Annotated in this window: 52 protein-coding genes; 25 read left to right on the top strand and 27 right to left on the bottom strand. The window is 32.4% G+C overall.

Annotated features, from left to right (window positions below; genetic code table 11):
* Nucleotides 1-277 precede the first annotated feature (277 nt).
* Nucleotides 278-1,252, bottom strand: coding sequence for a sugar-binding transcriptional regulator (locus L866_RS0102130; RefSeq protein WP_025728702.1), 975 nt, complete (start codon nucleotides 1,250-1,252; stop codon nucleotides 278-280).
* A gap of 306 nt (nucleotides 1,253-1,558) precedes the next feature.
* Here L866_RS0102130 and L866_RS0102125 point away from each other — a divergent pair, with 306 nt between their 5' ends.
* From L866_RS0102125 to L866_RS0102115, 3 genes are read left to right on the top strand one after another with little or no spacing between them, the layout of a single operon-like run.
* Complete coding sequence (locus L866_RS0102125; protein ID WP_025728701.1) at nucleotides 1,559-1,888, top strand: PTS lactose/cellobiose transporter subunit IIA; 330 nt, start codon at nucleotides 1,559-1,561, stop codon at nucleotides 1,886-1,888.
* 1 nt (nucleotide 1,889) lies between these two features.
* Nucleotides 1,890-2,210 carry a PTS sugar transporter subunit IIB gene (locus L866_RS0102120; protein ID WP_025728700.1) on the top strand — a complete coding sequence of 107 codons (321 nt, stop codon included), beginning with the start codon at nucleotides 1,890-1,892 and terminating at the stop codon, nucleotides 2,208-2,210.
* Between the two features lie 12 nt (nucleotides 2,211-2,222).
* Nucleotides 2,223-3,518: a PTS sugar transporter subunit IIC gene (locus L866_RS0102115; RefSeq protein ID WP_025728699.1), complete on the top strand. Its 1,296-nt coding sequence runs from the start codon at nucleotides 2,223-2,225 to the stop codon at nucleotides 3,516-3,518.
* 319 nt (nucleotides 3,519-3,837) lie between these two features.
* On the opposite strand, the gene L866_RS0102110 is transcribed toward L866_RS0102115, so the two are convergent.
* Nucleotides 3,838-4,626 carry a glycyl-radical enzyme activating protein gene (locus L866_RS0102110; RefSeq protein WP_025728698.1) on the bottom strand — a complete coding sequence of 263 codons (789 nt, stop codon included), beginning with the start codon at nucleotides 4,624-4,626 and terminating at the stop codon, nucleotides 3,838-3,840.
* 134 nt (nucleotides 4,627-4,760) lie between these two features.
* Here L866_RS0102110 and L866_RS0102105 point away from each other — a divergent pair, with 134 nt between their 5' ends.
* The 5 genes from L866_RS0102105 to L866_RS0102085 all read left to right on the top strand — a co-directional run bounded on the left by L866_RS0102105 (nucleotide 4,761) and on the right by L866_RS0102085 (nucleotide 11,093).
* Nucleotides 4,761-5,504 carry a DeoR/GlpR family DNA-binding transcription regulator gene (locus L866_RS0102105; protein WP_025728697.1) on the top strand — a complete coding sequence of 248 codons (744 nt, stop codon included), beginning with the start codon at nucleotides 4,761-4,763 and terminating at the stop codon, nucleotides 5,502-5,504.
* 176 nt (nucleotides 5,505-5,680) lie between these two features.
* On the top strand, nucleotides 5,681-8,119 hold the full coding sequence (locus L866_RS0102100; protein WP_025728696.1) for a glycyl radical protein: 2,439 nt from the start codon (nucleotides 5,681-5,683) through the stop codon (nucleotides 8,117-8,119).
* A gap of 46 nt (nucleotides 8,120-8,165) precedes the next feature.
* A complete protein-coding gene (locus tag L866_RS0102095; RefSeq protein ID WP_025728695.1) occupies nucleotides 8,166-8,846 on the top strand; it encodes a fructose-6-phosphate aldolase in 681 nt (226 codons plus the stop codon).
* Nucleotides 8,847-9,122: 276 nt separating this feature from the next.
* The gene (locus tag L866_RS0102090) at nucleotides 9,123-10,052 is read left to right on the top strand and encodes a manganese-dependent inorganic pyrophosphatase (RefSeq protein WP_025728693.1); all 930 of its coding nucleotides are present in this window, start codon (nucleotides 9,123-9,125) and stop codon (nucleotides 10,050-10,052) included.
* 105 nt (nucleotides 10,053-10,157) lie between these two features.
* Nucleotides 10,158-11,093 carry a VOC family protein gene (locus L866_RS0102085; RefSeq protein WP_025728691.1) on the top strand — a complete coding sequence of 312 codons (936 nt, stop codon included), beginning with the start codon at nucleotides 10,158-10,160 and terminating at the stop codon, nucleotides 11,091-11,093.
* Here L866_RS0102085 and L866_RS0102080 read toward each other — a convergent pair.
* Nucleotides 11,077-12,270 (bottom strand): LPXTG cell wall anchor domain-containing protein, encoded by a 1,194-nt coding sequence (locus L866_RS0102080; protein WP_025728689.1) that lies wholly within the window; start codon nucleotides 12,268-12,270, stop codon nucleotides 11,077-11,079. The two genes, L866_RS0102085 and L866_RS0102080, sit on opposite strands and share 17 nt — an antisense overlap.
* Nucleotides 12,271-12,367: 97 nt before the next feature.
* Between L866_RS0102080 and L866_RS0102075 the strand changes: the two genes are divergently transcribed.
* From L866_RS0102075 to L866_RS0102020, 12 genes are all read left to right on the top strand, one after another.
* The gene (locus L866_RS0102075) at nucleotides 12,368-13,156 is read left to right on the top strand and encodes a Cof-type HAD-IIB family hydrolase (protein WP_025728687.1); all 789 of its coding nucleotides are present in this window, start codon (nucleotides 12,368-12,370) and stop codon (nucleotides 13,154-13,156) included.
* Between the two features lie 176 nt (nucleotides 13,157-13,332).
* Nucleotides 13,333-14,022, top strand: a complete 690-nt coding sequence (locus L866_RS0102070) for an N-acetylmannosamine-6-phosphate 2-epimerase (protein WP_035445946.1) — start codon at nucleotides 13,333-13,335, stop codon at nucleotides 14,020-14,022.
* 11 nt (nucleotides 14,023-14,033) lie between these two features.
* A complete protein-coding gene (locus L866_RS0102065) occupies nucleotides 14,034-14,930 on the top strand; it encodes an N-acetylneuraminate lyase (protein WP_025728679.1) in 897 nt (298 codons plus the stop codon).
* 86 nt (nucleotides 14,931-15,016) lie between these two features.
* Nucleotides 15,017-16,561: a sodium:solute symporter family protein gene (locus L866_RS0102060; RefSeq protein WP_025728677.1), complete on the top strand. Its 1,545-nt coding sequence runs from the start codon at nucleotides 15,017-15,019 to the stop codon at nucleotides 16,559-16,561.
* Entirely contained in the window at nucleotides 16,561-17,001 is a 441-nt protein-coding gene (locus L866_RS0102055; protein WP_025728676.1) for a NanQ anomerase/TabA/YiaL family protein, read from the top strand. Before L866_RS0102060 ends, L866_RS0102055 begins: the two co-directional genes overlap by 1 nt.
* 79 nt (nucleotides 17,002-17,080) lie before the next feature.
* Nucleotides 17,081-17,905 (top strand): MurR/RpiR family transcriptional regulator, encoded by an 825-nt coding sequence (locus L866_RS0102050; protein WP_025728673.1) that lies wholly within the window; start codon nucleotides 17,081-17,083, stop codon nucleotides 17,903-17,905.
* Nucleotides 17,906-17,917: 12 nt separating this feature from the next.
* Nucleotides 17,918-18,814, top strand: a complete 897-nt coding sequence (locus tag L866_RS0102045) for an ROK family protein (RefSeq protein WP_025728671.1) — start codon at nucleotides 17,918-17,920, stop codon at nucleotides 18,812-18,814.
* Nucleotides 18,815-19,025: 211 nt separating this feature from the next.
* Nucleotides 19,026-20,108, top strand: a complete 1,083-nt coding sequence (locus L866_RS0102040) for an ABC transporter permease (RefSeq protein WP_025728669.1) — start codon at nucleotides 19,026-19,028, stop codon at nucleotides 20,106-20,108.
* Nucleotides 20,109-20,120: 12 nt separating this feature from the next.
* A complete protein-coding gene (locus tag L866_RS0102035) occupies nucleotides 20,121-20,801 on the top strand; it encodes an ABC transporter ATP-binding protein (protein WP_025728667.1) in 681 nt (226 codons plus the stop codon).
* 63 nt (nucleotides 20,802-20,864) lie between these two features.
* Nucleotides 20,865-21,461, top strand: coding sequence for a TetR/AcrR family transcriptional regulator (locus L866_RS0102030; protein ID WP_025728665.1), 597 nt, complete (start codon nucleotides 20,865-20,867; stop codon nucleotides 21,459-21,461).
* A gap of 191 nt (nucleotides 21,462-21,652) precedes the next feature.
* A complete protein-coding gene (locus L866_RS0102025) occupies nucleotides 21,653-23,170 on the top strand; it encodes a BCCT family transporter (protein ID WP_035445943.1) in 1,518 nt (505 codons plus the stop codon).
* 132 nt (nucleotides 23,171-23,302) lie between these two features.
* Nucleotides 23,303-23,788, top strand: coding sequence for a prolyl-tRNA synthetase associated domain-containing protein (locus tag L866_RS0102020; protein WP_025728663.1), 486 nt, complete (start codon nucleotides 23,303-23,305; stop codon nucleotides 23,786-23,788).
* A 230-nt stretch (nucleotides 23,789-24,018) separates the two neighbouring features.
* Here L866_RS0102020 and L866_RS0102015 read toward each other — a convergent pair whose 3' ends face one another.
* From L866_RS0102015 to guaC, 3 genes are all read right to left on the bottom strand, one after another.
* Nucleotides 24,019-24,513 (bottom strand): hypothetical protein, encoded by a 495-nt coding sequence (locus L866_RS0102015; protein ID WP_025728662.1) that lies wholly within the window; start codon nucleotides 24,511-24,513, stop codon nucleotides 24,019-24,021.
* A gap of 39 nt (nucleotides 24,514-24,552) precedes the next feature.
* A complete protein-coding gene (locus L866_RS0102010) occupies nucleotides 24,553-25,389 on the bottom strand; it encodes a bifunctional 5,10-methylenetetrahydrofolate dehydrogenase/5,10-methenyltetrahydrofolate cyclohydrolase (RefSeq protein WP_025728661.1) in 837 nt (278 codons plus the stop codon).
* Nucleotides 25,390-25,680: 291 nt separating this feature from the next.
* On the bottom strand, nucleotides 25,681-26,661 hold the full coding sequence (gene guaC / locus L866_RS0102000; RefSeq protein ID WP_035445941.1) for a GMP reductase: 981 nt from the start codon (nucleotides 26,659-26,661) through the stop codon (nucleotides 25,681-25,683).
* A gap of 254 nt (nucleotides 26,662-26,915) precedes the next feature.
* Between guaC and L866_RS0101995 the strand changes: the two genes are divergently transcribed.
* Complete coding sequence (locus L866_RS0101995) at nucleotides 26,916-28,655, top strand: M3 family oligoendopeptidase (RefSeq protein WP_025728657.1); 1,740 nt, start codon at nucleotides 26,916-26,918, stop codon at nucleotides 28,653-28,655.
* Nucleotides 28,656-28,786: 131 nt separating this feature from the next.
* Here L866_RS0101995 and L866_RS0101990 read toward each other — a convergent pair whose 3' ends face one another.
* From L866_RS0101990 to L866_RS08985, 8 genes are all read right to left on the bottom strand, one after another.
* The gene (locus L866_RS0101990; RefSeq protein WP_051452838.1) at nucleotides 28,787-29,155 is read right to left on the bottom strand and encodes a DUF6568 family protein; all 369 of its coding nucleotides are present in this window, start codon (nucleotides 29,153-29,155) and stop codon (nucleotides 28,787-28,789) included.
* 27 nt (nucleotides 29,156-29,182) lie between these two features.
* Nucleotides 29,183-30,100 carry a YitT family protein gene (locus L866_RS0101985; RefSeq protein WP_025728653.1) on the bottom strand — a complete coding sequence of 306 codons (918 nt, stop codon included), beginning with the start codon at nucleotides 30,098-30,100 and terminating at the stop codon, nucleotides 29,183-29,185.
* 12 nt (nucleotides 30,101-30,112) lie between these two features.
* Complete coding sequence (locus L866_RS0101980) at nucleotides 30,113-30,988, bottom strand: YitT family protein (RefSeq protein WP_025728651.1); 876 nt, start codon at nucleotides 30,986-30,988, stop codon at nucleotides 30,113-30,115.
* Between the two features lie 6 nt (nucleotides 30,989-30,994).
* Nucleotides 30,995-31,624, bottom strand: a complete 630-nt coding sequence (locus tag L866_RS08995; RefSeq protein ID WP_025728649.1) for a DUF1510 family protein — start codon at nucleotides 31,622-31,624, stop codon at nucleotides 30,995-30,997.
* 3 nt (nucleotides 31,625-31,627) lie between these two features.
* Complete coding sequence (gene coaBC / locus L866_RS0101970; protein WP_025728648.1) at nucleotides 31,628-32,854, bottom strand: bifunctional phosphopantothenoylcysteine decarboxylase/phosphopantothenate--cysteine ligase CoaBC; 1,227 nt, start codon at nucleotides 32,852-32,854, stop codon at nucleotides 31,628-31,630.
* A gap of 129 nt (nucleotides 32,855-32,983) precedes the next feature.
* The gene (nrdH, locus tag L866_RS0101965) at nucleotides 32,984-33,217 is read right to left on the bottom strand and encodes a glutaredoxin-like protein NrdH (RefSeq protein ID WP_025728646.1); all 234 of its coding nucleotides are present in this window, start codon (nucleotides 33,215-33,217) and stop codon (nucleotides 32,984-32,986) included.
* A 99-nt stretch (nucleotides 33,218-33,316) separates the two neighbouring features.
* Nucleotides 33,317-33,955 (bottom strand): thermonuclease family protein, encoded by a 639-nt coding sequence (locus L866_RS08990; RefSeq protein WP_025728644.1) that lies wholly within the window; start codon nucleotides 33,953-33,955, stop codon nucleotides 33,317-33,319.
* Nucleotides 33,956-33,974: 19 nt separating this feature from the next.
* Complete coding sequence (locus L866_RS08985; RefSeq protein WP_025728642.1) at nucleotides 33,975-34,598, bottom strand: TlpA family protein disulfide reductase; 624 nt, start codon at nucleotides 34,596-34,598, stop codon at nucleotides 33,975-33,977.
* Nucleotides 34,599-34,727: 129 nt separating this feature from the next.
* Here L866_RS08985 and L866_RS0101950 point away from each other — a divergent pair, with 129 nt between their 5' ends.
* Nucleotides 34,728-36,416, top strand: coding sequence for an Rqc2 family fibronectin-binding protein (locus L866_RS0101950; protein ID WP_169729064.1), 1,689 nt, complete (start codon nucleotides 34,728-34,730; stop codon nucleotides 36,414-36,416).
* Between the two features lie 40 nt (nucleotides 36,417-36,456).
* Here L866_RS0101950 and pyrR read toward each other — a convergent pair whose 3' ends face one another.
* The 3 genes from pyrR to lspA are packed head-to-tail and all read right to left on the bottom strand — an operon-like array spanning nucleotide 36,457 to nucleotide 38,372.
* Entirely contained in the window at nucleotides 36,457-36,981 is a 525-nt protein-coding gene (gene pyrR, locus L866_RS0101945) for a bifunctional pyr operon transcriptional regulator/uracil phosphoribosyltransferase PyrR (RefSeq protein ID WP_025728639.1), read from the bottom strand.
* Nucleotides 36,978-37,910, bottom strand: a complete 933-nt coding sequence (locus L866_RS0101940; RefSeq protein WP_025728637.1) for an RluA family pseudouridine synthase — start codon at nucleotides 37,908-37,910, stop codon at nucleotides 36,978-36,980. Before L866_RS0101940 ends, pyrR begins: the two co-directional genes overlap by 4 nt.
* A gap of 15 nt (nucleotides 37,911-37,925) precedes the next feature.
* Nucleotides 37,926-38,372, bottom strand: coding sequence for a signal peptidase II (gene lspA / locus L866_RS0101935; protein WP_025728634.1), 447 nt, complete (start codon nucleotides 38,370-38,372; stop codon nucleotides 37,926-37,928).
* 248 nt (nucleotides 38,373-38,620) lie between these two features.
* Between lspA and L866_RS0101930 the strand changes: the two genes are divergently transcribed.
* From L866_RS0101930 to L866_RS08380, 3 genes are read left to right on the top strand one after another with little or no spacing between them, the layout of a single operon-like run.
* Nucleotides 38,621-39,256 (top strand): YkyA family protein, encoded by a 636-nt coding sequence (locus L866_RS0101930; RefSeq protein WP_025728632.1) that lies wholly within the window; start codon nucleotides 38,621-38,623, stop codon nucleotides 39,254-39,256.
* Between the two features lie 29 nt (nucleotides 39,257-39,285).
* Complete coding sequence (locus tag L866_RS08385; protein WP_025728630.1) at nucleotides 39,286-40,092, top strand: polysaccharide deacetylase family protein; 807 nt, start codon at nucleotides 39,286-39,288, stop codon at nucleotides 40,090-40,092.
* Nucleotides 40,089-41,309 carry a putative glycoside hydrolase gene (locus L866_RS08380; RefSeq protein ID WP_051452837.1) on the top strand — a complete coding sequence of 407 codons (1,221 nt, stop codon included), beginning with the start codon at nucleotides 40,089-40,091 and terminating at the stop codon, nucleotides 41,307-41,309. Before L866_RS08385 ends, L866_RS08380 begins: the two co-directional genes overlap by 4 nt.
* A gap of 45 nt (nucleotides 41,310-41,354) precedes the next feature.
* Here the strand turns inward: L866_RS08380 and addA are convergent, their stop codons facing one another.
* The 10 genes from addA to L866_RS0101870 all read right to left on the bottom strand — a co-directional run.
* On the bottom strand, nucleotides 41,355-45,104 hold the full coding sequence (gene addA, locus L866_RS0101915; RefSeq protein WP_025728628.1) for a helicase-exonuclease AddAB subunit AddA: 3,750 nt from the start codon (nucleotides 45,102-45,104) through the stop codon (nucleotides 41,355-41,357).
* Nucleotides 45,094-48,618: a PD-(D/E)XK nuclease family protein gene (locus tag L866_RS0101910; RefSeq protein ID WP_025728626.1), complete on the bottom strand. Its 3,525-nt coding sequence runs from the start codon at nucleotides 48,616-48,618 to the stop codon at nucleotides 45,094-45,096. The genes addA and L866_RS0101910 overlap by 11 nt, the downstream gene beginning before the upstream one ends.
* Before the next feature lie 111 nt (nucleotides 48,619-48,729).
* A complete protein-coding gene (locus L866_RS0101905; protein ID WP_025728624.1) occupies nucleotides 48,730-49,794 on the bottom strand; it encodes a Nif3-like dinuclear metal center hexameric protein in 1,065 nt (354 codons plus the stop codon).
* Nucleotides 49,781-50,491 (bottom strand): tRNA (adenine(22)-N(1))-methyltransferase, encoded by a 711-nt coding sequence (locus L866_RS0101900; protein ID WP_025728622.1) that lies wholly within the window; start codon nucleotides 50,489-50,491, stop codon nucleotides 49,781-49,783. The genes L866_RS0101905 and L866_RS0101900 overlap by 14 nt, the downstream gene beginning before the upstream one ends.
* 3 nt (nucleotides 50,492-50,494) lie before the next feature.
* Nucleotides 50,495-51,661: an RNA polymerase sigma factor RpoD gene (gene rpoD, locus L866_RS0101895; protein ID WP_051452836.1), complete on the bottom strand. Its 1,167-nt coding sequence runs from the start codon at nucleotides 51,659-51,661 to the stop codon at nucleotides 50,495-50,497.
* Between the two features lie 15 nt (nucleotides 51,662-51,676).
* Entirely contained in the window at nucleotides 51,677-53,503 is a 1,827-nt protein-coding gene (gene dnaG / locus L866_RS08375; protein ID WP_025728618.1) for a DNA primase, read from the bottom strand.
* A 17-nt stretch (nucleotides 53,504-53,520) separates the two neighbouring features.
* Complete coding sequence (yihA, locus tag L866_RS0101885) at nucleotides 53,521-54,105, bottom strand: ribosome biogenesis GTP-binding protein YihA/YsxC (protein WP_025728617.1); 585 nt, start codon at nucleotides 54,103-54,105, stop codon at nucleotides 53,521-53,523.
* A 78-nt stretch (nucleotides 54,106-54,183) separates the two neighbouring features.
* Nucleotides 54,184-55,428 carry an ATP-dependent Clp protease ATP-binding subunit ClpX gene (gene clpX, locus L866_RS0101880; RefSeq protein ID WP_025728615.1) on the bottom strand — a complete coding sequence of 415 codons (1,245 nt, stop codon included), beginning with the start codon at nucleotides 55,426-55,428 and terminating at the stop codon, nucleotides 54,184-54,186.
* Nucleotides 55,429-55,560: 132 nt separating this feature from the next.
* Complete coding sequence (tig, locus tag L866_RS0101875) at nucleotides 55,561-56,844, bottom strand: trigger factor (protein WP_025728613.1); 1,284 nt, start codon at nucleotides 56,842-56,844, stop codon at nucleotides 55,561-55,563.
* Nucleotides 56,845-57,053: 209 nt separating this feature from the next.
* On the bottom strand, nucleotides 57,054-57,332 hold a 279-nt coding region (locus tag L866_RS0101870), incomplete at its 5' end, for an IS256 family transposase (RefSeq protein WP_025728611.1).

Below are 57,332 nucleotides of genomic sequence, written 5' to 3'. Positions count from 1 at the left end.
CTTAAGCGAACTGCTTATGGGTACCGTAATTATTCACACTTTAAAAATAGAATTTTATTGATGATGCGTTTATACGCGCCAAATCATCCGCCCAAAATCGCTGTTTCGTAACACTAATTTTGAATACAATTGATCCAATCATTAGCTTATTTTATCTTTTGATCTAAAAAAAGAGGCGAAGTAACCGTACGGTTACCTCACCTCGTCATCAACCCTATTTGACAAAGAGCCATTAAATGCTTATTATCATTGCTTTAAGAGGGAATGACTAAAAAAGTTAACAAAATTTCTTATATTCATTATCATGATCTAACGCTAAAATACCAATAGCTGTATTTAAATCTGTTACTAAATGATTAATCATCTGTTTCTTTAATATAGCTAATAATGCTTTTTCTTTACTTTTTCCATGTGCTACAGCAACTCGATCTTTTATTTGTAAAAGTTGATCAAATGAAATACCAATGATTCGTTCTTGTAAATTTTTATGAACTAATTCACCATCTGCATTAAAAAAACGACAACAAATCTCTCCAATTGCATCTTCTTCTTTTAATACTGCGTAGTCTTTCTTCTGAAGTAAATCGCGCCATTGACTGAACTGGTAATCTACATCACCACCAACTCCCATAATGGCAAGATCTAATTTATCCCATTCATTTTGAAGTTCTATAAAACTTGATTGTTTAAAAATCGTTTGAGCGTCTTTTGTATTATTTTGAACGACTTTCGCATTAATATATCTTTTTTCGGATTGGTAAATTTTACTCAATTCATAAACTAAAGTATTAACGTGATATTGTATTTTAATATTACTCGGTCCTCCAGCTAGCGGGACAATCGATGTATTGACTAGTTTTTTAGGTGTAATTTGATTGACGATATTACTGAGAGCAGCTCCCCATGATATCCCAATATGGCAGTCGTCTGTTAACAATTCACGTATGATAAAAGCAGCTAATTGAGATATTCTTTTTTCGAGCTTCTGCTTAGAAGTAAATTTTTGATTGTCTACAATAACAATCTTTTTTAAATGATACTTCTTTTTGAAGTATTCTTCTAATTCGAAGAGTTCGATTGCATGATTTCTAATATTTATTTCCACTAAACCACAATCACGAGCTTCTTTAATCATTCGACTTATAGTCGTTCGATAAATATTTAAATCAGATGAAATTTTTGATTGGCTATATCCTTTAACATAGTATAAAAAAGCTACCTTTGCGAGTAATCTCTCTCTACTTTCATTCACTGATAGAACCTCCTTGAAATAAAAATCAATCATTTCATATACTATATGACGTATATTCAATTGTCCTAATAATTCTATCATAACAGAATAATATTAGAAATTTGCTCAATAATTTGAATAATTTACTTTTTTTAATATTGCACAAATGTGCATAAAATAACAGAGGATACAGATTCTATTGATAAAAACGCTTTCAAGTGCTAACATTTGTCTTGTGAATGAACAAAATATAATTTCGAATGAAAAAGAGGAGGCTTAACTAAGAAAAATTTATTTAAAAAATAGTAAAAATCGGAGGGGTTAACGATGGAACAAATTATACCAGATCAAATAATTATGGGACTTATTCTTAATTCAGGAGATGCCAAACAACACATTTATAACGCACTTAATTTATCGAAACAGAGTAAATACGAAGAATCTGATAACGAAATTGAGTTAGCAAATAAAGCCATGTTAGAGGCCCATAATCTTCAAACTCAATTTTTAGCTGAAGAAGCAGGTGGGCATAAATCAGAAATCAAAGCATTATTTGTTCATGCACAAGATCACTTGATGACAACTATTACAGAAATGAATTTAATTAAAGAAATTATTGATTTAAGAAAAGAATTGAAAATGAAAGGAAATGATTAATATGTTAAAAATTGGTTTATTTTGTGCAGCAGGATTTTCAACGGGGATGTTAGTGAATAATATTAAACTGGCTGCTGAAAAAAGACAAATTGCTATTGATGTCAATGCACATCCACAATCTAGTTTACAAAATTGTGTAGCAGATTTAGATGTTGCTTTATTAGGACCACAAGTTAGTTACACATTGAATCAATCAGAAGCGATTTGTAAAGAGCATAATGTACCAATTGCAGTTATTCCTATGGCAGATTATGGAATGCTTGACGGTGAAAAAGTTTTAAATCTTGCTTTAAGTCTTGCTAAAGTAGAAGTTACTCAATAGGAGGGGAAACACATGGGTAAAATTGATACACAAAAGATAATAAATCCAATTATGAAATTTGTTAATATGCGTGGGATTATTGCTTTAAAAGATGGTATGTTAGCAATTTTACCATTGACTGTTGTCGGATCCATCTTTTTAATCTTAGGACAAATTCCTTTTGAAGGCTTCAATTCATTTGTGGCTAGTATATTCGGTGATAATTGGACAGAACCATTTATGCAAGTATATGCAGGAACATTCGCAATAATGGGACTAATCTCTTGTTTTTCAATTGGTTATTCCTATGCTAAAAATAGTAATGTAGAACCTTTACCAGCGGGTGTTTTATCACTTTCAGCATTTTTTATTACGTTAAGATCGTCTTACATTCCAGAATCAGGCGAACCGATTAATGATGCAATGACAAAAGTGTGGTTTGGTGGACAAGGAATCATTGGTGCAATCATTATCGGATTAGTTGTAGGGGCAATTTATACTACATTTATTCAAAGAAAAATTGTCATAAAAATGCCAAGTCAAGTTCCACAAGCAATTGCAAAACAATTTGAAGCAATGACACCAGCATTTATTATCTTCTTATTATCAATGGTCGTATATATTGTTTCAAAAATGATTACTAATGGTGGTACATTTATTGAATTAATTTATAAAATTATACAAGTACCATTACAAGGTTTGACTGGTTCATTGCCAGGAGCCATTGGGATTGCTTTCTTTATCTCATTCTTATGGTGGTTTGGTGTTCATGGCCAGTCAGTAGTTAATGGCATAGTGACAGCTTTATTACTTTCAAATTTAGATGCTAATAAAGCCTTACTAGCTGCAGGTAAATTATCACTTGACAACGGTGCTCACATTGTTACACAACAATTCCTTGATAGCTTCTTATTAATTTCTGGATCAGGAATTACATTTGGTTTAGTAGTTGCTATGTTATTAGCAGCAAAATCACAACAATATAAAGCGCTCGGTAAAGTTGCTTTATTCCCAGCAATCTTTAATGTAAATGAGCCTGTCATTTTTGGATTCCTAGTAGTTATGAATCCATTAATGTTTCTACCATTTGTATTGGTACCTGTGCTATCTGCCGTAATTGTTTATGTGTCAATTGCGACGGGATTTATGACACCATTTGCCGGAGTAACACTACCTTGGAGTACACCAGCTATTATTTCAGGATTGATGGTAGCAGGATGGAAGGGTGCTTTTATTCAAATTATTATTCTAACATTATCTACTGTATTATATTATCCATTCTTTAGAATACAAGATAATATTGCATTGAAAAACGAAACAAATAACTAATATATTTAGTAAGGAATCGATGAGTTGTTTAAACAGCTTGTCGATTTTTTGTTAGGAAAAACTATAATAGTATGGTCTTGATTAGTTATTTCTTTGCCTTTAAATTTTAATTAACATTGATATCAATCAATTTTTCAAAACATTCCTCATGATTATACGTATAGTTGCTAGAAGATGATTTATTAATCAGCATAAAATGATGGAGATATAGGTATCATTCGATGATTAATTGATAAATTTAAATAAGAAAAACCCAATTTCAAATAAATGAAATTGGGTTTTATAGAAAGTTTACACATTCTGATTATAATGTATAATATTATCTAATCAGACAGTCAATTTGGTTCTCCTTAAATATATTGCCTATTTCAACTAAATCTTCTGAATGAAGTTGAGGCACATCTTTTAATGAATAATCACGATTTAAATTATCGTATTTTTTTTCGCCAAATTGATGAAACGGAAGTAATTCAACATATTTGACGCCAATTTCACTTAGTATACTAGCAAAAGAATTGGCATCTTCTAAAGAATTATTATAATTTGGTATGATTGGTATTCTAACAGTTAAGTCGGGGTGATGTTCAACTGCATAAGCTAAATTTTTGATAATTTGTTCATTTCCTGTACCAATTCCTTTTTTATGAATCAGCGAATCATGATGCTTAAAGTCAAAATATAAATGATCGATATAAGAAATAAATGTTTGGAATAAATCACTTTTAGCAAAGCCTGTTGTTTCTGCTGCCGTATTAATCCCAAGTGTTTTTAATTTTTTTAATAACTCGATAGCAAACTCACCTTGTAGTAATACTTCGCCACCAGATAACGTAACTCCTCCGCCAGATTCTTCATAAAATGGTAAATCTTTCATTACTACATCAACAATTTCATCAACTGTCTTATATTCTCCAACTGTTGTATAGCTATTTTTAGTTGGACTCCATATTTTTTCCGGTTTCCGGTTTTGTGATTCTGGATTAGCACACCAATAGCAACGTAAAGGGCAACCCTTAAAAAACACAACCGTTCGAATTCCAGGTCCATCGTGAATACTAAATTTTTGAATATTAAATATACATGCAGTAGCTTCTTTTGTTGCGTTCAATGTTATCACTCCTTCTTCATTATGTTAACATAAATGTATTCGAACGTAAACGATATACTTACGTTCGAACTAATTTAAAAGTTGTTATTAAAAATAGAATATGATATTCTCAAATTAAGAAAGAAGAGGTAATTATGAAGAGAGAAGAAATGATTATTACGCTAGTTAGCGAAAGAAAGAAAATTGAAGTTAATGAACTATCTGATTTACTAAATGTTTCGAAAGTAACGATTAGAAAAGATTTGGATCGACTTGAAAATAAAGGGTTATTACATCGCGAACATGGATACGCTGTGCTCAATAGTCAAAATGACATTAACTATCGTTTAGCTTTTAATTATGATTTAAAGAAAAAAATTGCGAAAGAAGCAGCTAGTATTGTAAATGATGGTGAAACGGTGATGATTGAATCAGGATCAACTTGCACATTGTTAGCAGAAGAACTCGCTGTTGCTAAGAATGATGTAACTATAATCACTAATTCTTGTTTTATTGCTTCATATATACGGAAGTATGACTCCATTAAAATTATTTTACTAGGTGGAGAATATCAAAAAGATTCACAAGTGAATGTTGGCCCACTTGTAAAGAAGCTCGCAGAAAATTTTCATGTCGATAAATTATTTGTCGGAATCGATGGATTTGATCAAGCGCGTGGGTTTACAGGAAGTGATTTAACGCGAAGCGATACAGCTAAAACGATGATGAATTCCGCTAATCATACGATTGTATTAACCGATTCAAGCAAGTTCAATCAAATTGGCGTTGTATCCGAGTTTTCATTTTCAGATATTTCAATGGTGTTTACAGATAAAGGCATTAGCGAAGAAAAAATTCAATTTTTAGGAAACAAACAAATAAAAGTTTCAATTGTATAATTAATACGTTCTATTCATCTTTTAAGAGAATGACCTTGTCGATCATTCTCTTTTTTTTTGCACATTTGTGCGCATCTTAAATGATTCACTGTATAACATTGACAATTCCTCTTTTAATGTGATAAATTTGTTTCGAAAGTAAGTTATTTTGTTTCAAACAAAAGGAGGATATATGCATGAAAACGTCTGTATATAATTTAAATAATGGATCGACTTATGATTTTGGTCAATTAACAGAGCGCATGAATCATTATAGAGATGAAGTACTTGATAAGAAACCATATATTTGTGCAGAACGCGCACTCTTAGTTACTGAAACGTATCAAAAACATCAAGAACAGCCTAATGTCATGAAACGTGCATTAGCACTTAAAAATATTTTGGAAAATATGTCGATTTATATTGAAGATGACACGTTAATCGTCGGAAATCAAGCAGCATCTAATAAAGATGCACCAATATTCCCTGAATATACTCTGGAATTCGTTATTAACGAACTTGATAAATTCGAAAAAAGAGATGGGGACGTATTTTATATTTCAGAACAAACTAAAAGTGATTTACGGTCGATTGAATCATTTTGGAAGAAAAATAACTTAAGAGCAAAAGCAGGTGCCTTATTACCTGAAGAAGTTGATGTATACATGCAAGAAGGATTCTTTGGAATGGAAGGTAAGATGAATTCCGGAGATGCCCATTTAGCAGTGAATTATGAAAAAGTATTAAAATATGGATTGAAAGATTATCAAGAACGCACATTACAAGCAAAAGCAAATCTTGATTTAACTGATCCAGACAGTATTAAAAAGTATCATTTTTACAATGCAGTTCTAATTGTTATTGATGCGGTTAAATCTTATGCTGAAAGATTCTCAAAACTTGCTGAAGAGCAAGCTAAAGATGTTACAGGTTCGCGGAAAGAAGAATTATTAGAGATTAGTCGAATTTGTAAGAAAGTACCATTTGAACCAGCAGAAACATTTGCAGAAGCCATTCAGTCTACTTGGTTTATTCAGTTGATTTTACAAATTGAGTCTAACGGTCATTCATTATCATATGGAAGGTTTGATCAATATATTTATCCATATTATATGAACGACATTAAAAAAGGAATCATTACAGAAGAACAAGCATTAGAGTTATTAACTAACTTATGGATTAAAACGTTAACGATTAATAAAGTACGGAGTCAAGCACACACTTATAGTAGTGCTGGTAGTCCGCTATACCAAAACGTTACAATTGGTGGTCAAACAAAAGATAAAAAAGATGCCGTTAATGAGCTATCTTTCCTTGTTTTAAGAAGTGTTGCTCTAACCAAATTACCACAGCCGAACTTATCGGTTAGATATCATGCGAATCTCAATAAAGAATTTATGGATATGGCAATCGAAGTAATGAAACTTGGATTTGGTATGCCAGCATTTAATAATGATGAAGTTATTATTCCATCGTTTATTAAATATGGTGTTTCGGAAGAAGATGCCTATAACTATAGTGCGATTGGTTGTGTTGAAACAGCTGTTCCAGGCAAGTGGGGCTATCGTTGTACCGGGATGAGTTACATTAACTTCCCTAAAATTTTAATGATTGCAATGAATGATGGTATTGATCCAGTATCAGGAAAACGTTTCACCAAACCATATGGTCATTTCAAAGATATGAAATCGTTTGAAGACTTAGAGAAATCATGGGATAAAACGTTGCGTGAGTTAACGCGAATGAGTGTAATAGTTGAAAATTCTATCGATTTAGGAATTGAGCAAGAAGTACCTGACATTTTATGTTCAGCTTTAACAGATGACTGTATCGGAAGAGGTAAAACGCTAAAAGAAGGTGGAGCAGTTTACGATTATATTTCAGCACTCCAAGTAGGGATAGCCAACCTAGCTGATTCGTTAGCAGCTATTAAAAAACTTGTGTTTGAAGAACAAACCGTTACGACAAACGAATTGTGGGAAGCTTTAACTACTAATTGGGAAAGTGATCGGAGTAAAGAAATTCAATCCATCATTTTAAATGACGTACCTAAATACGGAAACGATGATGATTATGTAGATTCACTTGTGACAGAAGCTTACGATATTTATATTGATGAAATTAAAAAATATCCGAATACTCGCTACGGTAGAGGACCAATTGGAGGAATTCGCTATTCAGGAACTTCATCAATTTCAGCCAATGTTGGACAAGGTCGTGGAACGATGGCTACTCCTGATGGTAGGGAAGCATGGACTCCGTTAGCAGAAGGATGTTCACCATCACACAATATGGATCAAAATGGACCAACAGCTGTTTTGAAATCAGTAAGTAAATTACCTACTGAAGACATTTTAGGTGGGGTATTATTAAACCAAAAAGTAAACCCTCAAACTTTAGCGAAACAAGAAGATAAAGAAAAATTAATTATGCTACTACAAGCTTTCTTTAACCGATTAAAAGGATATCACATTCAATATAATGTAGTTTCAAGAGAAACGCTAATTGACGCACAAAAACATCCAGAAAAATATAGAGATTTAATTGTGCGAGTTGCTGGGTACTCCGCATTCTTTAATGCTTTATCTAAAGTAACACAAGATGATATTATTGAAAGAACAGAACATGTAATCTAATCAATTACAAAAAAACTACACATTAAATACGGAATGGGGAAAACCAATGGAATTTCTATTAGATACAATTAATATTAAAGACATCACTTACTTTAACGAAAGATTACCAATAGCGGGTGTTACTTCCAATCCGTCAATCGTAAAAGTTAATCAAGTTAAAAACTTTTATGAGCATATGAATGAAATTAGACAAATTATCGGCCCAGATAAATCATTGCATGTTCAAGTGGTCGCTGACACCTATGATGGCATGATGAAAGATGCTCATTCAATTTTAGAAAAAATTGATTCAAAAGTGTTTATTAAAGTACCAACAACGATAGAAGGTTTAAAAGTTATTAAAGCGTTAAAACAAGAAGGCGTAAATATTACAGCGACAGCAGTTTACACTAAAATGCAAGCTTATTTAGCAATGGCTGCACAAGCTGATTATATTGCACCATATTACAACCGAATGGAAAATTTAAATATTGATCCTAAAGAAGCGATTTTAGCTATGGCTACAGAAATCGATAAAAATAATTACAGATCCAAAATTTTAGCCGCAAGCTTTAAAAATGTTAATCAAGTGAACGAATCAATTAAACAAGGTGCACATGCGGTGACAGTTTCTAGTGATATTTTTGTTCAAGCATTTAATATGCCTTCAATTGATAAAGCAACCCATGACTTTAAAAAAGATTGGGAATCTATTTATGGGGAAAATATTAATATTCATAACTTATAAATCAATCGTCTAATATATCTTTAACGATTGACCATAATAAAAGCTCCTATTAATTTAACAGTACTTAAAAAAGGAAGAAATTTACCTTTAAAAGAAAGGCTGTTATTAGTGGGAGCTTTTTAGATTAGTAAAGGCATATTAAACTATTGATATGAGTGAGATTTAAGATTTAAAATTCAAGTTAATTGGTTCGCTATCATTTATAGAATCATCAATATTTTTGTGTTAAGATATGAATGTATTTATTAATATGTTATTAAGGAAGGTTGATTATAAATGTCAAAATTAATCGTTTTTGGTCACCAAAATCCAGATACAGATGCAATTAGTTCAGCTATTGCTTTTAGTTATTTACAAAATCAATTAGGAACAGAAGCTGAGGCAGTTGCTTTAGGCGAGCCAAACGAAGAAACAGCATATGCTTTAAAATATTTTAACGTGGAAGCTCCACGTGTTGTAGATACATTAAAAAGTGAAACAGATTTAGTCGCTTTAGTGGATCACAATGAACCACAACAATCGGTTAGTGATATTTCAAAATTGTCAGTAAAATATGTTATTGATCATCATCGTATTGCAAACTTTGAAACTTCAGAACCTGTTTATTACCGCGCACATCCAGTTGGTTGTACATGTTCTATCTTATATCACATGTTTGTAGAAAATAACGTTGAAATTCCGCAACATATTGCTGGACTAATGTTATCAGCAATTATTAGTGATACGTTATTATTCAAGTCACCTACAACGACACCTTATGATGAAGCAGCAGCTAAAGCTTTAACTGAGATTGCTCAAGTAGATTTACCTGTTTATGGTTTAGAAATGCTTAAAGCAGGAACTAATTTATCAACAAAAACAGCAGCAGAATTAATCGATTTAGATGCAAAAACATTCGAAATGGGTGAAAAGAAAGTACGTATAGCGCAAGTTAATACAGTTTCATTACCTGAATTATTAGAACGTCAAGTAGAACTTGTTGATACAATGAAACAAGCGAACGTAACAAATGGATATGACGCTTTCTTATTAATGATGACAGATATTCTAGCAAGTGATACAGATTTATTAATCGTTGGTGAATTGAACGCCGAAGTTGAAAAAGCATACAACGGTACAATTGTTAACCAAATCATTAAATTACCAGGTGTCGTTTCACGTAAAAAACAAATTGTCCCTCAATTGACAGATGCAATTGAAAAATAGACATTTAAATAAAATATAAAATAAAAAGACTGAATCGGTTTATTTGACGGGTTTACCAAGCCAATAGTGACCTAATCAGTCTTTTTTTTATGAGGAGGTATTTTATTGAAAGATTGGATAAAAACCATCAAACGCTATTTAAAACCTAACCAACAAAAAGATGAACTCCCAACTTTAAAAGTTGAACGTTTGATTATTAATACATCCAATTACGTACAACAAATTAAGTTTTATGAGCAATATCTCGGTTTAGTTATTTTACAGGAAAATAGTATGCATACAATTTTGGGTAATCACTTTGATCAAGCGCCTTTAATCCAGCTAAATAAATCGAATCATTCAAAAGAAAAGAATGTTAATACGTTTTTACATCATTTTGGTTTAAGTGTAACGGATGAGCAATCATTACAATTAATTACTAAACATTTAATTGAAAATAAAGTAATTATTCATGGAACACAAGACGATGAGCGTGTTAAAGGTATTTATGTTCGTGATAGAGATGAACAACTTATATTTATTTTTTACTTTAAAACAAAAGCTTCTGTTCAAGTGGTACCTCCTCGCATTTTTAGAGAGGGTGAATGGTTTGAATTTTCATTACAAAATTGGTTACAACATTTAGTTTTAGGGCATTTTAATTTAAAAGATGCACAATATTACCAAATTAATCATTTACATTATTCTGTTCCGGAATTAGATGAAAATCGATCCAATTTTTTCTGGGATCAAAGCCTCTCAGTTAAAGAACACGAAAGCTTTCATGTACGTAGTCAATTATTTATTAATCATAACTTGTTTGTACAAGTGACTGCGAATTTTGACCATAGTGGACAAGGTCAATCATTTCATGCAATTAAACCAGTCTTACTTTATAACACATTAGATTGTCTTCGTGTTGTTAATGAGAAATTTTCTGAGCTCGAAATTGAACATACAAGTGATATTGGGATTATTACATGTAAAGACGCTTTTGGTTTCGAATATGACATTAAAAGTGCCGATTTGCATTATTTAAAAAAGGCTAATCTTCACGATTAGTTCTCATTTTTTCTTTTTTTAATAGGTGATAATAAATCGATAAGCCAACACTAATGATTAATAAACCTATAATTGTCGAGTATAAAATTTTTTCACCAGTTTGTGGTAGTTCTCGTTTGACAGTCGAACCGCTTTTTTTGATAGGCTTAATGGATGGTTTTTCTGAGTTAGATTGCTGCAATTCTTCATTAATGGTTAATGATTCTTTTGAATCTCGAATCGATTGTTCGTTTGAAAGAGAAGATTGATTAGTTTCATTTTCGCTTGATTTCAATTGTTTAGAATCTTTTCTAAGTGAATTGATTTGACTGTCTTCTTCATTCATTTGTTTATCATTTGACGAAGAATTTGAATGAGCTGCTTCAGATTGAGAACGAGTTGTTTCTATTTTCCTACCAATCGTTTTGATTGGTTTTTTTTGTGTCGTTTCATCTTCTTTAAATGGTGTGCGCGTTATTGGCCAAGTTTCGTGAGCAATTAATCGCATATGAGTGGATGGAATGATTTGATACGGAATGTCTGTATGATTTAATTGTATATTAAAAATGTCATCAGTTAATTGTTCTAGGTGATCTAAATCAAATGTGACAATCCCATCTTTATCTGTCATTTCTTCCAATACATCGTCGTTATTGCTTATGGTGATGAGCTGTTCACTTATCGGTTGAAGTTTTGTATCAATTAACTGAATGCTTATATTTTTGCTAGGGAGTTTTACCTCGTCTAAGTTATTTCGATTAAGTTGGTTGGACACAATTTCTTCTTCTGATAACTGAATCGGTTCCATCCAACTAGTTGGTGTGTCCGTATAAAAAGACAAAGGTTGTAATTCATCATTAATTAATAAGCCATACGTTACTTGAAATTTTAGCTCCTCTTTATGATTAAATTTGACTTGCCCTTTAAAGTCACTGAATTGTTCACTTATTATTTCGAAATGACCATCATCTGCTAGTTGTATCAGCTGAACTTTTTGTTTAGGTAATACTTTGAATTGTTCATCATATAATACTAAATTAATTTCTAACGTAGTTTGTTCAACTGAACGTTCTAATTTTGTTTTATTCGTCTCTGCATGTATGATAGGGATAGAGGATAATTGTCCCCAATTCATAAAAATAAAACTACACATCAAAACTTTAAAAAAACGCGAGATGAACGATTGATTGTTTAACATATTAAACACTCCTTCATATTTTGTCTAACTTATATAGACGAAATAAATAAGAAAAAGTTTTTTTAATGTGATAAAACTATGAAAGGATGAACAGTTTTTGAATTCAAATCAATATAAAGGTGTTATTTTCTTTGATCTAGACGGAACATTATTGGATGCTAAATCTCAGATTAATCAATCAGCACAAGAGGCAATAAAAGCCTTGAAAGCTGCCAACTATTTACCAGTCATTGCAACAGGTAGAAGTTATTTTGAAGTTAAAGATAAAATTAATGCTGTTGGGATTGATACATTAGTCGGGCTAAATGGTGCAATTGGTATCTTAAACGATGAATTAATTTTTCACGAAGATCTTCCACAAGTGGGTGAAGAAAAACTGATAGCAGCCGCCGAAAAATTAGGACATAAATGGACAGCTTATAATCATGAATATCGCTACTGTAACGGACATAGTGAGATGATGAAAAAGTGTTATCAACTTATTAATGAATCATTGCCTGAAGCAAATGAAGAATTATTGCAGAAAATGAATAAACAAATGATCTTATTGATGACAGATTCTGATGATGAATGGTATGAAAAGCAAGTACCCGAATTATCTTTTTATCGTAACATTCCTTATGCGATTGATATCGTTGCTAAAGATATGAATAAAGCTAAAGGAATTCAAAAGATGTTGAACTATTTGAATATGCCTTTAGAACACACTTACGCGTTTGGTGATGGCAGAAATGACATAGAAATGTTCGAACTTATCCCAAACACAATTGCCATGGAAAATGCCATTGATGCACTAAAAGACATCGCAACATTCGTAACAACTCATCATAATCAGACAGGAATATTAGATGGATTAAAGCATTTTAATATCATTTTAAAAAAATAAAATATCAATCAAGTTGGATGAAACCACTTTCTAATAAAGTTAATTTTTCTTCATTATCAATTGAAGATAGCTTTATACTGAAAGTGGTTTCTTTATTTTGTTGTATTCTTGAAATTTATTTCAGAAGAGTGTATATTTACGGTAATGAAAGAGTTTACAAAGAAAGAGGTGGGAAAATGATCGAAAACGTAAAAGGCGAATTAATTGTCTCTTGTCAAGCTTTAGAGCACGAGCCGTTGCATAGTTCTTATATTATGTCTCGCATGGCAGTGGCAGCTAAAGAGGGAGGCGCTAAAGGCATTCGATCGAATTCAGTCAGTGATATTCAAGCGATTAAAGAGGTGGTTGATCTTCCAGTCATCGGCATTATAAAGCGTGACTATGAGGGCGCAGATGCCTTTATTACACCCACAATTAAAGAAGTCGATGAATTAATGGAAGCTCATCCAGATATTATTGCAATTGATGCCACGACGTCTTCACGTCCAAACGGAGAAACACTTAGTGATTTAGTAACAACTATTAAATCGAAATATCCCAAACAGCTACTTATGGCCGACTGCTCAACGCTAGAGGAAATGAAAAAAGCTGAAGCTTTAGGCTTTGATTTTATTGGAACGACATTAGTAGGTTATACGAAACAAAGTCAAGGCGTTAAAATTGAAACGAACGACTTTGAATTAATTAAGGAAGCAGTACAAGAGATTAATCGTCCAATCATTGCTGAAGGTAATATTGATACGCCAGAAAAAGTAAAACGTGTACTTGAAATTGGCGTTTATAGTGTGGTTGTAGGATCAGCTATTACAAGACCACAACTTATTACAAAAAAATTCGTTGATGCAATTCATTCAAAAGACAATTAGGGGGAATTATAATGACAAAGAAAACAGGACGCGATATAAAAGGAATTATTTCAGCTTTACTAGTACCATTTGATTCAGAAGGAAATGTTAACGAAGCAGGGTTACGTCAAGTTGTGCGCCATAACATTGATACAATGAAAGTCGATGGATTATATGTAGGTGGATCAACAGGTGAAAACTTCTTATTGGATAAAGCCATTAAAAAACAAATTTTTGAAATTGTTAAAGATGAAGCAAAAGATGCCATCAAATTAATTGCTCAAGTTGGTGGACCAAATGTTTATGAAGCAATTGAATTAGGTCAATTTGCTACCGATATAGATTATGATGCGATTTCAGCTGTAACACCGTTTTATTATAAATTCTCATTCGCTGAAGTGAAACAATATTATAAAGATATCACTGAAGCAGTCGACAATGATTTAATTATTTATTCTATCCCTGTTTTAACAGGCATCAATATGGGAATGGCTGAGTTCAAAGAGTTGTTTGAATTAAATAATATTATTGGTGTTAAATTTACTGCAGCAGACTTCTTCTTATTAGAACGTTTACGTAAAGCATTCCCTAACGTTTTAATTTACTCTGGCTTTGACGAAATGCTTTATCCAGCAGCTATCTACAAAGTTGATGGAGCAATCGGATCAACATATAACGTAAATGGTATTCGTGCAAAAGGTATTTTAGAAGCTGTCAAATCAGGTAATCATGAAGAAGCACTTCGTTTACAAAATGAAAGTAATGATTTAATTGAAGCTATTTTAGCAAATGGATTATATCCAACATTAAAACGTATTCTTCAATTACAAGGAGCAGATCAAGGAGAATTCTTGAGTCGCAAACCAATGGCTTCCATGACTGCTATTCAAAAAGAAGAAGCTGACCGAATTTTTAAAGCATATTTATAAATATTTAATGAATTAAACCGTGTCTTCAAGGTGTAATGTCGCCTTGAAGACGGGCTTAAAAATACTTTTTACAAAGGAGATTAACTGTGGGACAACAAGGCTTTACAACAATAGATTTTAGTATTTTAGTTGTTTACTTAGCGGCTGTTTTATTTGCCGGTTTACTTTTTTCTAAGAAGGATATGGAAGGGAAAGAATTCTTTAAAGGGGATGGGTCCATTCCTTGGTATGTAACTTCTGTTTCAATTTTTGCGACGTTACTTAGTCCAATTTCATTCATGACATTAGCAGGTAACTCTTATAATGGCACATGGTTATTATGGTTTGCTCAATTAGGTATGATTATTGCGATTCCATTTGCGATTAAATTTTTCCTACCAATTTATGCTCGAATGGATATTGACACAGCGTACGACTATTTAGAACAACGTTTTAATTCACGTGTTTTACGTGCGATTGGGGCTATTCTATTCATTATTTATCAAGTAGGTCGTATGTCGATTATTATGTATTTACCATCAGCAGCTTTAGCTTCTTTAACAGGAATTTCAGTTAATATTTTAATTATTGTTATGGGTGTTATTGCTATTATTTATTCTTATACAGGTGGTATTAAATCTGTTTTATGGACAGACTTCATTCAAGGTGCTGTTTTACTTGTAGGTGTAACAGTTGCCCTTGGTTTCTTAGTTAAAGACCTAGATGGTGGTTTCCAACCGATTCTGGATCTTTTGGGTCAAGATAAGTTTATCTCTCCAAGTGAGCCAATCTTTGATGCTAACTTATTAAATTCTTCAATTTTTTTACTAGTTGTTGGTGCTGGATTTAATACGTTATCTTCATATATTTCTAGTCAAGATATTGTTCAACGTTTTACGACAACACAAGATATTAAAAAGTTAAACAAAATGATGTTTACTAATGGACTTCTTTCCATTTTTATTGCGACAGTATTTTATTTAATTGGAACAGGTTTATATGCTTATTATCAAATTCAAAACCCTTCTGATCCAGGCGCACAAATTGCTCAAGATCAAATCTTTACATACTTTATTGCATATCGTTTACCAGTAGGAATTACAGGGATTTTATTAGCGGCTATTTATGCAGCTAGTCAATCGACTCTTTCAACTGGATTGAACTCTGTGGCAACTTCATGGACATTAGATATTCAAGATGTTATTTCAAAAGATTTAGACGATGCAAAACGCACTCAAATCGCTCGTTGGATTTCGTTGGGAGTGGGCGTTTTCTCAATTGTTATTTCAATTGTACTGGCTCATTCTAATATTCAATCAGCGTACCAATGGTTTAATGGTTTCATGGGATTAGTTCTTGGAGTTCTTGGTGGAGTATTCATGTTAGGTGTATTTACTAAAAAAGCAAACAAAGCTGGTGCTTATGCTGCTTTAATCGTATCTAGTTTAGTAATGATTTACATTAAATATGGTGTTCCAGCTGATAAAGTAAGTATTTGGGTATATTCATTAATTTCAATTGGTGTGTCATTAATTGTTGGATATATTGTTTCACTTATCGTAAAAGATGATTCATCACGTGCTCCAAAATTCACAACAATTTACGATATTCCTGAAATTAAAGCAAGTAATGAATGGTCGGTGAGAAAATAATGGAATTGTATGATTTGAGACATGTCACTCAAGTTAAAAGAGAAGCTGTTATGCGAGTTATTGATTATTTAAAAGATCATAACTTAACTGATTTAGAAAAAGGACCGCATCATGTGACAAATGATTTCTATTTTAATGTGTTAGAATATCAAACAACAACTCCAGATCAGCGAGTTTGGGAAAGTCATCGCGCTTATTTAGATATTCACGTTCCAATTAAAGGACAAGAAAGAATCTGGCATAACTTCATCGACGCTGTACAATTAGGAGACTATGTTGAAGGTGATGACTGGCAACAATCAGAAGCTACACCGATGTCAGAATTGGTCATTGAACCTGGTCAAATATTAGTATTTGATCGTGAAGATGTACATAAAACGGGATTAGTAGCTAAAGAAAGTGAATCGATAAAAAAAGCTGTCTTTAAAGTGAAGTATTAAAACATTTTCAATAAAAGGGGAAAGACAGTTGTCTTTTCCCTCTTTTTAAATGATAATATAATAGGGAAGTGATATAAAAATGAGAAAAGAAGTGAATATGATTCCTTTGCTTGAATCTGTGTATCCTCATTTCACCCCTGTTGAACGTGAGGTAGCTGATTTTTTTATTCATAATCGTGATTATTCGATTGATTTTTCGTCAAAAAATATTGCAAAGCAGCTTCATGTCTCTGAGCCATCGCTAACACGTTTCGCTCAAAAATGCGGTTATTCGGGCTATCGACAATTTATTTTTGATTATAAAGAATCGTCTAAACAAAAAACAAGAATTAGTCGAGAGTTGACGCAACGTGTATTAAACGATTATGAAGAATTGCTGCAAAAAACATATCAATTAGTAAATGAAGAACTTTTATTTCGCGTAGCAGATTTATTGATTCGTTCAAAAAGAGTTTATATTTATGGACAAGGTAGTTCAGGATTAGTAGCGCAAGAAATGAAATTACGTTTTATGCGCTTAGGTTTGATTTGTGAAGCGATAACTGATGATCATATGATGCGGATGAATCATGCGTTAATTGATGAATCGACGCTATTAATCGGCATTAGTGTCTCTGGCCAAACAGAAACCATTTTGAAATCCTTAAAATTAGCTAAAATGAACCATGCGCATACCATTTTACTCACTGCTAATAATGATAAAAGTTTCAAAGAATATTGCGATGAAATAATATTAGTTGCAATCAAGTCGACTTTATCTCAAGGTAAAATTATTTCACCACAGTTTCCGTTACTTATTATGATTGATATTTTTTATGCGTATTTTCTAGAAGATAATCGAACTGAAAAAGAACGAATATTCAGCTCAACGCTGGCTGCTTTAGATTTAAAAAATGAACATTAAGGATGTGAAATCATGCATATTTTAGCTATAGATATTGGTGGTACAACGATAAAAACAGATATATACAATCAAGACGGACATTCAATGGATTGCTTTGGAGAAATTCCAACGCCAATTAATATGGATGAAGGAAGCAATCAAATTCTTGAAACAGTTCTTGAATTAGTTGGAGATTCGATAGCGTTTTTAAGTAATCAAAATAAAACTTTGACTGGTATAGCGATTTCGTCTGCTGGAGTAGTTGATCCGATTCAGGGAAAAATTATTTATGCGGGTTACACGATTCCAGGGTATATTGGGACAGATTTCAAAGCAGCAATTGAAGCAGCTTATCACCTGCCTTGTACTATTCTCAATGATGTTAATGCAGCAGCTTATGGTGAATTTCAAAAGGGAGATTTCTCAGCAGATTCAACTGTTGCATGTTTAACCATTGGAACAGGAATTGGTGGGGCAGTTATTGTGAACGGCGCATTACATCATGGTCATCATTTTTCGGCAGGAGAGGTGGGCTATTTACCAATTAATGGTCAACGTTTTCAAGATATTGCTTCAACTACTGCCATGTGTAAATATTATGAATCGTTAACTGGCAAAGAAGAAGTTAATGGTAAAATAATTTTTGAAGCGTATCAAGCAAATGATCATGCGGCAATTGAAACGATAGAATGGTTTACGAAAAACTTTGCTGAAGGATTATTACCAATCATCTATTTATTAAATCCTGATAGTATTATTTTAGGTGGAGGCATTATGCATCAACATGTTATTCTATTACCAATGATTGAAAAACAGCTACAATCAGTTATTGAAAATGAAAGCTTTTTACCTAAAGAAATTATGCCCGCGCAATTTGGCAATGAAGCAGGTCGTTTAGGTGCATATTATTACTTCTTGTCACAACAATAATAATTAAATCGCATTTTTAAGAAAATAAAATTATTTTAAGAAGAAACAGTTACTAATAGTAGCTGTTTCTTTTTTGAATGCTCTTATAGATTAATTTTGTGTGATAATTATTATGTAAAATGTCAAGTCGTTTCTAGTGACAAAATGTCACTTTTAAGTTAAAGTATCAATAGTGACACTTTGTTACTTATTAAAACGAGGAGGCTATTATATGCTTTTAGCAATTAAAGAAATGAAATATGATAAATTAAAATATAGTTTAGTCATTGGTATTATGGTACTTATTGCCTATGTAGTATTTATGTTAAGTGGGTTAGCTGATGGATTGAAAATAGAATTTCGACAAGTGGTTGACGACTGGAACGGACAAGAAATTGTCGTGAATGAAAATGCTAACCGCTCTATTCTAGGTTCAATGCTAGACGAAAAGGACTTAAAACAAATAGAGGGCACAGAAACAGCACCTCTTGGATTTGTGAACGCTGTTGCTGAACGAGGAGATGCACAAGAGAATGTCGCCATTTTTTCAACAACAACAGATGCCTTTATTTTACCTTCATTAATTGAAGGGGAGATGTATACAGATGATGATAAAAAAGAAGTGATTATCTCTGAAGACTTATTGGAAAAAGGATTTAAATTAAATCAAGATATTAAGTTTGGTCAATCGGACGATTCTTTTAAAATTGTAGGGGTATTCGAAAAAACGTCATATTCCGCTTTACCGGTCGTATATACGAGTTTATCGAATTGGCGTGCGTTGAAATTCCCAAATCAAAATACACAAGCTAATGAGATGGCACCGATTAGTGCGATTGTATTGGAAAATAAAGGGACGATTAATAAAGATGAAGTGGAAAATGGCAATTCTCTAGAAAAATTATCAAAACAAATGTTTATTAATGAATTGCCTGGATATACCGAACAAGATTTAACATTAACTGGTATGGTTTATTTCCTATTTGTTATTGTTGTAGCGATTATTGGTATTTTTATGTATGTCATGACTTTACAAAAACAATCACTATTCGCCGTCATGAAAGTCGAAGGTGTTCGAACAAGTTTTATTGCTACAAGTATGTTGTACCAAAGTTTATTAATTGGTGTATTTGGTGTAGCTATAGCTTTTTTACTGGCAGTTTTAACGGCTCAAATTTTACCTAGTGGCATGCCATTTGCGATTGAGTATCAACGTTGGGCGTTATATAGTGGTGTTTTAATCATCGTAGCAGTTTTAGGCGGTATTTTCTCACTCAAAACAGTGACGAAAGTTGACCCAATTAGTGCGATATAGGAGGGGATTTTAATGAATTATCCATTAGAAATGAAACAGATATCAAAAACCTTTAAGCAAGGACGAACTGAAATACAAGCGTTGAAATCACTTGATTTCCACGTACAACCGGGAGAATTTGTTAGTATTATTGGACCAAGTGGATCAGGTAAGAGTACGTTTTTAACAATTGCCGGTATTCTTCAAGAGCCATCTAATGGGACTTTGTTGGTTGATGGTCAAGATGTTAGCCAATTGTCAGATAAACAAAAGAGTGAATTACGCTTTGGGAAAATTGGATTTATTTTGCAAAGTTCAAATTTAATTCCATTTTTAACAGTAAAAGAGCAATTTCAATTATTAGATCGATATATCAAAGAAAAAACAAACAAAGAAAAAATAAATAATTTGTTAACTTCTCTTGGAATAGAGGAATTAGCAAATCAATATCCTAATGATTTATCAGGTGGAGAAAGACAGCGTGTAGCAATAGCCAAAGCATTATACCACCATCCAAGTGTCATATTAGCTGATGAACCAACAGCAAGTTTAGATTCAGAACGAGCTTTTGAAGTGGTTGAATTGTTAAAAGAGCAAGCACATCAGACAAAAGCAGCGATTATTATGGTGACTCATGATAAACGTTTAATTCCTTATTCTGATCGAGTATTTGAAATGGAAGATGGTTTAATGAAAGAAAGACCGTCAAAATAACTTGCTATTTACGTCTTTTCAATGAGATAATGAACGAAAGTAAAAAAGGATACGGTGAGTTAAATGCCATTACAAACATTTCACAATTTAGATGATGAGCGTAAAAAAGAGATTGAACGCGTGTTAAGATCAGTATTTTTTAATAAACCACTTGCTCAAGTGCATGTGAGCGAAATCGTTAAACAATTACAAGTATCTCGAGGAGCGTTCTATAAATATTTTGAAGATTTAAATGATGCATTTGAATATATTGTGGATGTCGATAAAACATTTTTTCATCGAGAGATTATCAAATCAATTGAATTGACTAACTATCAATTAATTGATGGATTATCTCATTTTCTTAATCAATGGATACCCGAATCTCCAGATGATTTAAGTTTTCAATCATTGCATATTTTAAAACAAACGAATCCAACCTTTACTCATAAAAGGCATCAAGTGCCTCAAGCCATGTTGAATCAATGGCAAAAACTATTGGAACTGAATCATTTTCATTTGAATGATGTGGATGAGGCAGTAATTTTCCTTTATTTTTTAATGGACTTAGTCATGCAATCCATGATTTTAGCACTTAACGAGGATTATTCAAAAGAAATGGTCCTTAAAGAGTTTAAATACAAAATTAATTGGTTAGTCCATGGGGTTCAATCCAAATAGTTCATCAGAGGTTATCATACTTTAGAAGATTTTCTCTTCAAGTATGATGACCTCTTTGTATTTTACTTACATGGTTCGATGTGTTAAAATTTTATAATGTATTTTGTAATATTTTATAAAGATTGTATAGATTTATAGGGGGAGTCATTATTTTTAAGAAAAGTAGTAAACATTTAACACGTGTTTTTTGGATGGCTATATTACTTACTGCAATTGTCATCATGTTAGCACTAGTATATCCAATCAAGTTTTTAAGTCAAACCACTGACATTCGATATTTCTTAGGTCATTATTTCGGATGGTATTATTTATTAATAGTTACGGTGATGGTTTTTATATCCATTTACTTAGTCGTCACACCGATAGGCAAGATTACATTAGGAGATCCATCTTCTAAGCCAGAACACTCCAAAATTTCTTGGCTTGCGATGTTGTTCTCTGCCGGAATGGGAATTGGTTTAGTGTTTTACGGGGCAGCAGAGCCTTTATCTCATTTTGCTATATCTTCGCCTGAAGCACAGACGTATAGTCGAGAAGCGTTAAGCGATGCGTTAAAATATTCATTCTTCCATTATGGTATTCATGCATGGTCAATTTACGCCTTAATTGCTTTAGCATTAGCGTACTTTAAGTTCCGTAAAAAAGAACGCACGTTAATATCCGCGACATTAAAACCATTATTCGGCGAGCGAATGGATGGCATTTCAGGACAAATGATTGATGCAGTTACGATATTCGCAACCGTCGTTGGTGTAGCAACGACATTAGGCTATGGTGCACTACAAATTAACGGTGGACTTCATTATTTATTTGATATTAAAGAAGGCGTGACGGTTCAATTAATGATTATTACAGTAGCTACTGTGCTCTTTTTAATTTCAGCTGTATCTGGGATTGGAAAAGGTGTAAAGTACTTATCTAATTTAAATATCGTTTTAGCAGTTATTTTAATGATTGTTGCGATGATTATTGGGCCAAAAACACAAATTTTAAATCATTTTGTTGAATCACTTGGAAATTATGGTCAAGACTTTTTAAGAATGAGTTTCCGGACAGCAGCAAGTAGTCCAGAAGAACAAAAATGGATTCAAGAATGGACCATTTTATACTGGTCATGGTGGATTTCTTGGTCACCATTCGTTGGAATATTTATTTCAAGTATTTCTAAAGGTCGTACGATCAGAGAATTTCTTGTACACGTATTACTTATTCCATCAGCCTTTTCATTCATGTGGTTCTCAGTGTTTGGTGTGATGTCCATTAATGCACTGAATTCTGATCCGTCACTTGTTGAATTAACAATGGAAAATATCTTATTCGGTACATTGTCTTCCTATCCTTTAGGGTGGGGCATGTCGATTTTAGTTATATTCTTAGTCTTTTCATTCTTCATTACATCAGCAGATTCAGCTACATACGTATTGGCGATGCAATCAGAAAATGGAAGTTTAACACCGCATAATTCAGTTAAGTTAATTTGGGGAATTTCAGTTTCATTAATTGCTTCAATCTTATTAGTTGCTGGTGGATTAGATGCCTTACAAAACGTTCTAATTATTGTGGCATTTCCTTTTTCAATGATCTTAATTCTGTTAGTCGTCTCATTACTGATTGAATTGAACTATGAGCGACAAGAAATGGGATTATTCATTAAGCCAGATACTTATCCTAAGAAAAATGAACCATTCCGTTCATACGAAGAAGATTAAATTAAAAATTATCAACAAAAACTCTATTAGCATTTGATAGAGTTTTTTATTTATATTCAATTGTAAGCGTTTAATTACGGATAGATTAGTGTTACAATTAGTAATAAAAATCCATTAAAGGAGCATGTGGCAATGACAGCTAAGACGATTATTAAGCAGTTAGATGAACTTTCAATTCCTTATGAATTAATAGAGCATCCACCAGCATGGACAACAGAAGAGGCTGATCAGTTCATTATTGGAATTGAGGGAGTAAGAACAAAATCACTATTTTTAACAAATAAGAAAAAGAAAAATTTCTATTTACTTATAATGGATGATAGCAAACGATTAGGTATGGATTATTTAGCAGAGTTAATCGGCGAAAAACGCTTAAAATTCGCTTCCGAAGAATTACTGCTAGAAAAAATGAATATTGAACCAGGCGTCGTATCGATATTTGGTTTAATCCACAATGAACTTAAAGATATTCAAGTATTATTTGATGAGGAAATAATGAATGAAGAGCGTTTAAGTTTTCATCCCAATGATAATACGAAGACCATCTTTCTAAAAACTACTGATGCTATTAAATACATTGAATATTTATCGTTTCCGGTCAAGATTATAACGATTTAGTCATTTAAGACGATGAATTAAGAGAACCATCAATTTATAGAAAGATTCCAAGACGAGGGGTAAAAATTGATGTTTTATCTTCTTAAATAAAAAGAGTTTACATAATGTAAATTATACGAAGTTAAACGCATTAAATAATATACTAGCAAAATACTCGCCTCTTTTAAAGAAAAATAAAAACGATAGATTTAATGATCTATCGTTAATTGTATTTGTATGTATTAATGTAGTTAGTTTGTTTTAGAAGAATCAATAGTTAAATAAGTTGTTCCGATTATTTCATCAGAACCTGTTGTATCATTTAATTTAGTTAGTTCACCATTAGCTGTTATTTTGTAAATACCTACTAATGGACTAGTTTGGTCATCTGACTGATGATAAGTATCTTCATGATTCTCACGGACTTCAATAACTGATTGACCTTGTTCATCGTCACTGATATTAAAATAAAAAGCGGTTGCTGGAATCTTTTCATCATTATACTGTTGTTTGATATCCATCATAATCCACTCAATTTTTTCGTCAGCGCTTAAATGTTTAGTATCTTTAGTTGTAATATTTTCGTTAGTTATAGATGATTGACTATTTGTATCATCTTTGCTCACTGTTTCACTTGTTTGGTTGTTCATTTCAGTTTGAGCGTTAGATGTGCTATTTACGTCACATCCACATAAAAATAAAGAAGTTGCTAACGTTAAAAGTAACATTTTTCTTTTATGTCCCATTATAACTCTCCTCCTCTTTGCTTATATTATAGGTCGTTCTTATTGATGATGCAAATAATTTATGAGCTGTTCAAACAAAGCTAATGTGGTTAAAGGCCCTACTCCTCCTGGGACAGGGCTAGCTTGTTGAGCAATCGCCTTGGCTTTTTTTGAAATATCTCCATGCAATTTACCATCTGATAAAAAGGTTGTCCCTACATCGATTAAAATTGCTTGTGGTTGAATCATTGATTCAGTAATCAAGTTAGGTGCGCCTGCTGCTGAAATAATGAGATCCGCTTGACTAGTTAATTCACTCAAGTTTTTGGTTGCTGTATGAGCAATACTGATGGTTGCTCGTTTATTTAATGCGACAATAGCCATTGGACGACCAACAATCTCACTTTGACCAATAATTAGCGTATTTTTTCCCTGAAAATCAATTTGATAATATTCACATAAAAGCATTACACCTCGAACGGTTGCTGGAATAAAACTTTCTTGGCGTTGTAACAATTTACCTAAGTTATAAGGGTTTGTTCCATCAATATCTTTGCGCGGATCAATTCGTTCATTTAACTGACTCGCATTAAGATGTTGAGGTAAAGGTTTAGGTAATAATATTCCGTGTATACGCGGATCGTCATTAAGAGCTTCTATTTTTTTGAGAACTTCTTCTTGTGTTAAGTCGTGAATATAATCCATGGATACATCAATATTCATCTTCTTACCTGTTTTAATGACTTGCTTACTGAAAAAATCTGCTTCTTTCTTTTCAGAAGCGTTCAAAATAATGACGGTTGGATAAATCATTCGACTTTTTAATTCTTCTGTTTTTTGTTTCAACTGTTCAATATAATAAGCCTGTGCTTCTCGCCCATCTAGTTGTTTAGTCATTGATATGTTCCCCCTTACGCTGTTTTAGGTAACGATAAATGACATAAGTATTTAAGCCTAAACCTAAAATAAATATAAAGAGTACGCCAATAGCAGTCCACTGACCTGTAATAATATAGGGATAAAAAATGAAAATTAAAATAAACACCGAGATTAAATTTAATAGGATGAAAAAACGTTCAACACTCACAACATACACTCCATTCGTTTATAAAAACGTCAATCCATTTGGACTGACGTTTAATTTAGTACTATAAATTATACCTGAGAAATTTTTAATTGTCCAAGTGATTAACGGTCGCCATTAAAAATCGAATTTTTTACGACAACGTAATCTACTGTACGAATGGCATCTAATTCTTTTCCACCGGCATAAGAAATCGATGACTGTAAGTCTTGTTGCATTTCAATTAATGTATCTTTGATTTTTCCACGTTCTGGAATCATAATTTTTTTGCCTTCAACATTTTTATGTTCGCCTTTTTGGAATTCTGAAGCACTTCCGAAATACTCACGATACAGTTGATCATTCTTTTTATAAACATGTCCAGGAGATTCTTCATGTCCAGCGAATAATGAGCCAATCATAACCATTGAAGCGCCAAAGCGAATAGATTTAGCAATGTCGCCGTTATGACGAATTCCGCCGTCAGCAATAATAGGTTTTCTTGCGGCTTTTTTACACCAGTTTAAAGCTGCAAGTTGCCACCCCCCTGTTCCAAATCCTGTTTTTAATTTGGTGATACATACTTTTCCGGGACCAATTCCAACTTTAGTTGCATCTGCACCTGCTCGTTCAAGTTCACGCACACCTTCTGGCGTACCAACATTACCGGCGATAACAAAAGAGTCTGGCACATGTTTTTTTAAGTATTTAATCATATGAATAACACTTTCTGCATGGCCATGAGCAATGTCAATTGTAATATAATCAGGCACTAAATTTTCTTTAACTAATTCATCTACAAATTCATATTCTGAAGGTTTAACACCGACACTAATTGACGTGTATAATCCTTTTTCGTTCATACGTTTAATGAATGGGATACGTCCTGCTTCATCAAATCGATGCATAATGTAAAAATAACCATTCGAAGCAAATTGTTCAGCTAGCTCCTCATTAATAACTGTTTGCATATTGGCAGGTACAACTGGTAATTTAAAACAGAATTTACCGAATTGAATACTTGTGTCGCACTCACTTCTACTTTGTACAATACATTTATTTGGAATTAACTGGATATCTTCGTAATCAAACACTGGGCTGATCATTTTTCCCTCTCCTATCTGTTTAATCAATGTAATATTTTAAACAACTTCTATATTATACGAATAACTTCCTCTTTTTTCAAGTAAAAGACTTACATTTTAAATGAACATTCTATTTATTGTTCGTTTTTAGAAGTTACATTTTTTTAAATATTATCTTAAAGATTAATAATCAATAAAGATTGATTACAAGTTGCTCATAACATGATAGAATATGAATAAATAATTAAATATGCTTAACAAGAAAGGAAGATTAAATGAATTTAGAATGGTCATTAGAAGACTTATATACAGGCTTTGAATCAGTTGAATTTCAAAATGATTTAAAACGCTTTGAAGCAATCAAAGAGGATTTCGCTCATATTGAATTAGTGGATACAATGGAGACAGTTAAACAAGTTATTGTACTTCAAGAAGAATTAGAAGTACTACTCTACCAAATGTTTTCTTTCATTAATTTTAGATTATCTACGAATACAACAGATCAAGAAGCTTCAAAATATTCAAAACAATTAAATAATATGGTAGCTGAATTAACAGATATTTTAACACGTATGGATCGTTTTTTAGGTGAGTCTAAAATGGATGTATCGACAGATGATTCACTTAGTCATTACCAATTTAGAATGAAACAGTTACAGTTAAATTTAAGTCATACGTTATCAGAAGAAACAGAAGCTTTAATTGCTATGATGAATAAAAATGCTAGCTCAGCTTGGGAAAATATGCATAATTATTTAACGTCAACAGTTGAAGGAACACTTAATGGTCAATCCGTTACGTTAAGTGAAGTAAGAAATTATGCGTACGATGCGGATCCATCTGTTCGTAAAGCAGCATACGAGGCTGAATTGGCGATGTATGATCATATTAAGGGACCAATTGCATTTAGTTTGAATCATATCAAATCTCAAGTAAATGATATCTCAAAATTACGTGGTTACTCTAGTCCATTAGCTGCTACTCTTGAAAAATCTCATATGGAAGCTGCAACACTAAAAGCTTTAATTTCAGCAATGGAAGAAAAATTACCAGCGTTTCGTCGTTACTTAAAACATAAAGCTAAATTACTTGGTCACCCAGATGGCCTACCATTTTATGATTTGTTTGCTCCAATGGGTAAAGCAAGTCGTCAATTTACAGTTGAAGAATCTCGTGAGTTTTTAGTGGAGACATTTAGAGATTTTTCTGAAGATTTAGCTGAAATGACAGATACATTTTATGAAAAGAATTATATCGACTTTATGCCTAAAAAAGGAAAAGTTGGTGGAGCTTATTGTGCTAACTTGCCTTTCTTGAAACAATCTCGTATTTTAACTAACTTTGATGGATCAATGAGTTCTGTTGTGACTTTAGCTCATGAATTAGGTCATGCGTATCATGGATTACACATTGAATCTCATGCACCGTTAAATTGGGATTATTCCATGCCAGTTGCAGAAACGGCTTCTACTTTTAACGAAAATATCGTCATGAACAAATTGATTCGTGAAGCAAAATCAGATGAAGAAAAAAGTTATTTACTTGAAAGTCAATTGCAAGATTTAACACAAATTATTGTAGATATTTTATCACGTTATTATTTTGAAACATCAGTATTTGAGCACGCTCAGTCTTCATTCTTGTTCCCAGAGCAATTGGAAGAATTAATGTTAAATGCACAAGACCGTTCATATGGTGAAGGATTAGACCAAAACATTCGTCATCCTTACATGTGGGTTAATAAAGGACATTATTACTCAGGTAGTTTAAGCTTTTATAATTTCCCATACGCATTCGGCGGTTTATTAGCTAAAGGTTTATATGCGAAGTATTTACAAGATAAAGAAGCATTTATTCCTAAATACCAAGAGTTCTTAAATCAAACAACGGTTAAAACAGTTGAAGAAGCTGTTCAAGTTGCTAATATTGATGTGAAAGATAAGAATTTCTGGTTAGAAGCATTGAGTCAAGTGGAAACATCAATTGACGAATGGATTAAACTAACTGATAAATAATATTTCCGAACGTTAGTAATAATTTTAAAGATAAAAAACAAGCATCCGCTATTAGCGAGATGCTTGTTTTTGTATTTATTTATAAATTAGATAAGGGTAACGTTATCATTACCTTACCTTTCTAGATAAAATTATTTAGCAGTCAATTGTTCTTTGATTGCTTCAACAGTCATACTAGAATCAGAAGTCATAATTAATTGTTCACCAGACTTGACTAATAACGTCGGAACCGTTTTGATTTCGTGACGTGAACGAAAAACTTCAATTTGTTCTATATCGTCTGTTTGTTCACTATTTAAAAAGTAAATAGAAGTGTTTGTTTCTTTAGCAGCTGTTTCTAATTTCGATACAAATCGACGACAATATGGACAGGTTCTTCTACCTACAAAAAGAGCTACATATTCCTCTTGATCGAGCTTTTTTTGAGCAGTTTCGGCTGTTATTGTTTGAAAAGATGCAGCATATTCATCAAATTGTTCCATAGTTGTTTCAGTTATCATAAGTTATTCCTCCTGTGATGATTGACGTTATAAAATCGAATGTGTTTCATTTTTTGTTTCCTCTAATGTCATATGAGATTCTTTTTTCAGCTCTTCGTTGATAAAGAATGTAAATCCTTCTCCGTTTACGGATTGGACATCACTAACAATAAAGAAAGCGTTGGGATCAACATAATTTACGATTTTATTTACAAGTATTAATTGTTGACGACTAATAATCATATATAGCACTTGTTTTTGACGGTTCGTATAAAAACCATGGCCATGTAATACAGTTATTCCACGGTCTAAAGTTTGTTGTAATTCCGTTGCTATTTGATGATGTTTATCGCTAATAATAACAACTTGTTTTTTTGGATTTAATCCATACATTATAAAATCGACAACTCTCCCTACTAAGTATACCGTAATAACAGTAATTATGCCCGTCTCAAACCCGTGAATGAAGAAAAATGGAATAACAATGATTGTATCAACGACTAGTAAAGCAGTTCCAGTATTCCAGCCTAAATATTTATTTAATAAACGAGCTACAATGTCACTTCCAGCTGTTGTTCCTCCACCTAAAATAACAATACCCACTGCAGTTCCTGTAATGACGCCGACAATTAAAGGTAGTAAAACAGGTTGTGATAAAGTCACCGGAATAGTTGGCATCACCTTTAAAGCAAGTGAGTACATTCCAACAAAGATAACGGTATAAAACATAGTTCGCTTATCTAAATATCGAACACCAACTACTAATAAAATGCCATTAATAACAAAGTTGGATAAATAAATTGGAATATCGGCTAAATAATATAAAATTAACGTTAATCCAGTTGCACCACCACCACCTAGATTAAAAGGAATCATGAAAATTTGTGTGGATATCGCTAATAGTACACTTCCGATAACAATGAAAAATAAAGACATGATAGATATATTTTTTAACTTTTTTAACATTACTTCCTCCTTTTATTCCGGGTCACGATGAAATCGTCCAATAAATCGTTGTGTCTCACTAATTGAAATAATAACATAAGGATCAATTGATTGTAATAATCGGATGACATTATCAACCTCATACGATGATACTACGGTAATGAGCATCATTCGCTCCTGTTTTGTATAACCACCTTCTACATGAATACACGTAATACCATGACGAAAATTATCAATATATGCTTGACGAATTTCTGCGCCACGAGTTGTTGTAATTTGCAATTTATGTAACTGATAACGTGTATGGAAAGTGGAAACAGTATGTGTTGCAATGTATTGCAAAATAATCGAATAGCCTGCATAACGCCAATCAAATAAGTAACCGTAAATCATTAATATCATACTGTTAAATAAAAAGACATATTCCCAAATCGTTCGTCCACTCTTATTTGAAACATATAAGGCAATAAAATCTGTCCCACCTGTTGATGCGTTACCTTTTAAAGCTAATAAGATATATACGCCGTTTAAAACACCACCAAATATAATATTCAAAATTAAATCATCAAAAATAGGTTCAAATGTTAAGAAACGGATAAAAAAACTAGTTAAACTAATTTGAAGCAAGGATAGTAAAGTAAATCGCACACTAATCCCTTTTGCACATAATATCGCCACCGGTAAGTTTAAGGCAACAATCATAAAAGAAACGGGAATATTAATCCCAATTTGTTGGCCTAATAAATTGACTAAAACAGATACACCTAAAAATCCACTAGCAAGTGTATTTGAAGGCGTTAAAAACATTTTTAATACAAGTGTTTGTAAAAAAGATGAAAGAGCAATAAATAAAATGGAAGTTAATAATCGTAATTTTTTGTTTTTATTTGAATGCGCATGTGTGTCCAATTTTCTCTACCCTTCTCCTGTTAACTCGTGTAATTGTTCATAACGCGTTACTTGCCAACCTTTTCCTTCGATGAAATGCATATAAACACGATAAAATTGAGTATAACCTGTATCAGTTAAAACAATATATAAATGATCTTCTCCAGGCGCTGTATTCACCCAATAATCTAATAAATCTTCTGGGTTCATGTTTAAAACATGACTAGCCGCATTATGAATCTCCATACGATCTATTGAACCATCTTCAAATGTTAAACGATGCTCCCCTTTTTGGTTTGTTGGGAATAGTTTAAAGGTTCCCTCATAGGCTTTGATTACGTTTGGATCATCACTCGCTACTTCTTTTATTTTATTTTTTTCTTCAGCTTCTTTATCTTTTTCTTGTTGTTCACGTTCTTTTTTCTTTTGCTTTAAAGCAGCTTGTTTTTCTGCTTCTTTTTCTGCAATTTCTTTTTTACTTGGCTGTTGAATGACTTCCGTATGATCAGGGCTTATCCATCTAGCAAATGTTTTAGGTTGCCAAATTAATGGAAGTGCAAACAAAATGATAATGACTACTAAACTACTGAGATAAATATAGTTAAGTGGTTGATATGATTTTAAAAGCAATTGAACTCGTTTGGCAAGTTGCTTCATCGTTTAGTTTCGCTCCTTTAAGTGGTTTGTTAAAACGTTCAAAATATTTAATGCCACGCCGTCCTTATGTTGACGTTTAATGTTTCGTTCTCCCTTTTGATCAATGATGGTCACTTGATTTTCATCACTATTAAATCCAATGGTCGTTTGTGAGACGTCATTAGCCACAATAACGTCTAATCCTTTTTTCAAGCGTTTCGCACGTGCATACTCTATAACATGATCCGTTTCAGCGGCAAAACCGATTTTTATTATAGCTTGATCTTTTATTGAACGTAAAATATCTGGGTTTTCAACTAAGTTTAGTGTTAAATTCTTTTGATCATTCGTTTTCTTAATTTTTGTTGTAGCAGGTTGTTCAATGTGATAATCACTAACAGCTGCAGCCATAATAAGTACATCGTGTTGCGGCACTAGTTGGTGAATCAATTGTTGCAATTCTTTTGTATTATTCATTGGATAAGTTTGAATCGATTGATGACGCGGTAAATGTAGTGCATTCTGACTTCCAATCAATGTCACTTTTGCACCAAATAACGCTGCCATATTACTAATCGCTACCCCCATCTTTCCAGAACTGTGATTACCAATATAACGCACTGGATCGATTGCTTCTATTGTGCCACCCGCAGTGATTAAAATACGTTTATCTTTTAGTGCATTCATTTTTGTTCTTGAAAGACCCAATTCATTTAGAGTATCAATCGCTTGAATACTTTGAACTTGAATATCCAATGCCATCATACGACCTTTGCCTGCATATCCTTCAGCTAAAAATCCTTCTTCAGGTTCTAATATAAAGACACCATCTGCTTGGACCATTTGTAAGTTGGATTGCGTTCTGGGGTTATTCCACATTTTAACATTCATTGCCGGAACGATAACTTTTGTTCCATCAAATGCAAGCCAAGTGCTTGTTAACTCATTATCCGCTATCCCATTTGCAAATTTAGCTAATGTATTTGCAGTAAGTGGTGTGACAACAAATAAATCTGCCCAATCTGCTAATTCAATGTGTGCAATTGGATTATCGTTTATTTCTCCATCGACTAATACATGATTTTTAGTTAATACTTCAAAGGTAAATGGTGTAATAAAACGAGTTGCTTCTTTTGTCATAATGACACGAACTGTAGCGCCTTTCTTAATCAATTGACGAACTAACTCAGGAATCTTGTATGCCGCAATTCCTCCAGTTACACCTACAATGATGTGCTTTCCATTTAACATCAGTTATCCTCCTTTAATGACAATTATTTCGCAGACATTTTTATTGATTACTTTAATTTAATCAAGATGCTATTTATTATTTGTTCAAGTACACGAAAAAAGCTGGGACAGGCCCAACTTTTAAATATTTTATTGTTCAATCAATTGTGTTAAACGATCAGGATTAAATCCTTGAAATGGTGGATGACCTTCAATCGATACAACAGGAACAGCTTGAAATCCTAATGATTTTACTTCTTCTAAAGCTGATTCATCTTCTTCGATATTTTTTTCAATAAAGTCAATTTCATGATCATTTAGAAATGATTTAGTAAACTGACAAGGCATACAGTTATGTTTAGTATAAATTATAATGTTTTTCAATATACTCTTCCTTTATTCTTTATTTTACTTATTGTCTTATCTTAACTAAATCACTTAAAAAGGTAAATTAATTTGATAAACAGATAAGTATTAAATCATTTACTTAGGTATGGTATAGCCTTTATCACTCGCATAGTTTGACAGGCTCCACACACCAACTTTTTGACGTTTTGCTTGTTTTTCAATTTGTCTAAAAGCATTCTCTCTTGAATTATTTGGTGGATATATATAGCGAACGATTGCTAAGCCTTCCTCTAGCAATTGCTCCTGTAAATTTTTATCATCAGTAGTTACATAAACTAACAGCCGGTTATAGCGGTCAGTAGTCGGCCCTTTATCAAAAGTAATTTTGACTGTTTTTGCACGATGCAATGCCTGTTCTGCAAATTGTTTTGCTTCTTTTGCATAAGGAAATGGTTGCCCATTTTTTTTCTTTATTTCAGGTGTATCAATCAGCAATAAGCGAGCCTTATAGTCACTGTTATTGTATTCGAAATGAAAAGTATCGCCATCAATCACTTTGTTTACCTTCACTTCATATGTTTCATTCGGCTGAAATGTATCTAATTGACTATTTTGGGGTAATTGTTTTTGTTGGACACTTTCTTTTGACGAAGGTAAAAATACATTTATCTCATCCGAAGATAAATCAAAAAACAGTACACCAATTAGTGCAATTAAGAGATATAATACTCGCTGAGCTTTTTTGTTAAACTTTAATTTATGTCGTTTTGACAAGCTGAATAACCTCGTTTCATTATTTATTAGCAGTTTCTAAATGTTGTTTAACTGCTAATAAATCAAATCCACCTTGATAACTATATAATGTTTTACCCTTTTGATCTTGAATCGCAATTGCTGAATAACGACGAATTTGTGAATCGTTATGAACGATAAGATTTTCGTCAAAGTATGTTGGTATAGTTACTTTTAAATCTTTAACAGCTTTTGTTGCTGTTTCGATTGTTTCTTGTTCACCATCAATTCCAACAATAGTATAGAATTTTACATTAGGATAATCGGCTTCTAATTTATTTAATTCTTGAACTACCGTATGACAAGGTTCACACCAACTTGCCCAGTACAATACAACACGACGTTCAGGTACTTTGAAATTAACTGACTCTTTTTCACCTGTTGGGGTTGCTAATTCATAAATGTCTTTAGGAATATGGAATGTTTCAATTTGTTGTGATGTTTCTTCTTCCTCTGCTTTTGGATCTTCTTTAGGAATAATTTGATTTCCTTTTTCTTCTACTTGTTCAGATGGACGAGTATTTGAATCGTTATGTTTTACGGGTTTTGAAAAATAAAAAATTGAAGCGGTAACGGCAATAAGTAAAATAAAACTAAATATATATTTCCATGTTTGTTTTTTCATAAAATCCTCCAAAATCTATTTAAATTGATAGTCATATTGTACCTTAAAAATCGGTGACTGTCACATGCAACTGTTAAAATTTTCTTGTATAATAGTAAAGATGAATAAATTATGAAAGGAAGTGATTTATTGGACGGCTTATTCATTCATTTTATTTTAAATGAAATTAAACCTCTTTTAGTAGGCGGACGTATTGGTAAAATTCACCAACCACTTGCTAATGAACTCCATTTAGTCATACGCAATAATCGAAAGAATTATCGATTAGTTTTATCGAGTGATCCAAGTTTTGGACGTATTCATTTAACTGAAAAAAATGTTGATAATCCAATGACCCCTCCCCCATTTTGTCAATTATGTCGAAAATATTTAGAAGGTGGACGACTTTTAGCAATTAAACAAGTAGGAACTGATCGTCAAATTCATTTAGTTATTTCTCATCGTAATGAGGTGGGCGATTTAGAACAGTTGCGTCTTGTTGTAGAAATTATGAATCGTCATAGCAACATAGTTTTATTAAATGCTACAAACAAAATTATTAGTGCTATAAAATATGTTGATGAGGATGTCAATCGTTTCCGAACGGTATTACCGAATGATATATATATAAATCCACCTAGTTCAAATAAACATGAAGCAACAATCTATCCAACAGCAATGTTAGATTTGTGGGGCAGTCAACAAGCAGATCATATGGATGAACCATGGCGCTTTTACACTAATATGTTTGAAGGGATTTCTAAACATACGGCTTTAGAATTAGTAGAATTAGCTCAAAATCATCAGCATCCACTCTTTTATGGATTAAATGACTATTTAGATCAATCAATTCAACCAACTGTCTACATTAAAAATGATCGCTATATTGTAACGCCTTTTCCCTATTTAACGATGCGTAATATTCCATCACTGTCTTATGATACATTATCTAAAGCAGTTGATTTTTCAGTTGAAAAACAAATTCAAAAAAATTTCATTAAGCAAAGTGCTGGTGATATTAAACAACTCATCCAAAAAGAAATCAATCGCCATCAAAAAAAATTGAAACGATTGAAACAACAATTAATTGATACAGATGCAGCTGATGAATATCGAATTAAAGGGGAATTATTAACTGCCTATTTATATCAAATTAAACCTGGAGATCAGTTAATCACGCTTCCAAATTTTTATGATAACGAGAAACCGTTAAAAATTACTTTAGCCCCTCATTTATCTGCTAATGACAATGCGCAAAAATATTTTAAAACTTATCAAAAATTAAAGCGCTCCATTCAATTTATCAATCAAGAAATGAAGCGTTCGCAATTAGAAATAGAATATTTTGAGACTTTAGCTACGCAATTAATTGATGCCGATTTAGAAGTGATTGAATCGATTAAGCAAGAACTTCAACAGCAAGGTTATTTAAAAGTAAAACAAACAGCAAAAAAAGTTAGAGCGACAAAATTTAATCCTTTATCATTTACAAGTCCTAATGGTCATATCATTCTTGTTGGACGTAATAATCAAGAAAATGATTGGTTAACTATGAAAAAATCTAATAAACAGGCTTATTGGTTCCATACTAAAGACATTCCAGGAAGTCATGTTGTTTTACAAACAGATCAACCTTCTGAAGCGGATTTACATGCTGGTGCAATGTTAGCGGCATACTATTCAAAATATCGAGATTCAGGAAATGTTCCGGTCGATTATACACAAATAAAATATATCAATAAACCTAATGGATCGAAACCAGGATTTGTTATTTATACCCATCAAAAAACGCTATATGTCACTCCTAGCTTAACATTTAATGAATTGTTAAAAGACTAAAAATTACCGATTAGAGCTCTTTGCTTTAATCGGTCATTTTTTATTTTATTAGAGTCACTTGATCCGTCGTGTCTGTTTCAATTAATTCGACTTGAACATGCTCATTTTTAGCCGTTGGAATATTTTTACCTATAAAGTCTGGTCGAATTGGTAATTCACGATGGCCACGGTCAATTAAGGTAGCTAACCAAATTTTTTCTGGACGACCGTAATCAATTAAAGCATCCATTGCTGCTCGAATTGTGCGGCCAGTGAACAAGACATCGTCTACTAAAATTACACGATGGTTATTAACTAAGCGAGAAGCTTCAGCCGAAATAACAGGTGGCTCAATTGATTGATCAATTCGATCATCACGATAAAACGAAGGGTCTAAAACGATTAATGGCACGTCTTTACCTTCAATTTTTTTTATACGCTCTTGAATACGTCGAGCAATAAATTCACCGCGAGTTTTAATCCCCACTAAAGTAATTGATTCTGCTCCGTTATTTTTTTCTAAGATTTCATATGCAATTCGTGTTAATGTTCGATTAATTGTGGATTCATCTAACAACTGAATCATCCTTTTCTCCCCTTTCGTGTTAAATATTCGAGAGATTCTTTAAATGCAGGTGATAAATCACGTTCAAAATGTAATGGTTCTTTTGTTACAGGATGTATAAAGGATAAAGAATAGGCATGGAGCATTTGTCCAGGCACAGCTACTTTATGGTGTAAATTATAGTACATTGGATCATTGATAATTGGATGACCAATATAATACATATGTGCACGAATTTGATGTGTCCGCCCTGTTTCAAGTTCTAACTCTAAAAGAGTGTATTTTTCGTAACGTTCTTTCACAATAAAATTAGTGATTGCCTCTTTACCCGTTTTAATTACTTTACGACGCAAACGATTTTTAGGATCACGACCCAATGGTGCATCAATTTTACCTGCTTGTGGTCGAACTACGCCATCGACTAAAGCAATATATTTTCGTTTTGCTACTTTTTGTTGAATTTGTTCTTGTAGTTGACGGTGCACTTGGTTATTTTTAGCGACAACTAATAAACCGGACGTATCTTTATCAATTCGATGCACAATTCCCGGACGATAAGCTTCTCCGACAGACGATAATTCTTTACTATGATACATAAGTGCATGAACTAAAGTACCCGTGTTATGTCCTTTAGACGGATGAACAACCATACCAGGTTCTTTGTAAATCACTAGTAGTGAATCATCTTCATATACAATGTCTAAAGGAATATTTTCTGGTTCAACTAATAAAGGTTCTTCCTCTGCCATTTCATACATTTCAATAATATCGCCTTGTTTTAATTTGTATCGATTATTTGTAGCTTCACCATTCACCCGAATAAGGTGTAAATCAATTAGTTTTTGAATATGACTACGTGAGATTTCAGGTAGTTCTATAGTTAACCATTTATCAATACGAATGGTATCTTTATCAATTGTCCATGTTTTAGTTAATTGTGTATTTGTCATTTGTTGACCACCTATTTAATTTGATTTTTTGTTAAATAATTGCAAGATGAGTAGTAAAACACCCACTGTAATAAAAATATCAGCTATATTAAAAATAGGAAAGTCAATCCATTTAAAATGGAACATATCTGTAACATAGCCTTGGCGCACGCGATCAATAAAATTTCCAAGTGCCCCTGTTATAATAAATGAATAAGCGTATGCTTCCAATCGATTACTTTTATAGTGTGAATAAAGGAATACACCTAATAAAATTAGTGCAAAAAAAGTAACAAGTGTAAGTAATGTTTGACGACCATGAAAAATCCCCCATGCGGCACCATAATTATTAATATGAAGTAGAGACATAAATGATCCTAAAAAATCTTGCTCGCTACCTAATGGAATATTACTGACTACCCACCATTTAAATAATTGGTCTAAAATAATACCTAATCCAATAATTAGCAAATATATTGTCATGTGATTGTCATCCTTTTCTTTATTTAACCTGTATTATACCATTATTTTTCATTAATTAGTAAGAACTTTACTTTTTCGTCTGTTATCTTTTTAACATCTATGTAAAAAAATTATAACGAATATTACAGTTGTATCACTAATGTATCACATTTCGGTTCTTTTATATGATATTTAACCACTTTCATTGTAGATTGATTACGAAAACACTATAATATCAAGGGATTAATAATTTTTAAAAGGAGTTTTTTATGAAACATATTACAAAAGTTTTCATATGTATTTCGTTCATATGTTTTTTGAGTGGCTGTGGCTCTCGTGAAAGTCAAGCAATCTCTTCACTCGAAAAGTTTGAACAAACAACTCATGATATGGAATATTCTTTCAATCAAATTAAGGCAAAAGAAGTTAATTTACAAAGTGATTGGGAACAAACTATAGCTGATAGTGATGAAGAAATGAATTTATTTGAAAAACAAGAAGGTCCTGTTTTTGAAAATATTAAAGATCGTTCAGACCAATTAAAAAATATTCATGTTCCTCATAAGCTATTACTCAAAGCAATCAAAAAATTAAAAGCAATTGAGAGCGACCAGACAAAAGGAGCATCAAAAGCAGACGTAAGCGCGTTAATCTTTCAGTTAAAGGATTTAGAAGAAAAAATTGCTACGTTTGATGAAGCGTACGAAAAGCAATTAGTTAAAGAGCAACATTTCTTTGCACATCTTGCTAATCAAGATATAAAATTTAAAGAGTTCAACAAAGAGCTTAATCAATTAAACAAAGAAGCGCATCAAACAAAGGAGCAATTATTAGCGATTGAATCATCTCTGCGTGACTTACAAAATCCGATTCGTCAATTGCATGATGGGCTAGTCAATCCCTAATCATTGAAATCAACCTAAGGAGGGTTCAAATGCCATACAAGCAATTATTAACGTTTATTATAATTTCCTTGACTCTCATGGGATGTTCTTTCAATAAAGAAACGAATAAAATAACTAATGAGCAAATAATAGAAACTACACAATCGCCTAGTCAAACAGCAATCAATAAAGAAAAATTAAGTCAAACAACTTATCGATTTGATCCACAAACATCTTTAATTGTTCCTAAAGATAACAGTGTTTCAGAAAAAGTAGTATTACTGACTTTTGATGATACACCTGATGGACATGCAATGGAAATTGCTAAAGCCTTAAAAGAACGCAATGTATCCGCCATGTTTCTAGTGAATGGTCATTTTCTTGAAACTGAGGAACAAAAACAAATCATAAAAGATATTTATAACATGGGTTTTATGATTGGTAATCATACATATCATCATCCTTATTTGAATCAATTAAATAAAGAACAACAAAGAGAAGAAATTGTCCCATTAAATGATATTGTGGAAGATATAACGGGAGAACGTCCGACTTTCTTCCGACCACCATTTGGAGTATACGATGAGATAACTAATGAAATTGTTCATCAAGAAGGTATGCACTTAATGATGTGGTCATTTGGATATGATTGGCAAGCAGATTATCAATCACCTGAAAAATTAACAGAGATTACTTTAAATACACCGTATCTTGGCAATGGTTCCAATATTTTAATGCACGATCGTTCTTGGACGGCTGAAGCAATAGGAGCAATTGTTGATGGGTTAAAAGAGAAAGGATTTCAAATCGTTGATCCTTACTCAATTGAACCCTATCAGAATGGAGGTTCTCAATGAAATTAGACAAAAATAAGCGATGGTTTGTACCATTGCTCTTCTCTATTTTTATAATCAGTTTATTCTTACCTTTTAACAATCGAATTACAGCTGATGAAAAAACAGACGAAATTAATGAATTATATAAAGATAATGCTTTATTAGGCATACCAAAAAATTTACCCCAACGTTTCTTTTACGATAGTGGTGTAGACATCCCTTACCCCAAAGAAGGTGTAAAAGGAATATATACTGCAGCTCATAATTTTGTCGGTAAAGAAAGAAAGCATGTATTAAAAATTTTAGACCAAACGAAATTAAATGCGCTTGTACTCGATGTGAAAGATGATTCTGGTTTTATCACTCTTCCACTGAAAGGATTGCAGTCAAAATACGCGAAACAAAATACACGTGATTTTATCCCAGATACTAAAAAAATGATGAAAACTTTAGAAAAGCATCAAGTGTATCCAATCGCGCGAATTGTTGTGTTTAAAGACACCATTTTAGCTAATGAACGCCCTGATTTATCATTTAAAAATGCAGACGGCTCATTATGGACGTCTGGTGGAGGCGATTCTTTTGTCAGTCCTTTTAAAAAGGAAATTTGGGATTATAATGTAGATGTTGCTATTGCTGCAGCTAAAGCTGGATTTAAAGAAATACAATTTGACTATGTTCGTTTCCCAGAAGGCTTTGAAACTTTCTCAAATCGTTTGTATTATGACACAGAGGGTTATTCTGAAGAAACAGATGGTATACAACAACGTGTTGAAGCCGTTACAGACTTCGTTGCCTATGCTCATAAGAAATTGCAACCTTATGGCGTTAAAGTTGGTGTTGATATTTTTGGATACGCAGCTACTATTCCAGAAGCACCAGGTATTGGTCAAAATTTTAGTAAAATTTCAAACAATGTCGATGTTATTTCATCAATGATTTATCCAAGTCATTGGGGCTTGTCATACTTTGGAATTGAAAATCCTGACTTGCATCCATACGAATTAGTTCAATCTTATATGGTAGTTGAAAATCAAGTTTTAAGCGCATTGGATAACCCACCAATAAGTCGTCCCTGGCTACAAGATTTTACCGCAAGTTATTTAGGACCTGGCCGATATTTAGAATATGGACCAGAAGAAGTTAGTTTACAAATTCAAGCTTTACGAGAAGCAGGTGTTAATGAATATTTACTATGGAATGTTCAAAATAGCTATTCCACTGAAGCAGATTATTAAATTTTAACTAGAAAGACCTTCTCTTGATTAAGAGAAGGTCTTTTTTTAATGCATAGATTGTAAATGATTCATCCGAATAAAAGCTAAATATTTTTTAATAACAGGTTGTTTATATGCATGCTCTAATGCTAACGCATATGTATTAATTTGAACACGGTATTTTTCAATACGTTGTGCGAGTAATGTCTTAGGTACCCCATCTGTTTTATAATCAATCAGAATAATGCCATCAGGTGTCATGACGAATAAATCAATGATTCCATGAACCATAATCCGATCATCCTGAGAATGTTCTGATGATTTAAATAGATAGTGAGTAGGTAAAACCATTGAAAATTGTTTCTCTACTTCAATTTGATAGTCGGGCTTCAAATATTGTAATAAATACTTTTGGACGTATTGCACTAATTCATCACGTTCTGCTATTGTAATGTGATGATGCAATTCATGCTGATTATAAATAGTAACAAAGAAGGAATGAAAGTCTTCTGGAAACTTTTCGGAAACATAACATGAAATTAATTGTTTTAAGAAATCATGATATAAGGTTCCTAATTGCATCGGATCTAAATCATTCTTATCCTCGTTTGATTGGAGAATAAATTTAGGTTTATAATCGAGTGATGTTTTATAGTAGTTAATATGTTGGTCTTCAATAAATGAAGCAGGCGTTAGTTGATATTCATCTGGATCAATTTGTAATTGCTTAATTTCAGATACTGATTGAAAAGCGGTTGTTTTAGTAGCTAATGGATTGGAATAATTAACTGGTTTAAAGGTATTAAGGCTATTTTGAATCTTAGATAAACGCTCGACTTCTGAATCTGATAAATTTTCTTTTAAATTGAATACGGTTGGATGATTTATCTCTTGTAATTCATCAGAAGTTGGTTGAGTAATTCTAATAGAATAACCTTGAGCTAAAAATGCTGGTAATATCCATTTTAAGAAGGCATTAGCGCCTTTTCTAACACTCATAGGTAAATATCCTACATCAAGTGACCAATCCGTTGCATGATACTCTTCATACGTTTTTTGGTCAATCGTTCCGACTAAATACAACTTTTCTTTTGCACGTGTCATGGCAACATACAACTTGCGCATTTCTTCAGCTTTTTGTTGATTTATAATTTCTTGTTTAATAATGACACGGTATAAAGATTCATATTTAATTAATTGCTGATAATCTGAGTAACCTAGACCAATTCCCTTTTGCGCTGTCATTAATACATTTTGATTAGCATCTTTCAAATTAAATTGACGATGGGTATCCGTTAAAAAGACAACCGGAAATTCTAGCCCTTTACTTGCGTGAATCGTCATTACATGAATCGCATCTTCTTGTTCTTCTGGTAATTCTGCACTCTCTAAATCGATGTCGATGGATTGCATTCGTTCGATATATTGAATGAATTGATATAAGCCTTTAAACCCATAATTTTCAAATTCTTTAGCATAATTAGGTAACGCATTTAAGTTGGCTACCCGTTGTAAACCATTCGGTAATTGACTCAAGCGCTCAAGTAGACGAGTTTGGTGGTATAGGGAATGAATTAATTGAAGTAATGTGATTTGACGACTTTGATTGCGCCATTGCTCCAATAACTTCATTAGTCGGTCAACCTTATTCATTAATTGGTCAAAATCAACTGATCCTTTTTGCGCTAATTCTTTTAATGCTTGTTGATCACCCTTTTTCATGTATAAGTCATAAAGTGCATCATAGAAAAATCCTGAAGTATTAGCAATACGAATTAAAGTTAATTCAGGTTCCTTAAATTGAAATACAGGTGAACGTAAGACCGCTACTAAAGGAATATCTTGTAACGGATTATCAATTATTTTTAAGAAAGATAAAACGAGTGAAACTTCTGATCGTTTAAAGTAATTTGATGGTTGATCAATTTTAATTGGGATTTGATGTTCTTTAGCTACTGCTTCAATCGTATCGTTTCCTGTTCGAGTAGGAACTAAAATAACTATATCACTGTATTTTAATTCACGTTCGCTATCCTCTTCTTTAACCATATATTTAGAATCCATTAAACGCTTTATTTCTAACATTATTTGATTTGCATTCAAACGTTCATTAGTAGTGTCCTCTTCTTTGTTGGTGCTTTCTAATTCTTCAATTGCTTGAATCGAAGATTGTTTTTCTTCTTTTTCTTTTAAAGTCAGTAATAATTCGGTTGCATAATGGGGATTATTATCTGAGCTATATTTACCAGATACAAGCTGCGCTGAAGGATCTTGGTAATTAATTTCGCCAAATTCTTTTGACATGATTTGGTTAAAAATTAAATTAATACTGTCAATGACTTCTGGTCGAGATCGGAAATTTTCGGCTAAAACAATTTTTTCCCCATTACTTCCTTTCGTATGATTAAATTGATCAATTGGGTGATAAGTTTCATACTTTTCTAGAAATAACGTCGGATCAGCAAGACGGAAGCGATAAATTGATTGTTTCACATCCCCTACCATAAAACGTTTGCCTTCTCCGATAATCGATAAAATCTTCTCTTGCAATGGATTAGTATCTTGATACTCATCAATCATTACTTCTTTAAAATGATTTTTATAATAAGTTGCTACTTCATCAATTGATAAAATGGCTAATGCATAATGTTCTAAATCATTAAAGTCCATAAGATATCGAGTTTGTTTTAATTGCTGATACGTATCTCGAAATAATTGAGCGACTTGAATTAATAAAGACGCAATTTCTTTCGTTTTTTTAAAAACAGATAGCTGAGTGTTACTGTCGCTATATAAAGTTTGATCTAAAAAATTCGGCTTATTACCGTTTTTAAAATCATCTTTAAATGTCTTAAATGATTCATCTAACCATAAATATTCTTCGCTGTACTCGCCTTCTTTTATTTTTTTATTTAAAGCTGGTTTTCTAGGAAATGGTGTTTCAAATAAATCGACTGCTTCTGTATAGCGATTTCCTCGAATTGCCATAATCATTTGATCTAATCGCATCGAGTAAGTTTCTAATAATTCCAACCATTTTTCTTGAGCTTTATCTTTTGAATTCGGTACTTGACGATATAAATATTCACTTTCTTTTTTTAACAGTTCACATGCCTCGATTAGATTTGGTTTTAATAGTTCTTTATATACATATGTATCCTCTAACGTCTGATCCGTTTCTTTTGGATAATATTGTAAAGCTTGTTGATACCATTCTGTAACGTTGGGATTGACCTGTGCAAAATTGTCGAGTTGAATAATTACATCTTTTAAGTATTGATCATCATTTTCGTTTAAAAATTGTTCGATTAAAGGTTGATACTTATCATCAGTATAGATAATTGAACGTAATGAATCCCATACACGTTCTTTCAATAATTTTGATTCGACTTCTCCAGATATTAATTTTAAATTCGGCGTTAAATTAATTAAATAACCGTGACTATCGACTAAACGTTTACAAAAACTATGTAAGGTTGAAATATAGCTATCTGATAAATTTAATCGTTGATTTAAATAATAACGCTTTTCATCAACTGAAGTGGCCGTTGTTATTTTATTTTTTAATTGTTTTTCAATTCGTTCTTTCATTTCATGTGCTGCTTTTTCAGTAAATGTAACAATTAATAGTTCATCAATTGCAATATTCGAATGATTAGTGTCTTGATGATAATTTAAATGATTTAATACACGTTGTACAAGAACGAATGTTTTACCACTTCCCGCACTTGCAGAGACTAAAATATCATGTCCGGTCGAATAAATGGCTTGTTTTTGTTCAGGAGTATACTGAATACTTGTTGTTTTATTTGCCATTTCCTTCTCCTTTCAATTGATTTTGAATTTCATTTAGAAGTATGAGCTTTTGTGAATCGCTTCTTTTTTCTAATGGGCGATATTGATTATTATCAAATAATGGATCAAACCACGTTATACTGTGGTATTTACCTGATTTTATCGTATCGATATATTTTGTATCTGCTAAAGGTGCAAATTGTAAGTGACCACTTAAAATATCTTTAGCAGCTTGCTCAATTAACCATTCGGTATATTTCATTAATAATTCAAATTCTGCAGTTGTCAACGTATGACTACTTTGTTTATTGAACGCAGCAGCTTGCTCATCCTCTTCTCTTCCTGTAAATTGTTCCCATTCCTTTTTAAATTTATATGGCAACAGATCGGATTGACTAGCGGCTGTTTTATCTCGATGTAAATCAGTCAAAACATCAATATTTTGTAGTACGTACCCTTTTGGTTTCATTGCATTGGCAATTTTACTAAAATCAATCAGTTGATTTTCGTTAAATGCTTCGTTTTGTTTTAATAAGTTTAATTTAAGTGATTGATATAATGCACCTAATGGTTTAATCGACCGATTATTTATAGTTACTTGCTTGATCGCATTTAAATAAGTCATTACTTGCAAGTTTGTTCCGTTTATAATATCCCGAATATTGAGTGTTTTATTACCTGATTTATAATCAGTAATGAGTGCGTATGGCTGTTGATTAACTTCGAATAATTCTAGACGATCAATTCGTCCTCTTACTTGAATTAATCGTTTTTCATTTTGAATCGGAACTTCATATTGCAAACTAGGAATCAGCAACTTATTTTGATCTGTTTGATGACGTCGTTCAAAAGACTGCTCAGTAAAACTATCGTGTGTGACTAATTGTTGTTGTGTGTTTAGTATGTACTGGAACAGATGATGTAAATTAAGAGATAAACGTTCTTTGACATGTTTTAAATAAGGGGTTTTATCATACATCTTTAAAATCGGATGATTAGCTTGATTAAGTTCTTCATGAATAGATTGTGTTAAGTGTTCCATTGTAATAATAGACCAATCTGCTTGTGGATGTTGCGTAACTTTATTCCATACTCTTTCCATTACATCATGGAAGACTTGGCCTTTTTCTAATTGAGTAATTTCAAATAATTGACGTTCTTTTAATTTTAAACCGTAATTTAAAAAGTAATTGTAAGGGTCTTTATAATAATTTTCTAACCGTGAAACACTCAAATATAAATCTTTTCCGTATAAAGCAGTGGCTAAATCAACACCAATAGATTCGGGTAAATTATGCCACGTATTTAATTCGATTAATTCACTTTTAGCTTGACTTTCAGATGCATTCCAATCAATTAAGTTAATCATTGATAATTCGTCAATGAATAGACGGAAAATATCTTCTTCATGAAATAAATGTGTGCGATTAGTTATCTTACGTTCAATTTTTAAACAATCCATTAGTTGCATGACATATGGTGAACGGTCAATTGGTTGATGATTAACATCATGCGACGAATAACTTAGAAATAAATAGTCTGTTGCAATACTTAATGCCCGTGCAAAAATAAAAGGCTCCGTAGCGACCGTTTCTTTCTTTAATGGTTTAAATCTCGGTGTAGAAGCTGTGTCATTTCGTAATTGTTGACTAAGATTTTCACGTTCACGATTGTCTAATAAAGAAATGGATTGTCCCATTCGTGGAAGCGAATGTTGATCTAAACCCATAATAAATACAATTGGTGAAGAACTAAATTGAACAGCATCAATTGATGTAACCACTACTTGATCCACCCGTGATGGAACCAGTTGATAATGATTAGTTTCAAATGCAATTTTGATTAACTCAAAGAAACGGTTTGCATCTAACTGATTAGTTGTATGATAAGTCATGAATTCATCTAAAATATTGATAAGTAACTGCCAAGCTTGCTCTTCATGTTGGGCTAATTCGAGTTGTCCCTCTTTAAGTGCATTTTCTCTCCAAAAATCAGTACATAATTGTACATTATCTTTTTGCATCCATTCATAAAATAATCCTGTCATCTCTTCTAACGATTGGGCGGAATAAAAATGTTCGCGAATTTGTTCAATTGCTTCAATTAACTTTTTGTAATGCTGCTCGAATAAATCAAACCAATCATCTGTTTTCCCACGAAAAACATTTCGAATCAATTCCTCGTTTTTAAATTGATCCACTATTAAGGGAAAACGTTGATCAATTCCAAGCGCTAAAACAATAGTCTCAACTGAGTCGACTAATTGGCGCCACTTTTCAAGTGACCAATCTTTAAAATATGTTGGTAACCATCGCTCACTTCTTAATAGTCGAATTAAATCTTGTCCTGTCCAATACGGTTGAAGCATACGCTCAAGACTTTGTATCATTTCATGTAATGGATGTTGATCCATTGCTTCAGGCTCATCTATAAATATTGGAATCTGACGTTGTTGAACAGTTTGTTGAATTAATTCTTTATATCGAGATAGATCTCTAGTCATCACAACAATATCTTTATATCGATAATTTTTATGATGGACTAACTCATTGATTGATTGCAAAATAGCTAACCACTCTTTTTCATATGTATCTCCTTCGAGCCACTCCACCTCAAGAGAAGTGGTTAACGTTTGCTGCTCATCATTTATACTAGAAAAGAGTGTAAGCCACTGTTCAGCGAGAGGATGATGAATTGTAGTTTCTTGAATGTTTTCAATTTGACAAGTTAAATGATATTTTGGACAGTCCATTTGGAGTAAATGTAATGTATTTAAAGCAGGCCAATATCCATTAAAATAATCGAGTGCTTCACTGGTTGACGTAACATTCAATCCAACTGGTAAATATACAAACACTTGAGTTGATTGAGCTAATGACAATATAAAATCTTGCTCAAGCGCTGAAAAACGGAAGAAATGACTAATATAAACAGTTTGTGGTAGTTTATTTTGTTCAGCCAATTGTTGGATTGCTTTTTTTGCGGCGTCAAATAAAATCTCTTGTTCATTTAATTGGGAAGGCTTTAATTGATTGAATGTTTCAAATATTTTCTTTAAATCATGTATTTTATCTTTTAAAAAAATTAATTCGGGCCGATCTTCTGCCCATGAAAGTTGATTAAAATCAATTTGTCCCGCTTCAAATTCATGATACAAGTCCAAGCATAACTTAATAAACTCTTGAAAATGCACTTGTCCTTTAAACACCGTTAAATCAGATTCAACAATTAAAAGCGATTGAGCCATTATTAAATGTTCGACACTACTTGTTGGTAACGGTTGATTTAAAATATCGTTTCCTTGTAATAAAGACCAAATAAAACGAGAGATTGAAAAAACTTTTGTATGAAACGAAGCACTGACCTGCTTATTCTCATTCAATTGCTGAATCATTTCTTTTTCAGCATTAAATTTAATATGTTCTGGAACAAGTACTATTTGTTCCTTTTGTTCATTTTCTCCTTGAATTAAATGAGGTAAATAATCGAGTTGTGGTTGGAATGAAATGGAATGTGCTTTAATCATTAAACGCATAAACTTACTCCTTTCAATTGTCTTTATTATTATATCAAATCAACAAGAAAGATAACATGTTATTAAGAGATAAGAAAAAACCATCATTCAATCGAATGATGGTTCTGACTTTTATGATAGTTGAACAAAACTAAATGGGTCAGTTATTATTTGAGTTGGAATAATCTCAATTTTTTCATTTAATTGACTAGTAAACCACTGTGTCATGTAATCGGTAATTAAAAATTCCATAAAATGACCTGGATCAAGTGCAATTAAATCGGTTTCCTGAATATCGTGACTTGTATGATAATATAAATCACCGGTGATTAATATATCAGCACCTGCTTTTATGGCATCATTATAGTATTTTCCACCATCTCCACCAATTACAGCTATATGTTGAATCATTTGGTCCATTGACGGTTGATTTACAACACGCATGTTTTTCCAATTAAATTGATATGAAAGTAACTCTAAAAATTCAGAATATTTAATTGGTTCTTCTAATGATCCAACACGACCTAATCCAATACGCATGTCATCCCATGCATCTTTTTCTATCGATGAAGATACAGGCAATTGATGTTCTAAATGATGTATAAAATGTTTCATATCATTTAGATATAATTCTGATAAATTGGTTTGATAAATAACTGCAGAGTTCTTGGAATCGACAACTCGTTGCCATTCTATTTCAATCGGTTGCATTGAGCCACGAACAGTCCATTCTGTTGTGTCAAAAATAGTTTGGAATAGCGCTTCATCATCTTGATTAATTTCAATTGAAATGTTGTAGCGAGATAATCTTTGTGTTTCATGAACGACTTTCACATCATTTAATGATAATGCATTCATAAACCAATCATTCATTCCACCTGGTACGACATCTAAATTCGTATGCGCAACATAGACTGTAATATTATGCTTGATCAAATCTGCTATCATTTTTTCTTGAGGATTTGAAAAGTCAATTTGAGTCAGTGGACGATAGATAATTGGGTGATGTGCAAATATAAAATCAACTTTTTTTTCAATGGCTTCTTGAACAACACTTGGCCTTATGTCCAATGTAATCATCATTTTATTGACAACTTGATTAGCATCACCAATTTGTAATCCAATAGTATCTCTATCCATTTTAAAATGTTGTGGACAGTGTGTTTCAAATATGTTAATGATATCAGCGACTTTCATAATGGTTAAGCACCTCACTCAGTTCATTTATTTTTTGTTCAAACATTTGGTATTTTGGATGATCGTGATTTAATTGGCTTAAAATGGAACGCAAATGTTTTTTATCTTCTTGGTACTTGTTAATCACTGCTTGATTAGGTTCCTTTAATAGAAGTGGTCCATACATTAGTTCTAAATCTGTATAAGTAGTTGGCTGTTGGCGTTTAACGGCCTTTATAATTGGGTAAAAACGATTAACTTCTTGAATCATTTTTTCATCAATAATTTCATAGGAATGATCCATTAACCATTGTCGCAATGTTTTTTCGCCAATATTAGGTTGTAATATAAGAACAGCTTGTTCATTTAGTAATTGTTTATTAAAACCATCAGCTAAAATAGAACGAATTAATTCTCCACCCATGCCACAAATAGTAACAGTACCAATTTGATTAACTTCTTCAGACTGTTCATCAGAGAAAACGTTAAACCCACTTCCTAAACGACAGCTAATTACTTGCTCTAAATCATTTGCACGTACAGCTTTAATCGCATTAGCTAGTGGCCCTTCGCTTACTTCACCTGCAATCGCCTTGGTAATTTTTTGATTGAGTACAAGATGAATGGGTAAATAGGCATGATCGCTACCAATATCTAGTAATATTTGATTAGAATCAACTAAATCTGCAACTTGTTGTAATCTTGGACTTAATTTCATAGTTTACTCCATAAAATCTTTTAATTGTTTAGAACGACTTGGATGTTTTAATTTTCTTAAAGCTTTAGCTTCTATTTGACGAATACGTTCACGTGTTACACCAAAAACTTTTCCAACTTCTTCTAGTGTTTTTACTTCGTTATTATGTTCTTCAGATAAACCAAAACGTAATTTCAGTACATTCTCTTCACGGTCAGTTAATTGTTCTAATACTTCATCAAGTTGTTCTCTTAATAATGTTGCAGCAGTATGTTCTGCAGGACTAGTTGCGCCTTCATCTTCGATAAAATCACCTAAATGTGAATCATCTTCTTCACCAATTGGCGTTTCTAATGAGACAGGTTCTTGAGCAATTTTTAAGATTTCTCGCACTTTTTCTGTCGCTAAATCCATTTCTGCACCGATTTCTTCAGGGGTTGGTTCGCGTCCTAAATCTTGTAATAATTGACGTTGGATACGTACTAACTTGTTAATGGTTTCAACCATGTGAACCGGAATACGAATAGTACGTGCTTGATCAGCAATTGCACGAGTGATCGCTTGTCGAATCCACCATGTAGCATACGTAGAAAATTTGAAGCCTTTAGTATGGTCAAATTTTTCTACAGCTTTCATTAACCCCATGTTTCCTTCTTGAATCAAATCTAAAAATTGCATGCCACGTCCAACATAACGTTTTGCAATGGATACAACTAAACGTAAGTTAGCTTCAGCTAATTCTTGTTTAGCAATAGGGTCGCCTTCTTCAATACGTTTAGCAAGTTCAACTTCTTCTTCAGCATTTAATAATGGCACACGACCAATTTCTTTTAAATACATACGAACAGAATCATTAATTTTAACACCCGTTGGAACCCCAGCATCTTCTGCTTTGGTACGCGTTAAATCAGCATCTTCTGCATTTAAAGCGGCTGTTTGTTTATCATTTTCAAGTTTTAATTGTGTCGTTGAAGGTCCACCGTCTTTATCAACGACAGAAATTCCTGCGTCTTCAAAACGATTCATTAAACGTTCCATTTGTTGTGCATTTAATTTGTAAGGAGTTACAATCTCATCTGTAAGTTCATCAATCAGAATTTGTCCGAATAATTTTTTCTTAGCAATCAACTTTTTAGTATCTTGTTCGTATTTTTTTACGTCAAATTCTTCATTTGTCATTTTTTTTGACATGTTTCAAGCTCCTTTTTACTTCATTTGATAATTTCTAATTAACTCAATTAATTGTTGACCAAGTTCTGTTGCTAGATGATTTTCACCTTTTGCGTAAAGTGTCTTAATTTCTTGATTTAATTGTTTAATTTGTTCTTCGTAACTTTTATTAACTGTAATAATATCGACTAAATCCTTAATTTCTTGTGGCGAAAGTTCTTCGTTCAAATTTAAATATGAAATATCTACTAATAACTTCTCCAAATGAGGCTTTCCACTCAATTCGAGCAAAACATCTTGAATATGGAATGGGGCTTCGTATTGTTGATGAAATACTTCTAAAATCCAAAATAATAATTGGAAATTTTCATCAGGAAAACTTAATTCATTAAAATCGATTAAGTGCCACGTTTCATCATTAGTTAACAAACGATAAATCAGTTGCTTTTGTGCCCTTTGCAATCGATTAGATAATTCTGGGAGCTCTGTGATTGGTTCACTTTTCTTAATAGTTGGTTTAAGCGATTTCTCTTTAGTAGGTAATCCTTCAAACATCTCAATTAAAATTTGTTCATCTAAACTAAATTCTAATGATAACTCTTTAATATATCTTGTTTGAACTAAACGACTTTCAAATTGAAGTTCAGGTAACAATTTTTCAATGTATTTAGACACTTCATTAGGATTACTTAATTGATAGTCTAACGCATAAAACCGTTTGTAAAATTCAAATGGTGTATCACGCTTATGTAAATAATGATTACGAAAAGCTTCCGCGCCATTTTTTTGTATATAGTCATCTGGATCCATTCCGTCCGAAAAATTTAAAATACTAATATCAAAATGTTTAGTGCTTCGGATCATTTGAATTGCTCGATCAGTAGCTTTTAAACCAGCTGAGTCTCCATCATAAGAAATAATGATATGATTAGTTAATGGTCGAAGTTTTAAAATTTGCTCTTGTGTCAAACTTGTTCCCATTGAAGCAACAGCTTGTGAAATACCCGCCTGATAAACTGAAATGACATCCATATACCCTTCTAATAGCAGCACTTCATTTTCACGTCGAATCGCTTTTTTTGCTAAATCAAAGTTAAATAAAAATTGACTTTTATGAAAAAGTGCTGTTTCAGGGGAATTAATATACTTAGCTTGTTGAAAACTAGCATCTAACTCATCTGTATCACTTACCGTTCGACCCGATAGACCAACTGGCTTGCCATCTTCGTTTCTTAATGGAATAATCAATCGGTTATAAAATCGACTGATTAAGGTATTAGAAGGTTCGTTATTTCCCTCTGTAAATAATCCAGATTGTTGAATGGATTCTTCGGTTAATTCATTCGATTCAAAAATTTCATGAAGAAGTGTTCGATTAATTGGCGCAAATCCGAGTTGAAACGTTTCGATAATTTCATCGGTTAATCCCCGGTTTTTTATATATTTTTTTGCTTCCTCACCGGCAATTGTATTCTTTAATGTGTGATGAAAAAAACGAGTGGCTTTATTAAGTAACGAATAAGTTGACTCATACTGTGTAATTTTTCTTGAAGACTGATTATCAATTTTTAAATCGATATCTAAATTACCTAATTCAGCTACTTTTTTAACCGCTTCGGGAAAAGAGACTTGATCAATTTCTTGAATAAAACCAAATACATTGCCACCACGTCCACAACTAAAACAGTGATACAATTGTTTTTCGGGAGCTACTGAAAAACTTGGCGTTCTTTCTTCATGAAATGGGCAATAGCCAAAATAATTTTTACCACGTTTTTTTAATTCAACGTAATGTTCAATAATAGGCAATATGTCAACATTTTCACTGACATCCTTAATTATTTCGGGAGATAATCTAACCATGTGTCATCATCTCCAAGTTATTTTATAGCTTCTTCGATTAGTTCCCATATTGCCTCTTTTCCATATCCTGTATAAGAGGAAAAGAGATAATAGGCGTCATCTTCTGGAATTTGAAATGCTTTTTTAGCCATTTGATAATGTTTATTATGACGCCCTTTTGGGATTTTGTCTGTTTTTGTTAGCACAATTCGGAACGGAAAATCCAATTCAGCTAAAAAGTTAGCCATTTGAATATCATCTTCCGAAGGTGCATGTCTAAAATCAACGATTATTAATACTAAACAAATCATCTTACGACTAGAAAAATAGGTTTCTACCATTGTTTTCCATTTTGCACGATCTGTTTTAGACACTTTTGCATAACCATATCCTGGAACATCAACAAAGAAAAATTTCTCATCCATGTTGTAAAAGTTTAATGTTTGCGTTTTTCCTGGTTTACTTGAAGTACGAGCTAACGCTTTGCGGTTAATTAACTTATTAATGAATGATGATTTCCCAACATTACTTCTACCTGCTAATGCGACTTCTGGTACCATCAGATCAGGGTACTGTCTAGGAAGTACTGCTGATGTTGTAAATGTAGGATTTTTAATTAGCATGCATTACCACCTCTTTTCAATTGACGAAAAGAGATGAAATCAAATAAATGCTTGACCTCACCTCTCCTCCTTGTAATACTATAGTTTATTATTTTCTTCATCAAATAATATTGGTTTTCTAGTCCCATTAATGGTACCTTTAGTAATTTCAACTTTTTTAATTTCTGGACGACTAGGAATTTCGTACATTACATCTAACATTATAGACTCAATAATTGAACGTAGTCCACGTGCCCCAGTATTTCTACTTAACGCTTTTTTGGCGATTTCAACTAAAGCATCTTTTCGAAACTCTAATTCGACCCCTTCAAGTTTTAATAACTGTTGATATTGTTTAACTAAGGCGTTCTTCGGTTCTGTTAAGATTTTTACTAAATCTTCCTCTGTTAATGGTTCAAGAGTCGATATAACTGGTAATCGACCGATAAATTCAGGGATCAATCCAAAACTTAACAAATCTTCAGGGATAATTTGTTGCATAATACTTTTAGACTCATCATAGCCTTCACTATTTGAACCAAAACCGATAACTTTTGCCCCAAGACGCTCTTTAACAATTGTTTCAATACCAGCAAAAGCTCCACCTACAATGAATAAGATGTTGCTTGTATCAATTTGAACTAATTCTTGCTGAGGATGCTTTCTTCCACCTTGAGGAGGAACGGATGCAACAGTACCTTCTAGAATTTTTAGTAGAGCCTGTTGAACTCCTTCACCACTTACATCACGTGTAATACTAACATTTTCACTTTTACGTGCTATTTTATCAATTTCATCGATGTATATGATACCATGTTCTGCAGCGGCAACATCAAAATCAGTGGCTTGTAATAGTTTAACTAAGACATTCTCCACGTCTTCACCAACATATCCTGCTTCAGTTAATGTTGTAGCATCAGCAATAGCAAAAGGAACATTTAAAATACGTGCTAATGTTTGAGCTAAAAATGTTTTTCCAGATCCAGTAGGACCGATTAAACAAATATTACTTTTTTGTAATTCAACTGCATCTTCATCTGCCTCTGAATCCATCATATGATTAATGCGTTTAAAGTGATTGTAAACTGCTACTGCTAGTGCTTTTTTTGCGTCAAATTGACCAATTAAATACTCGCTTAATTCTTTTTCAATTTCTTTTGGTTTGAGTAATTCAATTGCGCCAAAGTCAACTGAACTTTTTAATTCTTCAGTCATAATTTGGTAAGCTACTTCAGCACATTCATTACAGATGAAAGCATTTGAGCCGGCAATCATCTTTTTTACGTCTTCCTGTTCTTTACCACAGAAAGAACACCGGATTTCTAATTCATTATCATCAATCATGAACGAATAACCCATCCTTTCATTTCACATCAAAACTAAAGAAAATTTCGACATGTATTAAAATGGCTAAAACAGGCGAACACAAGATTCGCCTGTTTCGTTTTTAAAGTAATTTTTCAACTGAATCTAATATTATTTTTCAACAGCTGTATCTGTAATTAAAGCTAAAGCTTTTTTCATTTTAATGTCTTCTGTTAACATTTCATTTGATACAACTTGTTTTACTTGTTCTAGATCCATTTGATATTCTTTTGATAAGTTTTCAATTTCTTCTTGAATTTCTTCTTCAGAAACTTGAATTTCTTTATCTTTAACAATTTGTTCTAAAATAAGATTTGTTTTTACACGGATATCTGCATCAACAGCCATGTTATCACGTAAATCTTGTTCTGTTGTATTAGTGATTTGGAAGTATAAATCTGGTTCAATACCTTGACGACGCATATTGTTTAAGTAATGTTCTACTTGACGATTTACTTCTTCTTCAACCATTTCTTTTGGAAGGTCAACGATTTCAGCATTTTCAATTGCTGCACGAATCGCTTCTTCTTGAACTTTTTCATTTGCTAATTCAGATTTTTGGTTTTCTAACTCTTCTTTTTTAGCTTGTTTTAAATCAGCTAATGTTTCGTAATCTTCGTTTACATCTTTAGCAAATTCATCATCTAATTCTGGTAATTCTTTTGTTTTTACTTCGTGAACAGTTACTTCGAAGATTGCTTCTTTACCAGCTAAATCAGCAGCTTGATACTCTTCTGGGAATGTAACAGTTACTTTTGTTTCGTCCCCTTCTTTAGTACCAACTAATTGATCTTCAAAACCTGGAATAAATTGACCACTTCCTAATTCTAGAGAGTGATTTTTATCTTCTCCACCTTCAAAAGCAACTTCATCGATGAATCCTTTGTAGTCGATAACAACTGTATCACCAAGTTCTGCAGGTGCATCTTCTTTTAATACTAATTCTGCGCGAGTTTGTTGAAGAGCTTTAATTGCTTCTTCTACTTCTTCTTCAGAAACTTCACGGTCTTGTTTTGCAACTTCTAAACCTTCAAATTGACCTAATTTAACTTCAGGTTTGATAGCAAAACGAGCTTTAATTTCCCAATCTTTACCTTTTTCAAGTGTTAATACGTCAATTTCAGGTTGTGAAACTGGATGTACATCCGCTTCAGATAAAGCACGCATATATGCAGTTGGTAATGCATGATTTAAAGCTTCTTCATATAATGATTCTTCACCAAACATACGGTTGAATACAGTACGGCTTACTTTACCTTTACGGAATCCAGGTACGCTGATGTTTTTCTTAACTTTGTTGAATGCATGGTCAAGTCCATGATTTTTTTCTTCTTCTGTGATTGTGAAAATTAATTCACCATAGCTTTTCTCTTTTTTATCAAATTTAACAGACATTTATTTACCTCCAAATGTTCAATAATTAAATATTGCATACTAGTTCATAGTACTACATTAATTTTATTTTGTAAAATAATATTGCAAGATTTTATGTGATTTATTCATATTAAACTCATGATTGAATTAATTTTTATCTGATTTTTTAATTAATCAAGTCAAGTCCATAATCTTGTGTAAAAGTTTCTAGTACAATGTTCTATACTCTCTTACTGGTTAAACTTGATATACTTTCTTTTAGAACTGATCCATTCGTCATGCGTGTCCATCAGGACAGCACCAATTAAACGATTGGCTGACACACGATTGGGGAAAATACGAATAATCTTTTCTCTTCGGCGTACTTCTTGGTTCAATCGTTCAAGAAGATTAGTACTTTTTAAACGATTGTGACTCTTATCCATTACTGTGTATTGGAAGGCATCTTCGAAGCCATTATCTAAAGTCTCACAGGCTTTTGCATAGTTCCTTTGATTGATATAGTTAGT

The sequence above is a fragment of the Atopobacter phocae ATCC BAA-285 genome (assembly GCF_000526675.1).
GTDB lineage: Bacteria > Bacillota > Bacilli > Lactobacillales > Aerococcaceae > Atopobacter > Atopobacter phocae.
The sequence above is the reverse complement of the archived record's forward strand: the minus strand, read 5'-3'. Positions and strand labels throughout refer to the sequence as shown.

What these genes read in the sequence shown, in the direction of transcription:
- L866_RS0101910 (WP_025728626.1), bottom strand. Translation starts at nt 48,618, where the DNA reads ATGCGTTTAATGATTAAAGCACATTCCATTTCATTCCAACCACAACTC.
- L866_RS08995 (WP_025728649.1), bottom strand. Translation starts at nt 31,624, where the DNA reads ATGAAGCAACTTGCCAAACGAGTTCAATTGCTTTTAAAATCATATCAA.
- L866_RS0102080 (WP_025728689.1), bottom strand. Translation starts at nt 12,270, where the DNA reads ATGTTAAACAATCAATCGTTCATCTCGCGTTTTTTTAAAGTTTTGATG.
- rpoD (WP_051452836.1), bottom strand. Translation starts at nt 51,661, where the DNA reads ATGTCAAAAAAAATGACAAATGAAGAATTTGACGTAAAAAAATACGAA.
- clpX (WP_025728615.1), bottom strand. Translation starts at nt 55,428, where the DNA reads ATGATTGATGATAATGAATTAGAAATCCGGTGTTCTTTCTGTGGTAAA.
- L866_RS0102125 (WP_025728701.1), top strand. Translation starts at nt 1,559, where the DNA reads ATGGAACAAATTATACCAGATCAAATAATTATGGGACTTATTCTTAAT.
- L866_RS0102020 (WP_025728663.1), top strand. Translation starts at nt 23,303, where the DNA reads ATGACAGCTAAGACGATTATTAAGCAGTTAGATGAACTTTCAATTCCT.
- L866_RS0102030 (WP_025728665.1), top strand. Translation starts at nt 20,865, where the DNA reads ATGCCATTACAAACATTTCACAATTTAGATGATGAGCGTAAAAAAGAG.
- L866_RS0101990 (WP_051452838.1), bottom strand. Translation starts at nt 29,155, where the DNA reads ATGATAACTGAAACAACTATGGAACAATTTGATGAATATGCTGCATCT.
- lspA (WP_025728634.1), bottom strand. Translation starts at nt 38,372, where the DNA reads ATGACAATATATTTGCTAATTATTGGATTAGGTATTATTTTAGACCAA.
- L866_RS0102065 (WP_025728679.1), top strand. Translation starts at nt 14,034, where the DNA reads ATGACAAAGAAAACAGGACGCGATATAAAAGGAATTATTTCAGCTTTA.
- L866_RS08380 (WP_051452837.1), top strand. Translation starts at nt 40,089, where the DNA reads ATGAAATTAGACAAAAATAAGCGATGGTTTGTACCATTGCTCTTCTCT.
- L866_RS0102040 (WP_025728669.1), top strand. Translation starts at nt 19,026, where the DNA reads ATGCTTTTAGCAATTAAAGAAATGAAATATGATAAATTAAAATATAGT.
- L866_RS0101900 (WP_025728622.1), bottom strand. Translation starts at nt 50,491, where the DNA reads ATGAAATTAAGTCCAAGATTACAACAAGTTGCAGATTTAGTTGATTCT.
- L866_RS0102025 (WP_035445943.1), top strand. Translation starts at nt 21,653, where the DNA reads ATGGCTATATTACTTACTGCAATTGTCATCATGTTAGCACTAGTATAT.
- L866_RS08985 (WP_025728642.1), bottom strand. Translation starts at nt 34,598, where the DNA reads ATGAAAAAACAAACATGGAAATATATATTTAGTTTTATTTTACTTATT.
- addA (WP_025728628.1), bottom strand. Translation starts at nt 45,104, where the DNA reads ATGGCAAATAAAACAACAAGTATTCAGTATACTCCTGAACAAAAACAA.
- L866_RS0101905 (WP_025728624.1), bottom strand. Translation starts at nt 49,794, where the DNA reads ATGAAAGTCGCTGATATCATTAACATATTTGAAACACACTGTCCACAA.
- L866_RS0102035 (WP_025728667.1), top strand. Translation starts at nt 20,121, where the DNA reads ATGAATTATCCATTAGAAATGAAACAGATATCAAAAACCTTTAAGCAA.
- L866_RS0102055 (WP_025728676.1), top strand. Translation starts at nt 16,561, where the DNA reads ATGGAATTGTATGATTTGAGACATGTCACTCAAGTTAAAAGAGAAGCT.
- L866_RS0101940 (WP_025728637.1), bottom strand. Translation starts at nt 37,910, where the DNA reads ATGACAAATACACAATTAACTAAAACATGGACAATTGATAAAGATACC.
- L866_RS0101985 (WP_025728653.1), bottom strand. Translation starts at nt 30,100, where the DNA reads ATGTTAAAAAAGTTAAAAAATATATCTATCATGTCTTTATTTTTCATT.
- tig (WP_025728613.1), bottom strand. Translation starts at nt 56,844, where the DNA reads ATGTCTGTTAAATTTGATAAAAAAGAGAAAAGCTATGGTGAATTAATT.
- L866_RS0101930 (WP_025728632.1), top strand. Translation starts at nt 38,621, where the DNA reads ATGAAACATATTACAAAAGTTTTCATATGTATTTCGTTCATATGTTTT.
- L866_RS08385 (WP_025728630.1), top strand. Translation starts at nt 39,286, where the DNA reads ATGCCATACAAGCAATTATTAACGTTTATTATAATTTCCTTGACTCTC.
- L866_RS0102015 (WP_025728662.1), bottom strand. Translation starts at nt 24,513, where the DNA reads ATGGGACATAAAAGAAAAATGTTACTTTTAACGTTAGCAACTTCTTTA.
- L866_RS0102045 (WP_025728671.1), top strand. Translation starts at nt 17,918, where the DNA reads ATGCATATTTTAGCTATAGATATTGGTGGTACAACGATAAAAACAGAT.
- L866_RS0102120 (WP_025728700.1), top strand. Translation starts at nt 1,890, where the DNA reads ATGTTAAAAATTGGTTTATTTTGTGCAGCAGGATTTTCAACGGGGATG.
- L866_RS0102115 (WP_025728699.1), top strand. Translation starts at nt 2,223, where the DNA reads ATGGGTAAAATTGATACACAAAAGATAATAAATCCAATTATGAAATTT.
- coaBC (WP_025728648.1), bottom strand. Translation starts at nt 32,854, where the DNA reads ATGTTAAATGGAAAGCACATCATTGTAGGTGTAACTGGAGGAATTGCG.
- L866_RS0102095 (WP_025728695.1), top strand. Translation starts at nt 8,166, where the DNA reads ATGGAATTTCTATTAGATACAATTAATATTAAAGACATCACTTACTTT.
- L866_RS0102090 (WP_025728693.1), top strand. Translation starts at nt 9,123, where the DNA reads ATGTCAAAATTAATCGTTTTTGGTCACCAAAATCCAGATACAGATGCA.
- L866_RS0102105 (WP_025728697.1), top strand. Translation starts at nt 4,761, where the DNA reads ATGAAGAGAGAAGAAATGATTATTACGCTAGTTAGCGAAAGAAAGAAA.
- L866_RS0101995 (WP_025728657.1), top strand. Translation starts at nt 26,916, where the DNA reads ATGAATTTAGAATGGTCATTAGAAGACTTATATACAGGCTTTGAATCA.
- L866_RS0102100 (WP_025728696.1), top strand. Translation starts at nt 5,681, where the DNA reads ATGAAAACGTCTGTATATAATTTAAATAATGGATCGACTTATGATTTT.
- L866_RS0102070 (WP_035445946.1), top strand. Translation starts at nt 13,333, where the DNA reads ATGATCGAAAACGTAAAAGGCGAATTAATTGTCTCTTGTCAAGCTTTA.
- dnaG (WP_025728618.1), bottom strand. Translation starts at nt 53,503, where the DNA reads ATGGTTAGATTATCTCCCGAAATAATTAAGGATGTCAGTGAAAATGTT.
- L866_RS0102050 (WP_025728673.1), top strand. Translation starts at nt 17,081, where the DNA reads ATGAGAAAAGAAGTGAATATGATTCCTTTGCTTGAATCTGTGTATCCT.
- yihA (WP_025728617.1), bottom strand. Translation starts at nt 54,105, where the DNA reads ATGCTAATTAAAAATCCTACATTTACAACATCAGCAGTACTTCCTAGA.
- pyrR (WP_025728639.1), bottom strand. Translation starts at nt 36,981, where the DNA reads ATGATTCAGTTGTTAGATGAATCCACAATTAATCGAACATTAACACGA.
- L866_RS0102010 (WP_025728661.1), bottom strand. Translation starts at nt 25,389, where the DNA reads ATGACTAAACAACTAGATGGGCGAGAAGCACAGGCTTATTATATTGAA.
- guaC (WP_035445941.1), bottom strand. Translation starts at nt 26,661, where the DNA reads ATGATCAGCCCAGTGTTTGATTACGAAGATATCCAGTTAATTCCAAAT.